Source organism: Duganella paludis (assembly GCF_054461335.1).
Genome location: NZ_CM136922.1, coordinates 5957376 through 6014215, shown reverse-complemented (window position 1 = coordinate 6014215; position 56840 = coordinate 5957376). Strand labels below are relative to the sequence as shown.

49 protein-coding genes (2 of these 49 cut by a window edge) are annotated in these 56840 nt (G+C 63.6%); 22 read left to right on the top strand and 27 right to left on the bottom strand.

Annotation, left to right across the window (positions count from 1 at the left end; all coding sequences use genetic code 11):
* On the bottom strand, nucleotides 1-333 hold the beginning of the coding sequence (locus ACXZ1M_RS26630; RefSeq protein ID WP_459050609.1) for an SdrD B-like domain-containing protein. The gene continues 5199 nt to the left of window position 1, outside the view; 333 of the gene's 5532 nt are visible here — the first part of the coding sequence; it begins with the start codon at nucleotides 331-333; its stop codon lies off the left edge, out of view.
* A 260-nt stretch (nucleotides 334-593) separates the two neighbouring features.
* Here ACXZ1M_RS26630 and ACXZ1M_RS26625 point away from each other — a divergent pair, with 260 nt between their 5' ends.
* From ACXZ1M_RS26625 to ACXZ1M_RS26615, 3 genes are all read left to right on the top strand, one after another.
* Nucleotides 594-1628 carry a hypothetical protein gene (locus ACXZ1M_RS26625; RefSeq protein WP_459050608.1) on the top strand — a complete coding sequence of 345 codons (1035 nt, stop codon included), beginning with the start codon at nucleotides 594-596 and terminating at the stop codon, nucleotides 1626-1628.
* A complete protein-coding gene (recJ, locus tag ACXZ1M_RS26620) occupies nucleotides 1625-3319 on the top strand; it encodes a single-stranded-DNA-specific exonuclease RecJ (RefSeq protein WP_459050607.1) in 1695 nt (564 codons plus the stop codon). Before ACXZ1M_RS26625 ends, recJ begins: the two co-directional genes overlap by 4 nt.
* A gap of 236 nt (nucleotides 3320-3555) precedes the next feature.
* Nucleotides 3556-5199 (top strand): sensor domain-containing diguanylate cyclase, encoded by a 1644-nt coding sequence (locus ACXZ1M_RS26615; protein WP_459050606.1) that lies wholly within the window; start codon nucleotides 3556-3558, stop codon nucleotides 5197-5199.
* On the opposite strand, the gene ACXZ1M_RS26610 is transcribed toward ACXZ1M_RS26615, so the two are convergent.
* Nucleotides 5196-5627, bottom strand: coding sequence for a YybH family protein (locus tag ACXZ1M_RS26610; RefSeq protein ID WP_459050605.1), 432 nt, complete (start codon nucleotides 5625-5627; stop codon nucleotides 5196-5198). The genes ACXZ1M_RS26615 and ACXZ1M_RS26610 overlap by 4 nt on opposite strands.
* Nucleotides 5628-5719: 92 nt before the next feature.
* On the opposite strand from ACXZ1M_RS26610, the gene ACXZ1M_RS26605 reads away from it, so the two are divergent.
* The 3 genes from ACXZ1M_RS26605 to ACXZ1M_RS26595 are packed head-to-tail and all read left to right on the top strand — an operon-like array spanning nucleotide 5720 to nucleotide 7163.
* Nucleotides 5720-6154, top strand: a complete 435-nt coding sequence (locus tag ACXZ1M_RS26605) for an antitoxin Xre/MbcA/ParS toxin-binding domain-containing protein (protein WP_459050604.1) — start codon at nucleotides 5720-5722, stop codon at nucleotides 6152-6154.
* A complete protein-coding gene (locus ACXZ1M_RS26600) occupies nucleotides 6155-6844 on the top strand; it encodes an RES family NAD+ phosphorylase (RefSeq protein ID WP_459050603.1) in 690 nt (229 codons plus the stop codon).
* Nucleotide 6845: 1 nt separating this feature from the next.
* Complete coding sequence (locus ACXZ1M_RS26595; RefSeq protein ID WP_459050602.1) at nucleotides 6846-7163, top strand: DUF2288 domain-containing protein; 318 nt, start codon at nucleotides 6846-6848, stop codon at nucleotides 7161-7163.
* Here the strand turns inward: ACXZ1M_RS26595 and ACXZ1M_RS26590 are convergent.
* The 6 genes from ACXZ1M_RS26590 to ACXZ1M_RS26565 all read right to left on the bottom strand — a co-directional run bounded on the left by ACXZ1M_RS26590 (nucleotide 7155) and on the right by ACXZ1M_RS26565 (nucleotide 13453).
* Complete coding sequence (locus tag ACXZ1M_RS26590) at nucleotides 7155-8510, bottom strand: 8-oxoguanine deaminase (RefSeq protein ID WP_459050601.1); 1356 nt, start codon at nucleotides 8508-8510, stop codon at nucleotides 7155-7157. The genes ACXZ1M_RS26595 and ACXZ1M_RS26590 overlap by 9 nt on opposite strands.
* Nucleotides 8507-10546 carry an alpha/beta hydrolase domain-containing protein gene (locus ACXZ1M_RS26585; protein WP_459050600.1) on the bottom strand — a complete coding sequence of 680 codons (2040 nt, stop codon included), beginning with the start codon at nucleotides 10544-10546 and terminating at the stop codon, nucleotides 8507-8509. Before ACXZ1M_RS26585 ends, ACXZ1M_RS26590 begins: the two co-directional genes overlap by 4 nt.
* Before the next feature lie 42 nt (nucleotides 10547-10588).
* Nucleotides 10589-11044, bottom strand: a complete 456-nt coding sequence (locus tag ACXZ1M_RS26580; RefSeq protein ID WP_459050599.1) for a YbaK/EbsC family protein — start codon at nucleotides 11042-11044, stop codon at nucleotides 10589-10591.
* A 39-nt stretch (nucleotides 11045-11083) separates the two neighbouring features.
* Nucleotides 11084-11479: an RcnB family protein gene (locus tag ACXZ1M_RS26575; RefSeq protein ID WP_459050598.1), complete on the bottom strand. Its 396-nt coding sequence runs from the start codon at nucleotides 11477-11479 to the stop codon at nucleotides 11084-11086.
* A gap of 80 nt (nucleotides 11480-11559) precedes the next feature.
* Nucleotides 11560-12630, bottom strand: coding sequence for a DUF4272 domain-containing protein (locus tag ACXZ1M_RS26570; RefSeq protein WP_459050597.1), 1071 nt, complete (start codon nucleotides 12628-12630; stop codon nucleotides 11560-11562).
* Nucleotides 12631-12643: 13 nt separating this feature from the next.
* Nucleotides 12644-13453, bottom strand: coding sequence for an aldo/keto reductase (locus tag ACXZ1M_RS26565; RefSeq protein ID WP_459050596.1), 810 nt, complete (start codon nucleotides 13451-13453; stop codon nucleotides 12644-12646).
* Between the two features lie 116 nt (nucleotides 13454-13569).
* Between ACXZ1M_RS26565 and ACXZ1M_RS26560 the strand changes: the two genes are divergently transcribed.
* Nucleotides 13570-14409: a transposase gene (locus ACXZ1M_RS26560; RefSeq protein ID WP_459050595.1), complete on the top strand. Its 840-nt coding sequence runs from the start codon at nucleotides 13570-13572 to the stop codon at nucleotides 14407-14409.
* Nucleotides 14410-14439: 30 nt separating this feature from the next.
* On the opposite strand, the gene ACXZ1M_RS26555 is transcribed toward ACXZ1M_RS26560, so the two are convergent.
* From ACXZ1M_RS26555 to ACXZ1M_RS26530, 6 genes are all read right to left on the bottom strand, one after another.
* Nucleotides 14440-15159, bottom strand: a complete 720-nt coding sequence (locus ACXZ1M_RS26555) for an ABC transporter ATP-binding protein (protein WP_459050594.1) — start codon at nucleotides 15157-15159, stop codon at nucleotides 14440-14442.
* A gap of 12 nt (nucleotides 15160-15171) precedes the next feature.
* Nucleotides 15172-17121 carry a branched-chain amino acid ABC transporter ATP-binding protein/permease gene (locus tag ACXZ1M_RS26550; RefSeq protein WP_459050593.1) on the bottom strand — a complete coding sequence of 650 codons (1950 nt, stop codon included), beginning with the start codon at nucleotides 17119-17121 and terminating at the stop codon, nucleotides 15172-15174.
* A gap of 3 nt (nucleotides 17122-17124) precedes the next feature.
* Complete coding sequence (locus ACXZ1M_RS26545) at nucleotides 17125-18015, bottom strand: branched-chain amino acid ABC transporter permease (protein WP_459050592.1); 891 nt, start codon at nucleotides 18013-18015, stop codon at nucleotides 17125-17127.
* Nucleotides 18016-18087: 72 nt separating this feature from the next.
* Entirely contained in the window at nucleotides 18088-19245 is a 1158-nt protein-coding gene (locus tag ACXZ1M_RS26540) for an ABC transporter substrate-binding protein (protein WP_459050591.1), read from the bottom strand.
* A 191-nt stretch (nucleotides 19246-19436) separates the two neighbouring features.
* Entirely contained in the window at nucleotides 19437-20000 is a 564-nt protein-coding gene (locus ACXZ1M_RS26535; protein WP_459050590.1) for a tetratricopeptide repeat protein, read from the bottom strand.
* The gene (locus ACXZ1M_RS26530; protein ID WP_459050589.1) at nucleotides 19997-22021 is read right to left on the bottom strand and encodes a bifunctional 2',3'-cyclic-nucleotide 2'-phosphodiesterase/3'-nucleotidase; all 2025 of its coding nucleotides are present in this window, start codon (nucleotides 22019-22021) and stop codon (nucleotides 19997-19999) included. Before ACXZ1M_RS26530 ends, ACXZ1M_RS26535 begins: the two co-directional genes overlap by 4 nt.
* Nucleotides 22022-22183: 162 nt before the next feature.
* Between ACXZ1M_RS26530 and prfB the strand changes: the two genes are divergently transcribed.
* The 5 genes from prfB (at nucleotide 22184) to ACXZ1M_RS26505 (ending at nucleotide 26776) form a co-directional block, all read left to right on the top strand.
* Nucleotides 22184-23288 (top strand): peptide chain release factor 2 gene (gene prfB / locus ACXZ1M_RS26525; RefSeq protein WP_459050588.1). Its coding sequence is split into 2 segments (ribosomal slippage): nucleotides 22184-22264 and nucleotides 22266-23288, totalling 1104 coding nucleotides; the frame shifts between segments, so codons are not numbered across the junction.
* Nucleotides 23288-23956: an HAD family hydrolase gene (locus tag ACXZ1M_RS26520; protein WP_459050587.1), complete on the top strand. Its 669-nt coding sequence runs from the start codon at nucleotides 23288-23290 to the stop codon at nucleotides 23954-23956. The genes prfB and ACXZ1M_RS26520 overlap by 1 nt, the downstream gene beginning before the upstream one ends.
* 26 nt (nucleotides 23957-23982) lie before the next feature.
* Nucleotides 23983-25512 (top strand): lysine--tRNA ligase, encoded by a 1530-nt coding sequence (lysS, locus tag ACXZ1M_RS26515; RefSeq protein ID WP_459050586.1) that lies wholly within the window; start codon nucleotides 23983-23985, stop codon nucleotides 25510-25512.
* 158 nt (nucleotides 25513-25670) lie between these two features.
* A complete protein-coding gene (locus tag ACXZ1M_RS26510) occupies nucleotides 25671-25859 on the top strand; it encodes a hypothetical protein (RefSeq protein WP_459050585.1) in 189 nt (62 codons plus the stop codon).
* 23 nt (nucleotides 25860-25882) lie between these two features.
* Nucleotides 25883-26776, top strand: a complete 894-nt coding sequence (locus ACXZ1M_RS26505; protein ID WP_459050584.1) for a hypothetical protein — start codon at nucleotides 25883-25885, stop codon at nucleotides 26774-26776.
* 166 nt (nucleotides 26777-26942) lie between these two features.
* Here the strand turns inward: ACXZ1M_RS26505 and ACXZ1M_RS26500 are convergent, their stop codons facing one another.
* Both ACXZ1M_RS26500 and ACXZ1M_RS26495 read right to left on the bottom strand, forming a co-directional pair.
* Nucleotides 26943-27584 carry a hypothetical protein gene (locus ACXZ1M_RS26500; RefSeq protein WP_459050583.1) on the bottom strand — a complete coding sequence of 214 codons (642 nt, stop codon included), beginning with the start codon at nucleotides 27582-27584 and terminating at the stop codon, nucleotides 26943-26945.
* A gap of 203 nt (nucleotides 27585-27787) precedes the next feature.
* The gene (locus ACXZ1M_RS26495) at nucleotides 27788-28858 is read right to left on the bottom strand and encodes a GGDEF domain-containing protein (RefSeq protein ID WP_459050582.1); all 1071 of its coding nucleotides are present in this window, start codon (nucleotides 28856-28858) and stop codon (nucleotides 27788-27790) included.
* A 228-nt stretch (nucleotides 28859-29086) separates the two neighbouring features.
* Here ACXZ1M_RS26495 and ACXZ1M_RS26490 point away from each other — a divergent pair, with 228 nt between their 5' ends.
* Nucleotides 29087-30193: an acyltransferase family protein gene (locus ACXZ1M_RS26490; protein WP_459050581.1), complete on the top strand. Its 1107-nt coding sequence runs from the start codon at nucleotides 29087-29089 to the stop codon at nucleotides 30191-30193.
* A complete protein-coding gene (locus ACXZ1M_RS26485) occupies nucleotides 30190-30972 on the top strand; it encodes a substrate-binding periplasmic protein (protein ID WP_459050580.1) in 783 nt (260 codons plus the stop codon). The genes ACXZ1M_RS26490 and ACXZ1M_RS26485 overlap by 4 nt, the downstream gene beginning before the upstream one ends.
* Nucleotides 30973-30979: 7 nt before the next feature.
* On the opposite strand, the gene ACXZ1M_RS26480 is transcribed toward ACXZ1M_RS26485, so the two are convergent.
* Both ACXZ1M_RS26480 and ppnN read right to left on the bottom strand, forming a co-directional pair.
* Nucleotides 30980-33643, bottom strand: coding sequence for a LuxR C-terminal-related transcriptional regulator (locus tag ACXZ1M_RS26480; RefSeq protein WP_459050579.1), 2664 nt, complete (start codon nucleotides 33641-33643; stop codon nucleotides 30980-30982).
* Nucleotides 33644-33785: 142 nt separating this feature from the next.
* Nucleotides 33786-35156: a nucleotide 5'-monophosphate nucleosidase PpnN gene (ppnN, locus tag ACXZ1M_RS26475; RefSeq protein ID WP_459050578.1), complete on the bottom strand. Its 1371-nt coding sequence runs from the start codon at nucleotides 35154-35156 to the stop codon at nucleotides 33786-33788.
* Nucleotides 35157-35376: 220 nt separating this feature from the next.
* On the opposite strand from ppnN, the gene ACXZ1M_RS26470 reads away from it, so the two are divergent.
* Nucleotides 35377-36882, top strand: coding sequence for a peptide MFS transporter (locus tag ACXZ1M_RS26470; RefSeq protein ID WP_459050577.1), 1506 nt, complete (start codon nucleotides 35377-35379; stop codon nucleotides 36880-36882).
* Nucleotides 36883-36929: 47 nt separating this feature from the next.
* Here the strand turns inward: ACXZ1M_RS26470 and glpD are convergent, their stop codons facing one another.
* Nucleotides 36930-38459: a glycerol-3-phosphate dehydrogenase gene (glpD, locus tag ACXZ1M_RS26465; RefSeq protein WP_459050576.1), complete on the bottom strand. Its 1530-nt coding sequence runs from the start codon at nucleotides 38457-38459 to the stop codon at nucleotides 36930-36932.
* A 105-nt stretch (nucleotides 38460-38564) separates the two neighbouring features.
* Here glpD and ACXZ1M_RS26460 point away from each other — a divergent pair, with 105 nt between their 5' ends.
* A complete protein-coding gene (locus tag ACXZ1M_RS26460) occupies nucleotides 38565-40970 on the top strand; it encodes a penicillin-binding protein 1A (RefSeq protein WP_459050575.1) in 2406 nt (801 codons plus the stop codon).
* A 49-nt stretch (nucleotides 40971-41019) separates the two neighbouring features.
* Here the strand turns inward: ACXZ1M_RS26460 and ACXZ1M_RS26455 are convergent, their stop codons facing one another.
* The 3 genes from ACXZ1M_RS26455 to ACXZ1M_RS26445 form a co-directional block, all read right to left on the bottom strand.
* Complete coding sequence (locus tag ACXZ1M_RS26455) at nucleotides 41020-41712, bottom strand: TetR/AcrR family transcriptional regulator (RefSeq protein WP_459050574.1); 693 nt, start codon at nucleotides 41710-41712, stop codon at nucleotides 41020-41022.
* A gap of 57 nt (nucleotides 41713-41769) precedes the next feature.
* Nucleotides 41770-42261 carry a hypothetical protein gene (locus tag ACXZ1M_RS26450; protein ID WP_459050573.1) on the bottom strand — a complete coding sequence of 164 codons (492 nt, stop codon included), beginning with the start codon at nucleotides 42259-42261 and terminating at the stop codon, nucleotides 41770-41772.
* 63 nt (nucleotides 42262-42324) lie between these two features.
* On the bottom strand, nucleotides 42325-43362 hold the full coding sequence (locus tag ACXZ1M_RS26445; RefSeq protein WP_459050572.1) for a response regulator transcription factor: 1038 nt from the start codon (nucleotides 43360-43362) through the stop codon (nucleotides 42325-42327).
* 116 nt (nucleotides 43363-43478) lie between these two features.
* On the opposite strand from ACXZ1M_RS26445, the gene ACXZ1M_RS26440 reads away from it, so the two are divergent.
* Nucleotides 43479-44672, top strand: coding sequence for a lipase family protein (locus ACXZ1M_RS26440; protein ID WP_459050571.1), 1194 nt, complete (start codon nucleotides 43479-43481; stop codon nucleotides 44670-44672).
* 78 nt (nucleotides 44673-44750) lie between these two features.
* On the opposite strand, the gene ACXZ1M_RS26435 is transcribed toward ACXZ1M_RS26440, so the two are convergent.
* A complete protein-coding gene (locus ACXZ1M_RS26435) occupies nucleotides 44751-46520 on the bottom strand; it encodes a methyl-accepting chemotaxis protein (protein ID WP_459050570.1) in 1770 nt (589 codons plus the stop codon).
* A gap of 123 nt (nucleotides 46521-46643) precedes the next feature.
* On the bottom strand, nucleotides 46644-47756 hold the full coding sequence (locus tag ACXZ1M_RS26430; RefSeq protein ID WP_459050569.1) for a GGDEF domain-containing protein: 1113 nt from the start codon (nucleotides 47754-47756) through the stop codon (nucleotides 46644-46646).
* Nucleotides 47757-47932: 176 nt separating this feature from the next.
* Between ACXZ1M_RS26430 and ACXZ1M_RS26425 the strand changes: the two genes are divergently transcribed.
* The 3 genes from ACXZ1M_RS26425 (at nucleotide 47933) to serB (ending at nucleotide 53299) form a co-directional block, all read left to right on the top strand.
* Nucleotides 47933-48859 carry a 5'-nucleotidase gene (locus ACXZ1M_RS26425; RefSeq protein WP_459050568.1) on the top strand — a complete coding sequence of 309 codons (927 nt, stop codon included), beginning with the start codon at nucleotides 47933-47935 and terminating at the stop codon, nucleotides 48857-48859.
* A 112-nt stretch (nucleotides 48860-48971) separates the two neighbouring features.
* Complete coding sequence (gene mfd / locus ACXZ1M_RS26420) at nucleotides 48972-52421, top strand: transcription-repair coupling factor (RefSeq protein WP_459050567.1); 3450 nt, start codon at nucleotides 48972-48974, stop codon at nucleotides 52419-52421.
* A gap of 14 nt (nucleotides 52422-52435) precedes the next feature.
* Nucleotides 52436-53299, top strand: a complete 864-nt coding sequence (serB, locus tag ACXZ1M_RS26415) for a phosphoserine phosphatase SerB (protein ID WP_459050566.1) — start codon at nucleotides 52436-52438, stop codon at nucleotides 53297-53299.
* Here the strand turns inward: serB and ACXZ1M_RS26410 are convergent, their stop codons facing one another.
* Together ACXZ1M_RS26410 and ACXZ1M_RS26405 are read right to left on the bottom strand one after the other, a co-directional pair.
* Nucleotides 53300-54268, bottom strand: a complete 969-nt coding sequence (locus ACXZ1M_RS26410) for a GGDEF domain-containing protein (protein WP_459050565.1) — start codon at nucleotides 54266-54268, stop codon at nucleotides 53300-53302.
* A 30-nt stretch (nucleotides 54269-54298) separates the two neighbouring features.
* Complete coding sequence (locus tag ACXZ1M_RS26405; RefSeq protein ID WP_459050564.1) at nucleotides 54299-54784, bottom strand: low molecular weight protein-tyrosine-phosphatase; 486 nt, start codon at nucleotides 54782-54784, stop codon at nucleotides 54299-54301.
* Nucleotides 54785-54839: 55 nt separating this feature from the next.
* On the opposite strand from ACXZ1M_RS26405, the gene ACXZ1M_RS26400 reads away from it, so the two are divergent.
* Both ACXZ1M_RS26400 and ACXZ1M_RS26395 read left to right on the top strand, forming a co-directional pair.
* Nucleotides 54840-55751, top strand: coding sequence for an alpha/beta hydrolase family protein (locus ACXZ1M_RS26400; protein WP_459050563.1), 912 nt, complete (start codon nucleotides 54840-54842; stop codon nucleotides 55749-55751).
* Nucleotides 55752-55785: 34 nt separating this feature from the next.
* Nucleotides 55786-56148, top strand: a complete 363-nt coding sequence (locus ACXZ1M_RS26395) for a DUF4870 family protein (protein WP_459050561.1) — start codon at nucleotides 55786-55788, stop codon at nucleotides 56146-56148.
* Here the strand turns inward: ACXZ1M_RS26395 and ACXZ1M_RS26390 are convergent.
* On the bottom strand, nucleotides 56120-56840 hold the final stretch of the coding sequence (locus ACXZ1M_RS26390) for a UdgX family uracil-DNA binding protein (RefSeq protein WP_459050560.1). Its footprint extends 749 nt past the window's final position; only the last 721 of its 1470 coding nucleotides appear in the window; the start codon falls outside the window, past its right edge; its stop codon occupies nucleotides 56120-56122. The two genes, ACXZ1M_RS26395 and ACXZ1M_RS26390, sit on opposite strands and share 29 nt — an antisense overlap.

Genomic DNA, 56840 nt, shown 5'->3' with positions numbered 1-56840 from the left:
GACCGGGTCGACGATGACCTGCAGGGTCAGCGAGATGCTGTTGCTGCTTTTCCCGACGGTTTCCACCACAAACTCGAAAGTGCCGAATTGGCCGTTGTAATGGGTAGCCCAGGCACCCGGATTGACGTAGATCGTGTCGCCATCGATCTTGCCGAACAGCGCCGTGTCCTTGGTCGTGACGGTGTTATTCGGCAACACCACCGACATCGTGGCGATCTTCAAGGGGTTGGCGCTGCTATCGTAGCCTGCGGCAGTCAGGATGTCGCGGATGTCGAAAGTACCATAAGTATCTTCACAAATGTGAATGCTGGTGACAATAATGGGAGCGCTCATGCTAGGCCTTCAAAAGTAGTTTTTTTGGAATTATCAATTAGGCCGGCACGGTCGCTACGTGGTCTAGGTAGGCGGTGACAGCTGAAGCAGTCGTCATCACAAGAGGCTTGAGTGATGCCGTTAAAACATGTAAGTTGTCGCAATTATAGCTAATTTTTTCCGAAAAGAATTAATAATTTTTCTCTTTTGTGGCAATTTCGTAATTCTAGTTACCCCAAAGAAATATCTCGCTCAACTTCGGGATGGCCTACAATCTCGGGATGACTGAAATCACCCTCGCATTGCCCTTCGGCCTGCCCCCGCCCGAGTTGGCAAAAGACCTGGTCCGCGCCTTGAAAACGCCGGCCTGGGCCGCGTTGCTGGCCCGACATACGAGCTTGCAATACCATGCTTACGACAACGAAAGCCGCGTGCTGCCGCACGAGGCCTGGCTGGCGCACGAGCTCGGCCTGGCCAGCGCGCCGGACCGTCCGGACACCGGGGCACCGCTGGCCGGCGCCGTGATGCGCGGCTGCGGCCTGGCGGCTGAAGCGTCCCAGGGTCACTGGTTCCTGCTGCAACCGGCCCACGTGCAGATCTCGCGCACCCACATGCTGCTGTCGGACCTGCGCGGCCTGCAACTGAGCGAGGCCGAATCGCGCGGGCTGTACGAGATCGCCCGACCGTATTGCGAAGAAATCGGCAAGCCCTTGCTGCACGGCGCGCCGGGCCTGTGGTTCATGCGCGCCGACGACTGGGCCGACATGCGGACCGCCTCGCCGGACGCCACCTGCACCCAGAGCATGAGCGACTGGCTGCCCGAAGGCGCTCATGCGCGCGCCTTCCGCAAGCTGCAGAACGAAATCCAGATGCTGTGGCACGAACATCCGATCAACCAGGCACGCCAGGCGCGCGGCCTGCAGGCGGTGAATTCATGCTGGCTGTGGGGCGGTTCCGGCCCGGCGGCGGCCGGCGGCCGCGTCGCCATCGCCGGCGGCGCGAATTGGATGAACGCGCTGTCCGCCGCGCCGCTATCCGGTGTAGAACAGCTGATCGCCACCCCCGGCGCCGCCATGGTGGCGGACCTGATCGCGCCGGCGCAAGTGGGCGACTGGGCCGACTGGCTGGCGCGCATGCAGCGCATCGAGCAAGAGTGGCTGGCGCCGCTGCTGGCCGCACTGAAGGCCGGCCGCGTGTCGCGCCTGCACCTGATCCTCAGTCACCGCAACGGCTGGACCTCGGTCAGCAGCAGCGCGCTGGCGCAACGCAAATTCTGGCGCAAGCCGTCCCTGACTCCCCTGCTGAAGCAACCATGACCCGTATCGCCACCCGTCCCTTCCCGTTCCGCGAATCCGAAATGCTGCGCCAGAACGGCATCCACCCCGTGCTAGCGCGACTGTACGCCGCGCGCGGGCTGACCGACCCGAAAGAGCTGTCGAGCGAACTGGCGGCCATGATTCCGCCATCTGGCCTGCTGCACATCGACGCCGCCGCCGTCTTCCTGGCCGACTCCATCGCCGCCGCCAAGCGCATGGTCATCGTCGCCGACTACGACTGCGACGGCGCCACCGCCTGCGCGGTCGCCCTGCGCGGGCTGCGCGCCATGGGCGCCGACATCGACTTCATCGTGCCCAACCGCTTCGAGTACGGCTACGGCCTGACGCCGGAAATCGTCGAACTGACGGCGCGCGAAAAGCGCCCGGACATCATCATCACCGTCGACAACGGCATCGCCAGCATCGACGGCGTGGCCGAAGCCAACCGGCGCGGCATCGAAGTGGTGGTGACCGACCATCACTTGCCGGCCGACGTGCTGCCTGCCGCGCGCGTGATCGTCAACCCGAACCAGCCGGAATGCGGCTTCCCGAGCAAGCATATCGCCGGCGTCGGCGTCATGTTCTACGTGCTGCTGGCCCTGCGCGCCGAATTGCGCAAGCGCGGCGCCTACGAAACCCAGCCGCAGCCCAAGCTGGACAACCTGCTCGACCTGGTGGCGCTGGGTACGGTGGCCGACGTGGTGCGGCTGGACGCCAACAACCGCATCCTGGTGGCGCAAGGCCTGAAGCGCATGCGCGCCGGCCGCATGCACGTCGGCGTGGCCGCCCTGTTCCGGGTGGCGGGCCGCGAAGCGCGCAGCGCCAACCCGTTCGACCTCGGCTTCGCGCTCGGCCCGCGCCTGAACGCGGCCGGCCGGCTGGAAGACATGTCGCTCGGGATCGAGTGCCTGATCACCGACGATCCGGACCGCGCCTGGCAACTGGCGCAGCAGCTCAACGACATCAATTTGAAGCGCCGCGAGATCGAAGCCGACATGCAGGACGCGGCCCTGCTGCACCTGGACGCCTTCGAGCCGGCCGAGAGCAGCACCATCTGCGTGTTCGACGACACCTGGCACCAGGGCGTGATCGGCATCGTCGCCTCGCGCCTGAAGGAAAAATTCTACCGCCCGACCATCACCTTCGCGCCGGGCGCGGACGGCTGGATCAAGGGTTCGGGGCGCTCGATCCCCGGCTTCCACCTGCGCGACGCGCTGGACCTGGTGTACAAAAAAGCGCCGACGCTGATCGACAAATTCGGCGGCCACGCCATGGCCGCCGGCCTGACCCTGCGCGCCGACGCCTTCGACGCCTTTGCCGCAGCCTTCGAGGAAGTCGGCCGCGCATGGCTGAGCAAGCAGCAGCTGGAACGCGTGATCGAAACCGACGGCCCGCTGGAAGACGCCTACTACACCACCGCCTTCATTGAGCTTATGGCGGACCAGGTGTGGGGCCAAGGCTTCGCGCCGCCGGTGTTCTGCGACGAGTTCCGCGTGGTCAGCCAGCGCATCCTGAAAGAGCGCCACCTCAAGCTGCTGCTGGAAAAGAACGGCGCCCGCTACGACGCCATCTGGTTCGGCCACACCGACGCCATGGGCGACCGCGCCCGCGTCGCCTTCCGCCTCGACGCCAACGAATACAACGGGGTCACCAAGGTACAGCTGCTGGTGGAGCACGCCGAGCCGGCGTAAATGCTCCAGGTCGCCAAATAAACCTCGAGTTGTTGCTTAAGCACAACCGCTCCACGCGGTTGCGGTCAGTACACTCGAAGCGTTAATTGCTCTGCAGTACAAGGAGCGGCCCCCGACCTCTCTAAAGGGAGCAGGAGATTTCTACCTTATTCCACACCCTGCGCTTTGTCGCGCTTGCCGGCTTTTTGTTGTGCGGCGTGGGGACGGCTCACACGGCGTCCATTCCTGCCGTGCCCTTGTCCGCCAGCCCCGCTGGCGTCGCGCTTGCCGGAAAGGTCGGATTTCTTGAGGACCCGGAGGGCACGCTGGTTATTGCCGACATGCTGTCGGGCGCGGTCGACCACCGTTTTTCGATCCCGCCCGGGGCGGTCCAACAGGCCGGCCTGGACAACCACGCCCGCTGGTTCAAAATCAGGATACGCCAGACGGAGCAAACGGGCGAATGGCTGATCGACTCCACCAACACGGCCCTGCGCACCTTCGACGTGTATGGGCCATACAGCGGCAACGGCGCGATGCTCGCACCGCCGTCGATCCAGGGCTATGCACAAGCTGCGGGCACGCGCTGGTTGAATTCAGACCGCTTCAATTTCCGCTTCGCGCTGGCGCAGCCCGGCGACTACACCATCTTCATCAGGACGACCTCGGATTTTGCCGAGTACTACAGCTTCATGGCATGGGAGCCGGTGCAATTCGGTCATGCGGAACAACGGCACTCGATGTTCAACGGCATTTGCTATGGCCTGTTCATCGGCATGATCTTCTACAACCTCGTGCTGTTGTGGATCTTCGACGAGTCGCTCTATTTTTACAACTTTCTCTCGTGCCTGTTCGCCCTGCTCACGCTCAGCGGCATCAACGGCCATCTCGGCCACTATGTGCTGGACAACCACGCCGGGCTCATCCCGATCGTCCTGGGTGCCGCACCCGCACTCTGGATTGCCTTCGCCGGCATGTTCGGCCGCGGCTTCCTCGAACTGCAGAAGTTTGCCCCCAGGCTCAATTGGTGCATGCTGGCACTGATGCCGCTGGCCAGTATTTCGGTCGCATTGGCTATCTGCGGGCAATTCTCGGCATCGCTTGCCCTTACCCAGTTGTTGTCGGTTGCCGGCCCGCTGTTAATGTTTGCCGGGGCGATCATCGCGCTGCGGCGCGGCTTCACGCCGGCGGCGTGGTACATCACTGGCATCTCCACCTTGTTTCTCGCCGCGATCTGCACCACGCTCAACAACAATGGCATCGTCCAGTTCCCCTTCCATTACGAGGCGTTGCAGATTGGTTCGCTGTTTGAAATCATCGTCTTCATCATTGCGCTGGGCAGCCGCATCCGCAGCATCCGCCAGCAGAACGGCGAGTTGGGGAGACGCGCCAAGCAGCTGGCGAAAACGGCGCGCACCGATCCCTTGACCGGAGTGTTCAACCGCGCCGGGTGGGCGCATTACGCGGCGCGCACCCTCAACCGTGGCGGCAGCGCGGCGCTGCTGTTGATCGACCTCGACAAATTCAAGCCCGTCAACGACCAGCACGGCCATGCGGCAGGCGATCAAGTGCTGAAGGTCGTTGCAGAACGTTTGCGGGCGGAAGTCGACGCGCAAGGCGTGGTCGCGCGGCTCGGCGGCGACGAGTTTGTGATCTTGTTGGCCCATGCACCCGACAGCAAGGTGCTGGCGGCCCAGGCCGGCAAGCTGATCGACCTGATTTCCCTGCCGGTCCCCTACCAGGGCAGCGCTCTCAGCGTGTCGGCCAGCATCGGTATCGCCTGTGTCCCGCAGGACGGCGCCGACCTGAGCATGCTGATGCATGCCGCCGACCGGGCCATGTACGAGATCAAGGAAAACGGCCGCGCCGGCCACGGCTTCGCCTGCACGGCTGCCTCCTAGCGGCACACCTCGCTGCCGGCGTCGAAGACGATGCGCCAGGTCTTGGGCGCTTCCAGCCGCCAGACGGAGTTGAAGCGGGCGATCAACTTGCCGTCCGGGGAATACACCGGCCCCGAAGTGCGCGCCAGCGTGCCGGAGGCCAGCACTTCCACCTGATCGGGCTCCCACGAAAACGGCGCATCAGGCTTGGCGAAGAATTGGGTCCAGCCCTGCGCCACCGCCGCCTTGCCGCGCTGGGCGCGCGCGCCGCTCTCGAAAATCGCCTCTTCCGATAGGAAACTGACAAACGCCGTATGGTCGCGCGCCTTCATGGTGGCGGCGAAGGCGCGCTCGACGTTGGCGACCTCCTCCTGTATGCCGGTGAACACGGGCGCCGCGTGCGCCCCGGCGGCCAGCAGCGCGGCCAGCGGAAAAGCCATCCATTTCATCGCCGTCTCCCCTGTTTTATAGACCCAGAAATACTAACACGATTGCCTTTTATCCGAAAACGGAGTATAAATAATCCATTACCGGAGGATTTATGCTTACCTACGCCTACCCCCGCAGCCGCTTCGAGCCCACCGTCATGGTGGATCTGAACGCCAAAGCCGAGCGCGAGCGCTTGTCCAAGTCGGCCCTGAAGGGCTTTTTCAAGCTGGTCGCCACCTGGAAAGTACGCGATGAAGACGCGCGCCAGTTGCTCGGCGGCCTGTCCAACAGCGCCTACTACGACTGGAAAAAGAACCCGGAACGCACGCTGGAGGTCGATTGCATCACGCGCATCTCCTACCTGCTGGGCATCTACAAGGCGCTGCACATCATCTACGGCGACAAACTCGCCGATGAATGGATCAGCCTGCCCAACAACAACCAGATCTTCGAAGGCCGCACGCCGCTGGCCTATATGCTGGGCGGCGGCCTGCTCGCCATGCAAACCGTGCGCCAGTTGCTGGACGCCCGGCGCGGAGGTCTGTAAGTGCCGGTCAGTCTCGTTCCGCCTTTAACCACGCTGCGCCAGTTCGACACCTGCCGTCTGCTGCCCTCCCGCTTCGCGGACGTGGAGGATTCCGTGCTGGCGCCGCTGGCCGACAGCGACGATCATCTGCGCGACCTGTTCGATCTCGATAACGCCACCAACGCCCGCCTGCGCACGCAGAACGGCGGCTCGGCCGGCATCAATGTCGATGAACTGGTGTTCGGCGTGCCGAACTTCCGCATCGTGAACGCGGCCTTTACCTACGCCCGTCCCGAAGGCAGCCGCTTCAACGACGGCCGCCGTGGCGCGTGGTACTGCGCCTTCGACGCCGAGACGGCGCTGGCGGAGATCTGCTTCCACAAAGCCGTGGAGTACGCGGAAATCAACCGCTTCGACGACAGCGTGCAGTACCAATGCATGCTGGCCGACTTCACCGCCACCTTCCACGACCTGCGCGGGCAGGCGCGCTACGAAGCCTGCCTGGCGCCGGACAGCTACGTCGCCTCGCAAACGCTGGCCGAGCGCCTGCTGGACGGCGGCTCGCTGGGCGTGATCTACCCGAGCGTGCGGCGCGCGGGCGGCATCAACCTGGCCTGCTTCCGGCCTGCGCTGGTGGGCAATGTTCGCAAAGGCGCGGCCTATCGGTTAACATGGCAGGGAAGCCCTGTACCGAAGATAGAAATTATTTAATATGCAAACCAAACCAGAAAAAGATATCGAACTCCGCGCCAAGATCAACCGCGAAACGGCACGCCTGCCGTGGGCCGAGTTGCTCAAGCATTTCGCACAAGGGAATGTGGTGTGGGTCGCCAACTCGCTCGACCTGGTCGACGTGGCCGTGCGAGTGTCGCACGACGACAAGGCCAACATCAGCCAGTGGATGAATTCCGGCCTCCTGGCCAAGGCCAGCGACCAGCAGGCGCAAGGCTGGCTGGAAACCAACGCCGAGCTGTGGGCCTGCGTGGTCAGCCCTTTCATCCTGGTGCAGGAACAGAAAGCCTTAAACTAAAGACATCGCCAGCGCGTTGTGGCGCTCGATCACCAGAGGCAGATCGATGGTCTGGAGCTGGCCGTCGCGCACCACCACCTTGCCGTTGATGATGCTATAGGCGACATTCGGCGGCGTGCAGAACACCAGCGCCGCCACCGGATCATGCAGCGCGCCGGCCATGCCGATGCCGTCCAGCCGGAACATGACGATGTCCGCCGACATGCCCGGCTTGATGGCGCCGATGTCGTCTCGGTTCAGTACCTTGGCGCCGCCCAGCGTCGCCACTTCGAGCGCCTGTCGCGCCGTCATCGCATCCGGGCCAAAGCCAACGCGTTGCAGCAGCATGGCCTGGCGTACTTCTCCCATCATGTGGCCAGCGTCGTTGGAGGCGCTGCCATCCACACCCAAACCCACCGATACGCCGTGATCGAGCATCTTTCGGATCGGCGCAATGCCGGAAGCCAGCCGCATGTTCGAGCATGGGCAGTGCGCGATGCCGGTGCCGGTGCGGGCGAATAAATAGATGCCGTCGTCGTCCAGCTGCACGCAATGGGCATGCCATACATCCGGCCCCACCCAACCGCAATCCTCGGCGTATTGGGCCGGCGTCATGTTGAACTTTTCGCGGCTGTAGGCGATGTCGTTGACGTTTTCCGCCAGGTGCGTGTGCAGCGACACGCCGTAGCTGCGCGCCATGCCGGCCGATTCCTTCATCAGATCCCGCGATACCGAGAACGGCGAGCATGGCGCCACCACGATACGCTGCATGGCGTGGCGGCCGGCGTCGTTGTAGGTTTCGATCAGGCGCTGCGTGTCCTTGAGGATGGCGCCCTCCTCTTCCACCACGCGGTCCGGCGGCAGTCCGCCTTTCGACTGGCCCACGCTCATCGAGCCGCGCGAGGCGTGGAAACGCATGCCGATCTTTTGCGCCGCTTCGATGCTGTCATCGAGCTTGCAGTCGTTCGGGTAGATGTAGAGGTGGTCACTGCTGGTGGTGCAGCCGGACAGGATCAGTTCCGCCATCGCCGTCAGCGTGGAGACGTGCACCATCTCGGCGGTGAGGCCGGCCCACAGTGGATAGAGGTTGGTCAGCCAGTTGAATAGCTCGCCGTTCTGCGCGGCGGGAATGGCGCGCGTCAGGCTTTGGTACATGTGGTGGTGGGTGTTGACCAGGCCTGGCATCACCACGTGGCCGGCGGCGTCGATCACCTCGTCCGCGCCTGCGGCCAGCGCGGCGAGCTCGCTGGTGGTGCCCACCTGCTCGATCACATTGCCGCGAATGTAGACCGCACCGTCGGCGATCTCGCGGCGCGCATCGTCCATGGTGACCAGCACGCGCGCGTTCTTGATGAGTAGCGTCTTCATTTGGCGAACAGGTAGTCGCAGCCCTGGTCGGCCGGATCGCGGGCCAGGATGCGGTCGTACAGGCCGAGGTTCTGCGTCATGGCGCGTTCCACGTCCTCCGCCAGCAGCAGGCCGACGGCCACTTGCTGGTCGGCGGCGGCGCGCACGGCGGCCGCGTAGGCGTCGCGGTTGGCGTAGCGCGCTTCCAGGCTGGCACGCGGATCGCCTGCGGCCAGGCGCTCGGCTTCGGTGCGGGCGAACGGCACGAAGCTGCCGTCGAAGCGCGAGGTGGCCCAGGCGAAGCCGGTGTCGGGCGCGCGCAGGTTCCAGCCGGTGTGCGTGCCAAGCGGCGCTTGCAGTTCCACCAGGCGCACGCCGCCCTTGTCGTTGCCGTCGGAGTCCGGCGCAGGCACACGGGTCTCATAGTCGTCGCCGTGCTTGGGCGGGACCATGTCGGCGATGCCTTGCTTGGCGAAGCGCGGGCCGAAGTTCAGGCGCGGCTCGCGCAGGTTCTGTTCCGGCGGCGTGAGGCCGAAACCTTTCGGGAAGATGGCGCGGTAGTCGGCCACCGTGGTCAGCGAGCCGTCCGACAGCTGCGGGTAGGCGCTGGCCGGCGGCTGCTTGCCTTGCGTAGTCCAGTCGTCCAACGCCACGATCAGGGCACGCATCGGCAGATAGTGGTCGCTGGTGGAGACGCATGCGGTGAACGGCGCGCGCTTGTTGGAGCGGCCGACGTAGTGCTGCGCGCCCATGAAGCCGTAGAGACGCACATTCGCGGCCGGCGCGGCATCGCGCTCGCCGTCGGGCGTCGTGCCGATCAGCGATGCGCCGCGATTCCAGAATTCGGTGGAGGTGTTCGCGTAAATCAGCTTGGGCAGGTTGCCTTGCTTGTCGCGCGCCTTGTCCAGCGTGGATGCGGTTTTGCCGGTGGCCGGATCGCGCGTGGGCATGCTGGTGAACGGGAAGGCGTCGGCCGGATACTCATGCTCCTCCATCATCGACGGATGGCGCGTCGGCTGTGCGAAGCGGCTGTTGAAGCCCGCCGAGCCGCCGGCACCAGGGACTTGCAGATACGCGCCGCTGAACGCCAGCTTGCCACCTTCATCGACGTTGAGGCCATCGGTCATCATGCGGCCGATCACGCGGCCCGATTGACTGATACCGAACATCAGCACATTGCGCGGCGCAGCCGCGCCTTCGAACGGATGGTCGCGGAAGTAGGACAGCAAATCACGGATGCCAGCCAGGCCGGCGCCGGTGACGTAAGGGTCTTTCGCCACGTAGGTGATCTCGTAGATCGTATCGGGCTTGAAGCCGCCTTCGAGTTGCACGCGGCCAGGGCCGCCCTTCAGCTCGGGCGCGACGAAGCGCCAGGCGCTGCGCGGAATCGGCTTACGCTTGTCGCCCTGGCGCGCGCGTTCGGTCAACTGGGCGTGTGGATCGTTGGGGGTGGCCGGCTCGTAGGTCAGTCCGCGCATGCCGGCGTAGGTGACGACATCGGTCGGCGCGTTAACGGTGAATTCATTTTGCACCTTGCCCTTGACGCCTTTGGCCACGGGCGGCGCGAACACCAGCGGACGGCCGCCGGTGGCGGTGGTGGGCGCCACGTCCCAGGTCCAAGCGGAGAACAACAGCGAGAAGCCATGGCGCATCAGGAAGCCATCACCCGCATCGACCGCAGTGGTCGGATCGTTGTTGACCGGGCTGCGGCCATTGACCTGCCCGAGGATGGCGATGTTGCCGCGATTGTTCACATCGTAAAGCAGCGTGCTCGGTTGCGCGCCGGTTGGGCGCAACAGCACGAACTCGCTGGAGAACAGCACGCGGCCCTGCTTGTCGCGCGGCGCGCGCTTCAGATCGACGATGGAAGCATTGGCGGCGGCCTTGGGATCGAGCGCATAATAAGCGATGCCGCGTATCTTCTCGTAGGCGCCGTATTCGCCGAATGTCACGCCGGGAGCGAACGGCACACGTTCAACTACTTGAATGCGCTCCACGGCGGCATGCGCCGTTGATACAGCCGCTGCCATCGTCAACATCGCCAACTTACGTTTCATCCCGCGCTCCCGATCTGCAAAAGGCCTATCGTAGCAAGCCAGCTAGCAGACGTCTACCCACTGCCCTTGCGTTACGGATGCTAGCAACGCCGGCGTGATGCGAATCGCGCTGTTGATGGAACCGGCGGCCGGCAGCACTTCGTCGAAGTTATTCAGCGAGTGATCGAGATAAATCGGCAGTGGCTGCGGCAGGCCGAATGGGCACACGCCGCCGACCGGATGGCTGGTCAGGGCGACCACTTCGTCAGCGCCCAGCATCTTGCCTTTGCCGAAAGCTTCCTTGAACTTGCGGTTGTCGACGCGCGCGATGCCGCTGGCGACCAGCAGGATCACCTGATCGCCAGCCACGCGAAAGGCCAGCGTCTTGGCGATGCGGCCCGGCTCCACGCCGTGCGCTTCCGCCGCCAGCGCCACGGTGGCGGTGCTGGCGTCGGTTTCGATGATGGGAAGTTGGATGTCGCGGGCGTTGAAGAATTCGCGTACGGATTGCAGGCTCATAAAATATGCTGGATAGTTTGGACTATCCAGCATATTAGCTTAATTGCTGAGCAGGAGACTGGCGATGATGCCGGTGGTGATGGCGACTAGCACGTAGTCGCCGCCGGTTTGCACCCAGTGGTAGCCGCGCGGCGGAGCGCTCAGGCGGTGCGCGCGCCAGTTATCGACCACGTACTGGCGGTTGCGATATTCCGGCGGCAGGCGGCTGCCCTTGTGCAGGTTGTGGCGCGGACCGGCGCCACGATCATGGTCGCGGCCACGGTCGTCGTCCTGGCGATAATCATTGCGGTCGTTGCGGCGATCCTGGCTATAGCGGTCACGGTCGTTGTCGTGACGATCGTGGCGATCGTTGTCATGGCGGTTCTGCGCCGAAGCTGCGCCGGCCACGACTAGCATAGCCACCAGTACGGCGGCCGAGATGCGTTTGCTGCTCATATCCGTGCTCCTTGAGTGGGCTTCGATAGGAACAGCATAGTCCGGCTCGCCTTGGAGCTCCGTGCGCCAACCCACACTACTCAGGTTGGCGTATCGACATCATCCCACTCGCGGTCTTCGAAGCGCACCAGCCAGTTCAGGGCCAGATGGCGCTCCTGCAGCACGCCGTCATTCAGGTCGGCGGGGACCGGCGTTTTCTTCAGGATGGCCTGGCGGCTGGCCCAGTGCAGGCGGTAATGCAGGTCCAGCGCATCGAGAATCTCGGTACCGGAACGGGCGACCGGCTGCTTGCGCAGGCCCTCGGTGCCGCGATCAATGACGGTGCTGGAGATCGACGACACGTCGCAGATCGCATCGGCGAACGGCAGCGCGTCCTGCAGGCCGAGCGCCCATTGCAGCACCAGGATGGCCTCATAGCGCCACAGGAATTGCGTGATCTCCTGCTCCGACGGCGCTTCCTGCGCGAGGAAGGCCCGTTCGGCGTCGGTCAGGTTGGCGAAGGCCGGCGGGAAGCGCTGCTGCAGGTCGGCGACCGTGATCGGCGTTTTGCTGTTCAGCGACTCGGCGCGGATGGCGACCACGAACAAGGCCAGCATGCGGCGCAGGATGTCCTCCGGCGCGCGCAGGCGCAGCTCGGGCTCGGAGACCAGCGGCGGCAGGTCGGCCGGCACGGTGACTCCGCGCGCGGCCAGTTGTTCGTCGGTGCGCGCCTTGCGCTGCCAGGCTTGCGGCGGATACGGCACCACCGCCTTGGCATCACCATCACCGGTGACCGACAACAGCACGCGTCCCTGCGGATCGCGCACACTGCCATCTTCCATGAAGACGATGGCGTTGGCCGCTTCGGCCCAGGCGTGGAAGGCCGGCAGATCGGCGGGATCGACGGCAAAGCTCACATGCTGCTGCACGCGTTGCAGGTGGCGAATCACGTGATAGCGGGTGCGCGTCATGCCGCCCTTGGCCTGTCCGGCCAGCAGGTGCATCATGCCGTTCAGGTGCGATGACAGTTCGGCGCTGGTCAGGTCGCGGCGGCCGTTGACGGTGTGCGGAAAGTCCGGCTTGGGCGCATCGGCCACGGTGCAGTAGGCGTTGAGCAGCGTGTGGCCGCTGATATCTTTAGGGGAGAACAGCTGCTTGAGTCGATTTAGCATAACAATTTTTCATTTAACGCATATCCAGCGCGCGACGGCGGCGCGGCGGCGGGAATGCTTGGTCCAAAGCGGCCAGATCGTCGGCGGACAGCCGGAGATCAGCCGCAGCGCGGTTGGCGCGCAAGTGTACAGGATCGACGGCCTTGGGGATAGCGATCACGCCATCCTGGTGCAGCACCCAGGCCAGCGCGATCTGCGCCTGTGTCGCGCCATGCGCATCGGCGACGGCCTTGAGGCCGGGATTTTCCAGCAGCGCGGCCTGTTCGCGGCCGTGCGTTTCGAGCGGCGAGTACGCCATGATCGGCAAGCCCTGGGCGCGCGCCCACGGCAGCAGATCGAACTCGATCCCGCGTTTCATTAGGTTATACAGCACCTGGTTGGTGGCGGGGGCGCCGTAGGTCATCGCCTCCTGCATGTTTTCCAGATCGAAGTTGCTGACGCCGTAGGCCTTGATCTTGCCGGCCTTCTTCAGCGCCTCGAAACCGTCGAAGGTCTCGGCCAGCGGGTGATGGCCCTGCCAGTGCAGCAGATACAGATCGATGGCATCGACCTTCAAGCGCCGCAAGCTGCGTTCGCAAGCCGCCTGCACGCCGTCGAAGCTGGCGTTGTGCGGATAGACCTTGCTGACGACAAAAGCCTCATCGCGCCGCCCGGCGATGGCCTCGCCCACCACCTCCTCCGCGCCGCCCTCGCCATACATCTCCGCAGTATCGATCAGCGTCATGCCGAGATCGAGCCCCAACTGCAAGGCCCGCACCTCCTCCTGCCTGCGCGACGCCTTCTCGCCCATATTCCACGTGCCCTGCCCCAACCGCGTATCCATAGCCACCTCATCATTCGGGGTCAGTTCCGACATTCGGACACGACCCCATCCATATTGTGCGTTTACTCCTTGAGCTGGCGCATTCGCATCGCAATCAGCATCGCTAGAATGCACTAATGAGCCGCCCTATTCGACTACAATTTCCCGGTGCACTTTATCACGTAAGCTCTCGAGGCGATCGACAGGCGGTGATCTATGTCGACCATAGTGATCGTCTCGTGTGGCTGTCGATATTGGGCGAGGTATGCTCACAATATAACTTTGTGATTCACGGATTTTGCCAGATGAGTAATCACTATCATCTTGTGGTGGAAACCGTGGATGGCAATTTATCTCGAGGCATGCAGCAGTTGAATGGCTTGTATTCCCAATATTTCAATCGCCGGCATAATGTTGTCGGGCATCTGTTCCAGGGGAGGTATCACTGTGTACTGGTGCAGCAACACCCATATTTGCTGGAGCTCACGCGCTATGTGGTGCTCAATCCGGTGCGCGCCAGGATGGTCGATCTGCCCGAAGAATGGCCGTGGAGCAGCTATCCCTACATTGTCGGCATACATACGCCGCCGCCATGGCTGGACATCAACTCCACATTGAGCATCTTCGGCGCAGCCCCGGCGGATGCCATTGCGGCGTACCGCCAATTTGTGATCCAAGGAATCGGGGCCGCCAGTCCGCTAGCCAACACAAGACATCAACTCATTCTGGGCGATGATGCATTCGTCGCCAGCATGCGGCGCCCGGAACATGCTCAACAGCATAAAACAGTAGCCCGGCAGCAGCGCCGTGCGCTGGCGCTCTCCCTCGAAGACTACGTCAGCCAGTCCGCCGGCCGTGACGAGGCGATGGCCCGCGCCTTCGCCTCCACCGCTTACACGATGGAGCAGATCGCCGCCCATTTCGGCCTATCCGCCAAAACCGTCGGCCGCGCCATTAAAAAATATCGCGCGCGATGAAATGTCCGAATGTCGGAACTGACCCCGAATTTAATGGCCACCGAGGTAGGCGGCGATGACTTTGGGGTCGGTTTTCAGGCTTTCGGCGGGGCCGTGGACGGAGATGCTGCCGTTTTCCAGCACGTAGCCGTAGTCGGCGACGTTCAGTGCGGCGGCGGCGAATTGTTCGACCAGCAGCATCGTTACGCCTTCCGACTTCAAGCGCTGGATGATGCGGAACACTTCTTCCACCAGGATCGGGGCCAGACCCATCGACGGCTCGTCCAGCAGCACCACGTCGGGATTGAGCATCACCGCGCGCGCCATTGCCAGCATTTGCTGTTCGCCGCCGGAGAGCGTGCCGGCCAGCTGCGTTTGGCGTTCCTTCAATCGCGGGAACAGCTCCAGGGCTTTTTCCAGGTCGTGCTTGATGTCGCCTTTCGGCCGCGCGCGCGTGAAGCGGGGGAAGGCGCCCAGCAGCAGGTTATCCGTGACGCTCATCGAGGCGAACACGCGCCGCCCTTCCGGCGAGTGCGCCAGCCCGGCGCGCGCGATTTTGTGCGAGTCGTAGCCGGTGATGTCCTTGCCGTCCAGCGTGACCTTGCCGCCTTTGGGCTTGATCATGCCGGAGATGGCGCGCATGGTGGTGGTCTTGCCGGCGCCGTTGGAGCCGATCAGCGTGACCAGCTTCCCTTTCGGGACGTCCAGCGAGATACCGTGCAGGACTTCGACTTTGCCGTAAGCGGCGTGCAGATTGGAGATCGTTAGCATGTCGTGTCCTCGTTAGTGCGCCGCCGGCGCTTTGGTCCCGCCGTGTTCTTCGCTGCTGCCGCCCAAATACGCTTCGATCACTTTCGGGTCGCTTTGCACCGCCGCCGGTTTGCCTTCGGCGATCTTCTGGCCGAAGTCCAGCACCGTCACCGTGTCCGACAACGCCATCACCACGTCCATGTGGTGCTCGATCAGGATGATGGTGATGCCGTGGTCGCGGATCTTGCGGATGATGGCCATCAGTTCCTTGATGTCCGGCGCGGTCAGGCCGGCCGCCGGTTCGTCGAGCAGCAGCAAACGCGGGCTGAGGCCCAGCGCGCGGCCGATCTCCAGCAGGCGCTGTTTGCCATATGGGAGGTTGCGAGCTTCTTCGTCGGCCAGGTCGGACAGGCCGACGAATTCCAGGATGCTGGCGGCCCGCTCGCGCGCGGACTTTTCCTCGCGCTTGTAGCGCGGCGTTTGCAGCATCACGTCCAGCACGTTCGATTTGAAGGTGTTGTGCAGGCCGACCAGGACGTTTTCGGTCGCCGTCATTTCGCCGAACAGCTGCACGTTCTGGAAGGTGCGCGCCACGCCGCCCAGCGCGATTTCGGATGGCGTGCGGCCGGAGATCACCGCGCCGGAAAAAGCCACCTTGCCCGCCGTCGGTTTGTAGATCCCGGTCAGCACGTTCATCATGGTGCTTTTGCCCGAGCCATTCGGTCCGATCAGGCCGTGCACCGAGCCCTGGATCACGTTCAGGTCCACCTGGTTCAGCGCTTTCAGGCCGCCGAATTGCATCAGGATCTGCTCGACGTTGAGCAGGCTGTCGCCGTTCTTGCCGCCTTGCGCGCGCGGGAAGGGTTCGGCGCCGCTGGCCTGCACCGCCTTGGCGTGCACCGTTGCGCGTCCCATCAGGCCCAGCAGGAAGCCGACGATGCCGTCCTGCAGGTAGTAGACCACGAACAGCGTCATCAAGCCGAAGACGGTCAAGCGCCAGTCGACGATGTTCTCCAGTTTGAAGGAGAACGCCGCCATGCCGATAGTGGCGATCAGCGGCACCAGCACATCGCGCGGCGTGGAGCGCTTGCGGGCGATCGCCAAGGCGGCGCCGATCACGCCCAGCACGGCGGCGGCCACCGCGATCTGGCGGAACAATTCGATATCGGCCAGCAGGCTGGGTAGCATGACCACGATCATGGCGCCGATCAGTGCGCCCGAACGGGTCTTGCGGCCGCCCATGATCACCGCCAGCAGGAACAGGATGGTCAGTTCGAAGGTGTAGGCGCTGGGGTTGATGTACTCTTCCGAGTACGCATACAAGCTGCCCGCCAGCCCGGCGAATCCGGCGCTGATGATGAAGGCGTACACCTTGTAGCGGTACACCGATACGCCCATGCAGTCGGAGGCGATCGGGCTGTCGCGCAGCGCTTCGAACGCGCGCCCCAGGTTGGATTTGAGGATGCGGTGCACCACCACCAGCGACACCACCATCAGCGCGGCGACCATGTAGTAGTACTCGACTTCACTGAGCTTCTGCCCGAACAGCAGCGGCTTGGAGACCTTGATGCCCATCGGCCCTTCGGTGAGGAAGGTCATCTCATTAATGAGAATCTGGATGATGGTGCCGAAGGCCAGCGTGACCATCGCCAGGTAAGGTCCGGTGACGCGCAGCGCCGGCAGCGCCAGGATGGCGCCGAAGATGGCTGCGCCGATCACCGATGCCGGTATCGCCACCCAGAACGGCGCCGCCACCTTGAACACCAGCACGCCCGTCACATACGAGCCGATGCCGAACAGGCCCGCATGCCCAAGCGACACCTGCCCGGTGTAGCCGACCACGATGTCGAGCCCGAACAGCAGGATGGCGTAGATCAGGATGGTTTCGAACAAATGGATGTAGTAGGGATTCGGGATCAGCACCGGGTACAGCGCCAGTACCGCCAGCCCCACTACGCTTGCCGCAACGATGGATTTCTTCATGGGTCAGACCTTTTTGATGGCGGCTTTGCCGAACAGGCCGGACGGCTTGACCGCCAGCACCAGCAACAGCAGCAGCAAGCCCGGTACGTCCTTGTACCCGGTGGAGATGTAGTAGCCGGCCGTGGTTTCGACGATGCCCAGTATCAGCCCGCCGACGATGGCGCCCACGCCCGAGGTCAGGCCGCCGATGATGGCCACCGCGAACGCCTTCAGGCCGAGCGAGGCGCCCATGGTGGCGCCGGTCAGCGTCAGCGGCGCCACCAGCACGCCGGCGAAGGCTGCGACGGCGGACGACAGCGCATACGAAAACGTGATGACCATGCCGGTGTTGATGCCCATCAGGCCCGCCGCGTCGCGGTCGTTGGCGGTGGCCACCACGGCCTTGCCGTAGATCGATTTGCGGTTGAAGATTTCTACCGCCGCCATGATGGCCAGCGCGCCCACCACCACCGCGATCTGCATCGGCTGCACGTTGGCGCCGAGGATTTCGATCGGCGCCGACGACAACGGCGACGGGAAGGTCAAATCGTCCTTGCCCCAGATGTTCTCGGCCACGTTCTTGAAGATGATGGCCAGCGCGATGGTGGACATGATCCAGCCGAATTCGGATTTGATCTTGATCGCCGGCCGCACGCCTATCCATTCGACGAACATGCCCTGCAGCGCGCCGAACACCAGCACCAGGGGGATCATCAAGAGGTAGCTCATGTAAGGGCCGCCGTGGATGGTGCCCACCAGGCTAAGTCCGACCAGGGCGCCCAGCATCAGCGATTCGCCCTGGCCGAAGTTGAGCGTGCCGGACGTCGCGAAGGTGAGCTGGTAGCCGAAGGCGATCACCGCGTAGATCATGCCCAGCGCGATGCCGCTGAACACCAGTTGCAATAGAATTTCCATATTTTCCCCGACAAGAAAATGGCCAGGCTTGTTCAACAAACCTGGCCATTGTGGCGCGCAATTTCGACAGCCTTACTTGGCCAGGACCACTTTGCCGTCCTTGACTTCGCCGAAGACGGTGATCTCGGCGTTGATGGCCTCGTGGTCATCCTTGCTGTACGGTTTGGCGTAGGTGGTGACCACGCCTTCCACTTTCTCGCTCAGGTTTTCCAGCGCGGCTTTGACTTTCGGGCCGTCGGTGCTGCCGGCCTGCTTGATGGCCGCAGCCAGCAGGTAGATCGAGTCGTAGCCCTGCGCGGCCGATACCGGCGACGGCATGCGGCCCTGCGGCGGGTTGTAGGCCTTGGCGTAGGCGTCGATGAAGGCCTTGCGCTTGGGCGTGTTGGCGTCCTGGATGAAGGTCTGCGGCATGCGGGTGCCGTTGCCGTTCTTGCCGGCGTTGTCGATGAAGTTGGCCATCGACAGGGTCCAACTTCCGATCAGCGGTACTTTCCAGCCCAGTTTTTCCATGCCGTTGGCGATCTGCGCCAGTTCGGGGCCGATGCCGTAGGTGAGCACCACTTCGGCGCCGGCCTGCTTGGCTTTCAACAGCTGGGCCGTCATGTCGACGTCCTTGATGTTGTACTTCTCGATGGCGACGGCCTTCATGCTTTTCTCGGCCAGGGCTTTTTCCAGGTCTTCGCGGCCCAATTGGCCGTAGTTGGTGGAGTCGGCCAGGATGGCGACCTTCTTGAACTTGCGATTGTCGACCGCTTCCTTGATGATCATGTGCGACTGGATCTGGTCGTTGGCGGAGTTGCGGAAGATGTAGTTCTCCGGCTGATCGGCGAACTGCTTGGTGATGATGGAGCCGGTGGCGACGTTGTTCATGACCGGGATCTTGGCGTCCTGGTAGAAGCGCTGCGAGGCCAGCGCCACGCCGGTGTTGATGTAGCCGACGGTGGCGACGACTTTTTCCTTGTTGATCAGTTCCTGCGCGATCTGCACGCCGCGTTCCGGCTTGGCTTCGTCGTCGCGTTCGACCAGCTGGATCTGGCGGCCCAGGATGCCGCCCTTGGCGTTGATGTCGGCCACGGCCAGCTTGACGCCGTCGCGCATCGAAACGCCCATCGGCGCGGAGCCGCCGGTGAAGGGACCGGACACGCCGATCTTGATGGGATCAGCCGCCTGCGAGGAAGCCGAGAAACCGAGTACCAGACCTGCAACCAGCAATTTCAATTTGAAATCCATGTGCTATCTCCTGTGTTGTTGTGCAACGCGTACAACGTTTTTATAGTGGTTTTATGGTGAAAAACTCACCCCATCGGAAAAACATTGTAGGTTAGTAGAACATCATCAGCAACAGATAGCTGTGCGGCGTTGCAGCAAGGGCTGTGCACCGCAAGCGACGCGGCTTCGCCCGTGTAAGCAGGCCGTAAGGATTACATGCCTGGGGTGGCGTGTTTGAGGGCGCGGTTGGCGAAGCGCAGCTGGGTTTCGGCCAGCGCTTCATTGCGCTCGAAGCCCATGGAGCCGTCGCGCAGGCCGATGGCCATGGCCATCACGGCTTCCGGATATTCCAGGTCGGCCGCTTTTTCGATCCAGCGGCGCGCGGCCTGCTCGTCGCGCTTGACGCCCTCGCCGCTCAGGTGCAGCTTGGCCAGCGTGAACATGGCGGCCGGGTTCTGGCGGTTGGCGGCGAACTGCAGCCAGTGCGCGGCGGCCTTGAGGTCGCGCGCGACGGCCATGCCGTTGCGGTACATCATGCCCAGGTAGTAGGCCGCCTGCGCGTCGCCCTTTTTGGCGGCGCCGCTGAACAGTTCAAAGGCGCGCGGCAGGTTGGCCGGCACGCCTTCCGAGCCGCGCAGGCACAGGCGGCCCTCCTCGACCGGACCGGCCGAAGCGACGCCGGGCAGCGTCAGGCCGACGACGGCGACCGCAATGGCGGCGGCCGTGGCCGCAGCGGTGGCGATGCCGGTGAAGATGGCTGGGCGCGCGCGCTTCATTTGCTCAAGTCGATGGCGTACAGGGCAAAGCCTTTGCCGCCGCCATCGTCCGTTTTCAGTTGCGTCACGCCGGCCAGGCCGGCATCGCGCGCCAAGTCCATCAGGCCGGGCGCGGCGTGGAACACCACCGCCCCCTTGGCTGCCACCGGCGCGAAACGCCAGCTGCGGGCGGCGCCGTTGCGGGCGCGGCTCAGTTGCTTGGTCTTCTGGATGTAGGCGATCAGCACGTCGCGGCTGGAGTCCGGCGCGGCCACCACGGTCTTGCCGCCGTCCAGGCCGGGGAAGTTGCCGCCGCCGCTTGCGCGGTAGTTATTGGTCGCGACCAGGAATTCCTGCGCCGGCGACAGCGGCGCACCTTTATAGTGCAGATCGACGATGCGCTGGCCGACAGGCTGCGTGACGTCGATGCGATAGCTGACGTCGGCGCTGGTCAGCATGTCGAAGTTATAGCCGGCGAAGGCGGTGTTGACCAGTTCCTGCGGCGCACTGCTGGCCGGGTCGATGCGGTTGAAACGTTCGGCCGATTTTTCCAGCCAGGCTTTCAGGCCGGCGCCGTCGATCTTCACCGCGTGCAGCGCGTTCGGGTACAGATACAGGTCGGCGGCGTTGTTGAGCGCCACCGCGCCGGGCTTGACGTCGGTGTAGTCGGCCACGCCGGCGGCGCCGGTCTTGAACGGCGACGCCATCGACAGCACCGGCAGCGCCGCGTATTGCGGCAGGTTGGCCTTGACGTAGTCTTGCACGTAGGCCGTCTGCGCCTGGTTGACCAGTTCAATGGCGGTGACGTCGCCGACGTCGGCAAAGTAGCTGCTCATGCGGAAATCGCTGGTGCCGACCGGTGTCTTGACGTAGCCGATGGTGGCCGCGTGCTCGTCGGCGACCAGCGCGCCGATGGCGGGATCGGCGGCCACATAGCTGCGGTCCGGATTCTGGATGGCGCGTGCTTCGACCGTGGTGCGGTCTTTATCGACCAGCCAGCGCTTGCCGTCGTACTTCAGGCGCAGGCCGATCACGCCCAGGTGCTTGCCCCACAGGTTGGCCATCACCGTCGGCACGCCGTGCACCGTGCCCTTGACCTTGTCCACGCCGGGCAGGTTGAACGCCGCCAGCGTACTGGCCGGATTCGGGAACGGCAGGTGCGCGTGGCCCGTCAGCATGGCGTCGATGCCGGGCACCTGGGCCAGGTAGTAGTTGGCGTTTTCCATCTGCGGCGTGTACGGTGCGCCGTCGATGCCGGCGTGCGAGATCGCCACCACCAGGTCGGCGCCCTCTGCGCGCATTTGCGGGATGTACTTCTGCGCCGACTCGCGCACGCCCTCGGCGTAGACCTTCCCTTCCAGCCATGCCTTGTCCCACGACAGCACGCCCGGCGGCGCGAAGCCGATGATGCCGACCTTGATGGTGGCCGTCAGCGGCTTGCCGTCCGGGCCGGTGGCGGCGATCCGGCGCGTCAGGATGCGGTATGGGGCGAACAGCGGCTGCCTGGTCTTCACGCTGTAGATATTCGCCAGCACGATGGGAAAGTTCGGGCCGGCGCAGGGAGCGGCATGGGCATCGGCGGCCACGCCGTCGACGTCGAAGCGGCTGCCGGTGACCTGGTTCAGGTAGGCCAGGCCGTAGTTGAATTCGTGGTTGCCGACGCCGGCGCCATCCACACCCAGCTGGTTCATGGCTTTATAAATGGCCACGGTCTGGCCGCAGCCCACCGGCTTGACCAATGCCTGGTAGTCGGCCAGCGCCGTGCCTTGCAGGGCGTCGCCGTTGTCGAGCAACAGATTGTTCGGGTATTCGGCGCGGGCCTGGCGGATCAGGGTGGCGGTGCGCTCCAGGCCGATGGAGGGATCGGCTTGCAGCTTGTAATAATCATAACTCAGCACATTGGCGTGCAGGTCGCTGGTCTCCAGCAGCGCCAGCGTGGCCTCCGCGCCGGCCGGGGCCGCGCCGAGGCCGCCTTGCGGCACGGAGGCGCAGGCGGTCAACAAGGCGGGCACGGCAAGATAGGCACGGTGGGCAAGACGCATGGACAGCAAAATGAAGTTACAGGCCGCAATATTGTATACCTTTCATAGCTAAAACGGCAGCTTTACGCGCCCGATCCGCTTGCCGCCGCGCGGCGCTGGGAGAGCGTAGCCGCTTACGGTATAATCCAAGGTTTGATTTCAGCCTTAGAAAAGAAGAAAACCATGGAAGCCGAACGCATCAACGCCCTTACCTCCCTGCTCGCCGATCTGACCACGCGCGAAGCCGAACTTCGGAGGTATCTTTGACTTCGATCGCAAAGTCGACAAGCTCGAACAAGTAAACGGCGAGCTGGAAGATCCAGCCGTCTGGAACGATCCGAAGAAAGCCCAGGAACTGGGCAAGGAAAAGAAATCGCTGGAAGCCGTCGTCGACGCGCTGACCAAGGCCAACGCCGACCTGAAGGACATGGCCGACCTGGTCGACATGGCCAAGGAAGAAGGCGACGACGACACGCTGGAAGCGCTGATCGTCGATGCGGAAGACGTCCGCAAGGTCATCGAAGGCATGGAATTCCGCCGCATGTTCAGCAATCCGATGGACCCGAACAACTGCTTCGTCGACATCCAGGCCGGCGCCGGCGGCACCGAAGCCCAGGATTGGGCTTCCATGCTGCTGCGCCAGTACCTGCGCTATAGCGAGCGCAAAGGCTTCAAGGTCGAGATCCTGGAACAGTCCGACGGCGAGGTGGCCGGCATCAAGACCGCCACCCTGAAGGTGGAAGGCGAATACGCCTACGGCTTCCTGCGCACCGAAACCGGCGTGCACCGCCTGGTGCGCAAGTCGCCGTTCGACTCTGCCGGCGGCCGCCACACCTCATTCGTGTCGCTGTTCGTGTATCCGGAAGTCGATGATTCGATCGACATCGAGATCAATCCGGCCGACCTGCGCATCGATACCTATCGCGCGTCCGGCGCCGGTGGTCAGCACATTAATAAAACCGACTCCGCAGTGCGTTTGACCCACGGCCCGTCCGGCATCGTGGTTCAGTGCCAGAATGACCGTTCGCAGCACCGCAACAAGGCTGAGGCGATGGAAATGCTGAAGGCTAAGCTGTACGAGATGGAACTGCGCAAGCGCATGAGCGAGCAGCAGAAGCTGGAAGACTCCAAGACCGACGTCGGCTGGGGCCACCAGATCCGTTCGTACGTGCTGGATCAGTCGCGCATCAAAGACTTGCGCACCAACTTCGAAACCGGCAACACCAAGGGTGTGCTGGACGGCGACATCGACGACTTCATCTCTGCTTCGCTCAAACAAGGCGTCTAATGACCGATCGTGCATTCATCTTCGACATGGACGGCACCATCGTCGACAACATGTCCTTTCACGTGAAATCGTGGCTGGAGTTTTTCCAGCGTCGCGGCCATACGGTCGATGCGGATGAATTCTTCCGCAACACGGCCGGCCGCCAGGGCCATGAAATCATGAGCACCTATATGGGCGCGCATTTGACCAAGGCAGAAAGCGCGGCACTCGACTTCGAGAAGGAAGAGCTGTACCGCGAGATGTACGCGCCGCACCTGGCGCCGACCACCGGCTTCGTCGACTTCATCGCGCGCGCCAAGGCGGCCGGCATCAAGCTGGCCGTGGCCACCGCCGCACCGAACGAGAACATCGACTTCACGCTCGACGGCCTGGACCTGCGCAAGGAGTTCCACGCCATCGCCGGCGCCGCCGATGTGGCGCGCGGCAAGCCGAATCCGGACGTGTTCCTGCTGGCGGCCGAGCGTGCCGGCGCCCTGCCCGTCAACAGCATCGTGTTCGAAGACGCGCCGCTGGGCGTGGAAGCGGCCCGCCGCGCCGGCATGCGCGCAGTGGTGCTGACAACCACTTTGCCGGCTGAAGCGTTCAAGGAATTCGACAATGTGATTGCTGTCGTCAGCGATTTCAGCGAGCTGGATGTGGACGAACTGTTCGCCTCCGCCACCAATTAATCATCACCTCAACATAAGTAAAGACCATGACTACGGATCTTCAAGAACAAGCAGCAGCGCCTGACGAGAACAAAATCATTGCGGAACGCCGCGCCAAGCTGGCCGCCATCCGCGAACAAGGCGTCGCCTTCCCGAACGACTTCAAACCTGAACACAAGGCCGCCGACCTGCACGCGCAATACGGCGAGAAGTCGCGCGAAGATCTAGAAGCCGCTCCGGTCACCGTCAAGCTGGCAGGCCGCATGATGTTGAAGCGCGAAGCCGGCAAGAAGGCCGCTTTCGCCACGCTGCAGGATGCCTCGGGCCCGAAAGCCGACGGCCGCATCCAGATCTACGCCACGCTGGACCTGACCGGCGAAGCCGCCATGGCCGCGCTGCACCACTACGACCTGGGCGACATCCTGGGCGTGGTCGGCACGCTGTTCAAGACCAAGACCGATGAGCTGACCATCAAGGTCACCGAACTGCGCTTGATCACCAAGTCGCTGCGCCCGCTGCCGGACAAGTTCCACGGCCTGGCCGACCAGGAAACCAAGTACCGCCAGCGCTACGTGGACCTGATCATGAACGAAGAGACGCGCCGCACCTTCAAGGCGCGTACCGCCGCGATTTCATCGATGCGCCGTTTCATGGAAAAGAACGAGTTCATGGAAGTGGAAACGCCGATGCTGCACGCCATTCCAGGCGGCGCGGCGGCCAAGCCTTTCATCACCCACCACAACGCGCTGGACATGCAGATGTTCCTGCGTATCGCGCCGGAGCTGTACCTGAAGCGTCTGGTGGTCGGCGGCTTTGACCGCGTGTTCGAGATCAACCGCAACTTCCGCAACGAAGGCGTGTCGGTTCGTCACAATCCAGAATTCACGATGATGGAATTCTACGCGGCCTACACCGACTACCACTGGCTGATGGACTTCACCGAAGCCATCATCCGCCAGGCCGCGATCGACGCGCACGGCACCGCGACGCTGACCTACGGCGGCCGCGGGCTGGATCTGGCCAAGCCATTCCATCGCCTGACCATCGTTGACGCGATCAACAAGTACGCACCGGGCTACACGCCGGAGCAGCTGACGGATGCGGAATTCATCAAGAAGGAACTGCTGAAGTTCGGCGTCAAGCCATTCGCCACCGCAGGTTTGGGCGCACTGCAACTGGCGCTGTTCGAAGAAACCGCCGAAGCGCAGCTGTGGGAACCGACCTATATCATCGACTACCCGGTGGAAGTGTCGCCGCTGGCCCGCGCTTCCGATACGCGTGAAGGCATCACCGAGCGCTTCGAACTGTTCATGGTCGGTCGCGAGATCGCCAACGGCTTCTCGGAGCTGAACGATGCCGAAGACCAGTCGGCACGTTTCCTGTCGCAGGTTGCGGCCAAGGATGCGGGCGATGAAGAGGCGATGTTCTACGACGCCGACTACATCCGCGCACTGGAATACGGCATGCCGCCGGCCGGCGGTTGCGGCATCGGCATCGATCGCCTGATGATGATCATCACCGACTCGCCGAACATCCGCGACGTGCTGCTGTTCCCGCACCTGCGCCGCGAAGATTAATCTACGCAACGCCGTTTCATCGACCGCCGCTCTGCCTAGGTATGAGCGGCTTTTTTACGACTATAAGTTGAATATTCTTAAAGAAACAACTATCCTTGTCAAGGAATTTTCTGAAATCAATTTGGAATATTTAACAAAAAACTTGATAAGGGGCTTTTATGCAGAACGAGGAAAAAGACCAACAAACTTTAGACGCCCCTGTTGTTACGCCACCTTCGGCTGCCAAGAAAGTCGTTTCCAGCAAGAGCAAAGTGCTCTCGACTTCTGCAAGATCGCCAAAATCTAGAAAACCTGCTGCAGCCAAAAAAACCATAGCAAGAAAAAACCTTCACCGGAAAAAGCAATAAGGCCAAAACGCCCGTTTCCCACTGTGACAATCGAAGAAGCTATTGTTATTCCTCAGAAAATCAAAGAACTCAACGGAGGAAATCCTTGGCGCCCATCCGATGTAGCCCAGTCAATGGACAGGAGTGAAAAATCTAGTTCTTTCTTTTATTTAGCCACTAGCGCGCGTGACTATGGCCTCACGGAAGGAACACGGGATACCGCAAAAATATCTCTCGGCCAAATTGGACGGCAATTCGTATACGCGGGAAACTCCGACGAAGAGAAAGAAAGCCTTCAAAAAGCTTTCTTTAATATCCCTATTTTTAAAGATGTTTACAACCATTACAAAGGCTCGACCTTACCAGAGTTAAAATATCTCGGAAATACTTTAACATCCGAGTTCGGATTACACTCCGAATTCCACGAAGATTTCCATCGACTTTTTCAAGAAAATTGCCGCTATATACAAAAATTTGGAGATTTCTCCGAACTTACTGGCCTACCATCCACCCCGAAGAAAACTGGCGATGCCTCAAATACTGGGGCTGTTATTACTCTAGCCAGTCCGTTGAAAGCCACTAAATTAAGAATATTTGTTGCACTCCCCTTCAGTGAAAAAAGCGGAAACTGGCCAAAAGGTTTTTTTAGCGAAGTTTTAAATGCACTTATAACTCCAGCTGGTGTCGATGCAGGCTTTAAGGTCGAGACTGCACGGAAGGAGGGTTCGGATATTATTCAAGCAACTATCGTCAATGATCTATTAAATGCAGATCTGGTTGTAGCAGATCTTACTGACCACAATCCTAACGTATTATTTGAATTAGGAATGCGTATGGCCTTTGATAAGCCTGTTGCATTGATACGCGCAGAAGGTACCGGGCAGATCTTTGATGTGGACAGCATGTTAAGAGTTTGGGAGTATAGTCCTAATCTCTAGAGATCATCGCTCGAAAGTGATATACCGGCTCTCACTGCGCACATCAAAGCTGCATGGGAAAATAGAAATTCAGGAAAAACATATCTCCAACTCCTTAAAGAACAGTGATTTTTAAATCGTTATAATTTTAAAAATCGACATAGACGCTTTTCGGACGAGTTTATTTCTAATCGAATGCAATATCTTCAAGGCGGATACGCCATTTTCGACGTTCGGGCAGTGTCCAGTCTTCTCGTTGCGAAGTGTCACGCTGCTCAATCGGTGGCGTGGAGGATAATACGGTAAGCGGCGCTGGCTCGACAGGCAGCCTCTCAGGGACTATTGGTACTGCTGTAGTAGCCGTGATGGCGATAGGCTGCGCGGGTATCCTTGCCAGCGCTTCCTGCTCCCGCAAAATCTCTTTGCGCAGCACGCAGGCCAGCTTGAATTGCTTGTCCCCCGGGCGGCGTATAAACAAGTCGTCCCACGCATTGCGGTTGGTGCGGGCGAAGGAGCGGGCAAACTGATTGGGCGAGACTTCTTTGCCTTGATGGATGATATGGTCACCTTCGACACAAGCATAGTTGTGCTCGCCATAGCTCCATGAGCGCAGCACTGTCCCTTCCGGCAGGAAGAGGCATTTCCATTGATAGCCGTGCAGGCCGTTGGGATCGCCAGTCTTCGGTTGCTTCTTTTGATCGGCCAGCCAGAATTGCACCGCGCCGGTGATGGCCTCAGACAGGTCCTGCGTGCCGCCGCGACGTTTTAATTGGTCAACTAGTTCGAGCAGGATATGGGTGGGTAGCTGCAGACTCATTGTGGTAAACATTCTTTTCTCTCCTCTCTTTTGTTCTTTTTTCTCCTTTTTAGACCTCCAAAAAATAAAGGAGTTCAAAAAAGAGGAAAAAAGAACAAAAAAGAACTGGAAAAAGAACGTTTACCACAGGGGGAAGAAAATGGCTCCCCTATGCATACCCTCAAAAAAACGGCCGCGCATTTCGGCGCGGCCGTGGGAGTTGAGCCAAGAGTGACTCAGAAAAGGGTGATGCTGCCCGACTCCAGTTCCTCCAGCACGCCCTCTTTCAGCAGGGTGTGATAGTGGAACACGCAGTTGCGGCCGGCTTTCTTGGCTTCGTACATGGCGCGGTCGGCGCGCTCCAGCACTGACTTTGGCAGCACCGTGGTGGAGATCATGCTGAAACCGCCGCTCAGCGTGATGCGGCCCACCTGAGGATAGCGATACGACTCCACCGCCTTGCGCAAGCGCTCGAACAACTGCACCGCCGTCTGCAGGTCGCGCGCCTCGACGATGGCGATGAACTCCTCGCCGCCGTAGCGGAACAGCAGGTCGGTGCGGCGCAAGGTCTTGCCCAGCACGCGCGACACCAGCAGCAGGATCTCGTCGCCGATCACATGCCCGAACTGGTCATTAATCTTCTTGAAGTGGTCGATATCCAGCACGCCCAGCCAGTAACAGTCGCGCGCGGCCAGCACCGGCGCCGGCGTGTTGGCCGCCGGCGGCAACTGCGTCGACAACTCCTCCCACAGGCGGTCCAGGCTGATTTCCATTGCATAGCGGTTGTGCAGGCCGGTCAGGCGGTCGCGCTGGCTGGAGTCCAGCAGCGCGTAATAATTCGAATACACCTGCAGCACGCCGGTCACCACCGCATCCTCCACCGCCGTCAGCAGGCGCCGGCGTTCGAAGATCAGGTAGCCGCACTGCTGCTCGCCGCTGCGTAGCGGATAGCAGAACATCAGGCCGTTGGGGCCGGACCGGTTGCAGGTCTGCCCCAGCAGGCGCACGTTGTCGATCAACAGGCCGATGTGCTCGGGAATATTGGTCTCGTTGCGGATCGCATCGATGCGTTCGGAAATGCGCTCGGCGCCATAGCAGTCGCGCGTGCCCGTGCGCGAGTGGTGCAGGATGTGGGTAATCTGGTGCTGCGCATTGATGCGGTACAGCGAGGTCTCCAGCACGCCGAGGATAGGCGCCAGGGTGCGCAGCAAACTCTGTTCGACCAACTGGGTGTCGCGAATCGCAGTGATGGCGCCCAGCTTTTTCAACGTGCCGGGCAAGGGCGACAGCGCCCGTTCGTTAGGCATTACATCTTCTCCTGCAGGAATATAGAGACGCATGATGCCGACGCCGGCCGCCGCTGTCACCATTCCAAAGAATGGTGGCGGCAAATGCGCCGAATCGGCAACAGATGTAATCAACATTGTGCAAATTTTAGGGTTTCCATTCTTTGGAATGGTGCCGCTGGCCGCGCGCCCTCCTACCATTTGCAACCTAGCCACGCCGTCCCGGCGTCGCTCAATAAACTGCCCGACATGATCCGCCGTTCTCATCACTCCATCGCATTCTTCGACCACCTCCGCGTCCTGCTGACCGGGCTATTCATCCTCCACCATTGCGCCGTGATGTTCGGCGCACCGGGCGTGTGGTACTTGCGCGTCCCCGCCGGCGACGCCGCGATGCAGGTGCCGCTGACCTTCTTCACCACGGTCAACCAGGCGTTCCTGCCGGCTTGCGTGTTTCTGCTCAGCGGCTACTTCACGCCAGCCGCCTGCGCCCGCAAGGGCTGGCGCGTATTCCTGCGCGACCGTCTGCTGCGGCTCGGCGTGCCGCTGCTGCTGTATGGTGTGGTGCTCGGTCCGCTGACGGCGGCGCTGGCCCGGCGCCGCGACAACGTCGAACTGTTCGACCTGGGGCCTTGCTGGTACTTGTTGGCGCTGTTGTTGCTGTCCACCCTGTATGCGCTGTGGCGGGTGCAGGCACGCCGCCTCAAACTGCGGCTGCGCACGCCGCGCGCGCCGGGCTTCGCCGCCCTGCTCGCAATGGCCGCGTGCTGCGCGGGCCTGGCGTTCGTGCTGCGGCTGGGCGGGCCGCTGCAGTTGCCGGCGCTGCCGGACCTGGAAACCGGCAGCCTGGCCAGCGCCTGCCTGCTGTTCTTCGCCGGCACCTCGCTGGCGCGCAGCCGCTGGCTGGAACGCATCAGCGCCGACGACCTGCGGCCATGGTGCATCATCGCGGCGCTGGCCATCCCGGTGCTGTGCCTGTATGCCGGCGCCACCTGCGCCTATGCCGACAGTCATGGCGACGTGGCGATGGCGTACCGGGGCGGCTGGGCCTCGCTAGGGTATGCATTGTGGGAACCGCTGCTGGCCTGGGGGCTGATCCTCGACCTGCTGTACCGCTTCCGCAGCACGCCGCAGCGCGCGTCGCCGTCGCCGGCGTGGCGCTGGTGGAGCGAGTCCGCCTATGCCGCGTGCCTGGTGCATCCGCCGGTGGTCACCGCGCTTGGCCTGCTATTGCTGGACGCGCCGCTCAACAACGGCGTCCGCTTCCTGATCGCGGGCGGCGCCGGCATCGTCCTCAGCTTCCTGCTGGCACGCGCCGTCGTGCGCATCCCCGCCGCGAAACGCATCCTGTCATGAAGCACCGCTCCCCGGCGCCGCTGCCGCTGTTGATATCGACGCTGGCGTTGGCCTGGCTGGCCATGCGGCCGGCCGACGCGCCAGCCGCGCCTTTCGAGCCGCTGGAACTGCAGATCGTGCAGCGCCCGCCCTACCTGATGGTGCAAGCCGACGGCACGATCAGCGGCATCGCCGTCAAGCCCACGCTGGACGCCTTCCGCAAGGCCGGCATCGAGGTGTTCTGGAAGGAAGTGCCGGCCGTGCGCCAGATGGTGCGCCTGAAAGCCAATCAGGAACGCGTGTGTTCGGTGGGATGGTACAAAACGCCGGAGCGCCTGCGCTTCACCAAGTTCAGCAGCCCGGTCTCGCACGACAGCCCGTGGGCCGGTTTTGCCGGACCGCAGATCCGGCTGCCGCGCGACATCACCGTGCGTGCGCTGTTGGCCGATCCGCGCGTGACCGTGCTGCTGAAGACCGGTTTTGTCTACGGCGACTACCTGGACCGCGAAATCAGTACCATGCGCGCCCGGCGCCAGGAAACCCATGCCGACATGCCGCAGGTATTGAAGATGATCGAAGTCGGCCGCGCGCAGATCACTTTTGCGCCCATCGAGGAAATCCAGTACTACCTGCGCCACTACGCCAACAGCGATACCGAGAGCATGGTGATCCCGTTCCGCGACATGCCGCCCGGCTACGCACGCCACCTGATGTGCAGCAAGCGCGTCGAAGACCAGTTGATCGCCCGCTTCAACGCCGCCCTGGTGGCGGCGCCGGGCCAGCGCAAGCCGGCCAACTGATACGGCGTCAGCGGCCGCGCGCCACGCCGAGCAGGCCGGCCTGGCGCGCCAGGTTGACCGCCTGCACGCGGTTGGCCACGCCGAACTTGCTGAAGATCTGCGCCATATGCCACTTCACCGTGTTGATCGACAAGCCCAGGCTGGCCGCCACCTCGCGGTTGCTCTGTCCCTGCGCCACCAGCTCCAGCAGGCTGCGCTCGGCCGCCGTCAGCTCGGCGTGCGGCAGCCGGCCGTTGCCACCGGCGCCGGCGCCGCACGCCAGCAACATATTCAGATGCGCCGTGGCGAGGCTGCTCAGCGGCGACGGCGGCGCCACGCACAACAACTCCAGCAGGCGCAGCACGCCTTCGCCCTCGTCCAGGAAGGTGCGCACCATGCCGCATTGCGCACCGTGCTCCAGCGCCAGCGCCATGCGCGCCACCGCTTCGGGCTCGTCGCCGGCGCGCGCGGCGGCCAGCGCCAGCAGCACCCGCAGCTTGATGGCGCGCCAGCGCCGGCCGCCGTCCTCGGCCTGCTTGAGCAGGCGCCGCAGCCGCGCTTGCGCCGCCTGCGTGCGGCCGGCGGCCAGCGCCAGACGCACCTGCGCGATGCCGGCGCCGTCGATCTCCTGGCTGGAAAACATCCAGGCCGGCAGCGGCCCGCCGCCCTCGTCATCGACGCAGGCCTCGGCCGGATCGGCGTTCAGCAGCGCGGCATAACCGGCGATGCCGGCGCGGTTCCCGCCCAGCACCACCAGCCGCGACAACTCGGCTTCAAGCGCCGCCCGCAAGCGCGGCGTGGCCTGCTTGCGCGCCCGCATGATCTCGCATTCGAGCCAGCGCTTGGCGGCCGGCGCACCGTGCTGCAAGGCCATCAGCCTGGCCTGCGTCACCTGCACGCCGGCCATGGTATCCCACGGCAGGCCGATGCCGGACATGCCGCGCGCGAACTTCATGCGCTCTTGCGCCTCGTCGATGCGGTTGCACTCATACATCACCATCAGGAACAGGCCGGCGCTGTAGCGGTACAGGAAGGCCGCCGGGATGGTGGTGCTGTGCTGTTGCTGCAAATGCTCGATCTGCGTCATCTGGTCGAGCGCGGCCGTGAAGCGGCCCTGCATGGCGTCCAGATAGGCTTGCAGGTACACCACCACCGCCATCGTCGTCAGGCTGCCCGACTGGGCGCAGGTGCGGCGCGCCTCGATCAGCATCTGCACCGCCTGCGGCAGCATGCCGCGCACCAGGTAGGCGCAGGCGCAAGTGGTGGCCAGCACGCCGCGCTCGTAGGGGCGGGCCTGTTGCTGCGCCGGCCAATAAAGCTCGGCCAGGCGGATGCCGCGCCCGACGTCGCCGTCCAGGAAGGCCTGCACCGGCTCGAAGGCGCGCTGGCAGTCGCCATACAGCGGATCGGCGCCGTCCACGGCGGCCTGTTCGCGGAAATACTCCATCCAGCGCGCCGCGTCGTCGTGGCGCGGCGAATAGGTTAGCGCTACCAGCAAGGTGCGCGTGATGTGCGGGCGACGCCGCAACAAGGCGTCGGGCAACTGGTCGCAGCAGCGCGTCACGCTGGGAAACTGGGCCCGCACCAACAGCGTCTCGGCCAGCGTTTCGAACACGTCGGCCGCCCGTTCATGCTGGCCGGCCTTGATGTAGCAATCGAAGGCGTCCAGGCCCCGGTCGTGCGCGGCCAGCCACTGCGCCGCGCGCTGGTACACCCGGGCGCGCGCCGCGCCAGCCGGCAGCCGATGGCGCACGATATGGCCGGAAAACAGCGGGTGGTAGCGAAACCAGTGCTCGCCGATCGGCTGGATCGGCAGGCCCGACAGCCGCACGCGGGCGATCAGCTCGCGGCTGTCGTCGCTGCCGCGCACGGCGTCGGCCAGCTCCACGCAGAACGACTGCAGCGGCGCGGTGGCGATCAGGAAGGCCTGCAGCTCGTCCGGTTGCGCGCGCAGCACTTCCTCGGCCAGGTAATCGCTCAGGTCCTCCGTGCCGTGCAGGTCGGGCAGCGCATCGGCGTGGCTCTGGATGCGCTTCCAGGCCAGCACCAGCAGCTCGATCGCCGCCGGCCAGCCTTCGGTGGCCTGGTGCAGCCAGCGGATGCGGTCGTCGGTCAGGAACAGGTGGGACTGGCGCAGATAGATTTCGGTTTCGGCCGGCACGAAGCGCAGGCTTTCCAGGTTCAACTCCAGCAGCACCTGACGCGCCTTGAGCTGGGCCACGCTGACCTGGTGCAGGCCGCGGCTGCCCAGGTAGACCCGCAGGTCGGGCGGCAACACCTCGACGATCACCGACAGCAGCAGGCGGATCGCGCCCTCGTCGAGGTGCTCGACGTCGTCCAGGAACAGGTGGCGCACGGCGGTGGCGTTCAGGCGCGGCGCCACGGCCGCCAGCGGGGCGCCGGGATCGACGTCGGCGCCCGGTCCCAGCAGGGCGGCGCGCAGACTCAGCAGCAGACACGCCGGATCGCGGTCGGCCTGGTCGAAGGTCAGCCAGGCCACCGGGGCGTCGGCCGCCGCCAGGCCGGCGTGCAGCAGCCGCAGCACGGACGTCTTGCCGTAGCCGGCCGGGGCCCGCAACAGCACGATGCGGTGGCCGCCGGCCTGGGCCAGCCTGGCCAGCACGTCGGGACGCGCCATCAGCACGCCGGCCGTTTGCGGCGGGATCAGTTTTTGCGCAACGAAGTCAAGCACGGTAACCGGTTCTCCAAGATGAAAGCCTGTATAAGCTTACGCCGAGGATGACGAAACGTCACCATTCTTTAGAATGGAGGAAACAATAATTTCATTAATGCAACTACGTTTCCTGCCATTCCGTTGCTACTTCAAGACACCATCATTGAACCACGCGGTAGCACGGCGTGTACGGCTTGCCGGCCAGCTTCATGCGGTGCTGCGCCACGAAGGACGCCAGCAGCGCATCCATCGGCCCCATGATGGCCTTGTCGCCATGGATCTCGAAGTGGCCGAACTGCTCGATGGCGCGGATGCCCTCCTCCTTCACATTGCCCGCCACCACGCCCGAAAAGGCGCGCCGCAGGTGGGCCGCCAGCAGGTGCACTGGCTGGTTCTTGTGCAGGCTCAGGTTGCGCATGTTCTCGTGCGTCGGCGGGAACGGGCGCTGGAACTCGGTGTCGATCTTCAAGCCCCAGTTGTAATAATAGGCATCGCTGCGCGACTTGCGGAACTCGCGCACCGCCTTGATCCCGGCCTGCATCTCGCGCGCCACCAGTTCCGGATCGTCGATGATGATCTTGTAGCGGCTTTGCGCCTCCGGTCCCAGCGTATCGTGGATGAACTGGTTGATCTGCACGAAGTACTCGCGCGCCGTCTCCGGGCCGGTGAACAGCAGCGGGAACGGGATGTCGGCGTTGTCGGGATGCAGCAGGATGCCGAGGATGTACAGGATCTCCTCGGCCGTGCCGGCGCCGCCCGGGAACACCACGATGCCGTGGCCGGTGCGCACAAACGCTTCCAGGCGCTTCTCGATGTCGGGCATGATGACCAGCTCGTTGACGATGGGGTTAGGCGACTCGGCCGCGATGATGCCCGGCTCGGTGATGCCCAGGTAGCGGCCGCGATGCAGGCGCTGCTTGGCGTGGCCGATGGTGGCGCCCTTCATCGGCCCCTTCATCGCGCCCGGGCCGCAGCCGGTGCAGATGTCGAGATCGCGCAGGCCCATCTCGTAGCCCACCTTCTTCGAATAATTGTATTCCTCGCGGTTGATCGAGTGGCCGCCCCAGCACACCACCAGGTTCGGCGTCAGCATCGGCTTCAGCACGCCGGCGTTGCGCAGGATGTGGAACACGGCATCGGTGATGCCCTCGGTCTTGCCCAAGTCGAACTTCGGATTATCGGTCACCTCGTTGCTGACGAAAATGATATCGCGCAGCACCGCGAACAAGTGCTCGTGGATACCCTTGATCATCTTGCCGTCGACAAAAGCGATGGCCGGCGCGCCCTTGATATCGAGCTTGATGCCGCGCTCGCGCTGCACGATGCTGATGTCAAACGATTGATACCGTTCCAGCAATTCCTTTCCATCGTCGATAGTGCTGCCGCAATTGAGCACGGCCAGTGCGCATTTGCGGAAGACGTTATAAAGGCCGCCCTGGCTAGTATCGAGCAGCTTGTTCACTTCCGCCTTCGAAAGAATTTCCAGCTGTCCTTCGGGCGAAATCAGGGTATCGACAACGTCATGTTCCATGATGCATAAATCCTATTCAGTTTCCAGGGGCTTGCGCCACCAATATACGACAAGTAGAAGATTTGTGTGCTGCAATTATTAACATAAATGTCACGCTTTTGCAGGAAGGCGATCAAAAAGTTTGGCGACGGCGTTTTGTAGATTAAAATGGCGCCCAATTTGGCCTCCCCACAAGGGAGGCCGATTCCTATAGACCATACATAATTACAGGAGAAGCCGCATGAGCGGTGCGACCACCCAACCTACGGAAGCCGCGATTCCGGAATTTAAGCAGATCATGGGCCACCCGGCCCCGCTGTGGATGTTGTTCATGACCGAGTTCTGGGAACGCTTCGCGTTCTACGGCATACGGTGGGCCCTGGTGCTCTACATCGTGGCCCAGTTCTTCGGCGGCGACCCGTCGGGCCAGCAAACCGCCAGCGCCCTGTACGGCTCCTACCTGGCGCTGGTGTATGCGGCCGCGCTGTTCGGCGGCTACGTGGCCGACCGCGTGCTCGGCTACCAGCGCTCGATCCTGGTCGGCGCCGTGTTCATGGCCATCGGCCTGTTCGCCATCGCCGTCCCGGACGACACCATCTTCAAGTTCGGCCTGGCCACCATCATCGTCGGTAACGGGCTGTTCAAACCGAACATCTCGACCATGGTCGGCAAGCTGTACTCGGTGGCCGACCCGCGCCGTGATTCCGGCTTCACCATCTTCTACATGGGCATCAACACCGGCGCCCTGATCGCCCCGGTGCTGACCCAGATCCTGGCCGAACAGGTCTTCGGCGTGGACGGCATGCCATCGTACAAGGTGGTGTTCATGGCCGCTGGCGTCGGCATGCTGATCAGCCTGGTGTGGTTCTACATCGGCCGCGCCCAGCTCAAGGGCATCGGCGCCCCGGCCACCGACGGCGGCAGCATGGCCCGCGTGGTCTACGTCTGCCTGGGCTGCCTGGCCGTGATCCCGGTCGCCTACGCCCTGCTGGCGGTCGGCGCCAACACCCTGCAACTGGTGCTGACCGCGCTGTTCCTGGCGCTGGCCGTGATGCTGCTGGTGGAAGGCTTCCGCAACGGCAAGGTGGCGCGCGACAAGGTCATCGCCATGATGGTGATCTTCACCTTCAACATCATGTTCTGGATGTTCTTCGAACAGGCGGGCAGCTCGTTCACCTTCCTGGCCGACAACATCGTGCGCCGCGACTTCGGCGGTTGGACCTTCCCGACCGCCTGGTTCCAGACCGTCAACTCGATCGCCATCATCGTCTGCGCGCCGCTCGTGGCGGCGACCTGGGTGTGGCTGGCCAAGCGCAACGGCAACCCGTCGATCCCGCGCAAATTCGGCCTCGGCATCCTGTTCAACGCCGGCGCCTTCGGCCTGCTGTGGTTCTCGCTGTCCTCGCTGGTCGGCGCCGACAGCAAGATCCCGTTCTGGACCCTGTTCATGGTCTACGTGATCCAATCGGTGGGTGAGCTGTGCCTGTCGCCGATCGGCCTGTCGATGGTGACCAAGCTGGCGCCGACGCGCCTGGTGGGCCTGGGCATGGGCGGCTGGTTCCTCTCGACCGGCATCGGCAACAACCTGTCGGGCATCTTCGCCTCGCACGCCAGCGGCGAAAGCGGCATGTCGGTGGTGACCGCGCTGTCGGCCTACACCCAGGGCTTCTGGATCCTGACCATCGGCGGCGTGCTGCTGTTCCTGGTCGCCCCGCTGATCCAGAAACTGATGCACGGCGTGAAGTAATCCCCGCCCGCATCAACTCAAACGGCGCCCTCGGGCGCCGTTTTTCATTACTTCATCGGATGGGCATTGAGCCACTGTTGCAGCAGGTCGGCCGTGCCCGGCGGCAGGTGGAGGCCGAGCTTGGTGCGGCGCCAGAGGATGTCCTGGGCGCTGCGCGCCCATTCGTAGCGGCGCAGGTATTCCACTTCGGTGGCGTACAGGCCGGGCGCGATTTCCTCGCCCATGGAGGCGGCGTCGGTGCGATCGGCCAGCAGCGTGTGGATGCGGGTGCCGTAGGTGCGGCAGTAGCGGGCGATCAGCGCCGGCGGCAGGCCGCTGTAGCGGGCGACCTGTGCGCCCAGCCAGGCGTCGAATTCCAGCACCGAACGGTTCTGCGGCTCGGCGCCGAACAGGTCGCCGCCCGGCAGGCAGGCGTTCTGGGTCCAGCCGCCGTGGCGGTTGTCCAGCGCCTTGGCGATGTGGTCGACCGCCTCTTCGGCCAGCTTGCGGAAGGTGGTGATCTTGCCGCCGAACACAGACAAGATCGGCGGGCCGCCGTCATCGATTTCCAGCCGGTAATCGCGCGTCACGGCCTTGGCGTCGGCACCGTCCTCCACCAGCGGGCGCACGCCCGAATAGGTCCACACCACGTCGGCCGGCACGATGGGCTGGGTGAAATACTGGCTGGCCAGCTGGCACAGGTAGGCGATCTCGTCCTCGCTGATGGCGACCTGGCCGGCGTCGCCCTGGTAGTCGAGATCGGTGGTGCCGATCAGCGTGAAGTCTTGCTCATACGGGATGGCGAACACGATGCGCCCGTCCGGGTGCTGGAAGATGTAGGCGTGGTCATGCTCGAAGATGCGCTTGACCACGATGTGGCTGCCCTTGATCAGCCGCAGGTGGCCGCTGCCCTTGGCCGGCAGCGCCGCGTGCAGCAGGCTGGCGGTCCACGGCCCGGCCGCGTTCACCACATAGCGCGCGTTGACGCGGATATGGCCGCAGCTCGGCTTGAACAGCGTGGCTTCCCAGTCGGCCGTCTTGCGTTCGAGCTTGGTGCACACGGCCTGGGTCAGGATGGTGGCGCCTTTTTCGCAGGCGTCGATGGCGTTCAGCACCACCAGCCGGGCGTCGTCCACCCAGCCGTCCGAATACACGAAGCCGCGCTCGAACTCGGGTTTGAGCGGCTGGCCCGCCACATGGCTGCGCAGATTGATGCCCGCCGAGGCCGGCAACAGCTCGCGCCGCGCCAACATATCGTAGAGGAACAGCCCGGCGCGGATCAGCAGCGCCGGCCGCTGCCCCCGGGCGTGCGGCATCACGAAGCGCAGCGGCCACATGATGTGCGGCGCCGCGCGCAATAACACCTCGCGCTCGATCAGCGCCTTGCGCACCAGGTTGAACTCGTAATACTCCAGATAGCGCAGGCCTCCGTGGATCAACTTGGTCGAGGCGGACGAGGTGTGCGCCGCCAGATCATCCTTCTCGCACAGCACCACCGACAGCCCGCGTCCCGCCGCATCACGGGCGATGCCGGCGCCATTGATGCCGCCGCCGATGATCAGGACATCGCAATCGAGAGTGTGCTGCGGTTCCGCCATATGGTCCCTTTGGAGCTGTATACCTGTACGTTACGACAAGTGACGGCAAGTAACAATAGGCTTGATCTATAATCGCCCATACTTGTGCAACCGAGAGATGAAGTTTTGACAACCTCCCGCCCTACCCTGCCCGCCTGGATCAACCGCCGCAACGCCATCCGCGCCGCCATCGGCGCCGGCGCGGCCGCCCTGATCGGCGGCGGCCTGCTGCTGGCCTACATGCTGCTGGTCGTCGCCCCCAACCTGCCTTCGCTGGAGACGGTGACCGACTACCGTCCGAAAATCCCGTTGCGCATCTACACCGCCGACAACGCCCTGATCGGCGAATTCGGCGAGGAACACCGCGACTTCGTGCCGATCAAGGACATTCCCGACCTGATGAAGAAGTCGGTGCTGGCGATCGAGGACAAGCGCTTCTACGAGCACAACGGCATCGACTGGGTGCGCGCGCTGGGCGCGGCCAAGGCCAATCTGGGCGGCGCGCTGCGCCAGGGCGGCTCCACCATCACCATGCAGGTGGCGCGCAACTTCTTCCTGACCCGCGACAAATTCTTCAGCCGCAAGATCACCGAAGTGATGCTGGCCCTGAAAATCGAAGCCACGCTGAGCAAGGATGAAATCCTCGAGCTGTACATGAACCAGATCTACCTGGGCCAGCGCTCGTTCGGCTTCGGCGCCGCCTCGCAGGCCTACTTCGGCAAGCCGCTCAAGGAGCTGGACGTGGCCGAGATGGCGATGCTGGCCGGCCTGCCGCAAAATCCCGCGCGCCACAACCCGGCCGTCAATCCGAAACGCGCCAAGCAGCGCCAGCAGGTGGTGCTGCGTTCGATGCGCGAGCTCGACTACATCACCGAGGCCCAGTACCAGAAAGCCCTCAAGCAGACGCTGCACATCAGCCGCAAGGGCCAGGAATTCGACGTCCACGCCGAATACGTGGCCGAGCTGGCGCGCCAGACGGTGTACGCCCAGTTCAAGGAAGATTCGTACACCAAGGGCATCAGCGTCTACACCACCATCCTCAAGGCCGACCAGAAGGCGGCCTACGAATCGATGCGCCGCAACGTCATGAACTACGACCAGCGCCACGGCTATCGCGGTCCGGAAGCCTTCATCACCCTGCCTTCCGGCGAGGAAGAGCGCGACGACGCCGTCGAGGAAGCCATGCAGCGCCTGCCGCGCAGCGACGGCCTGATCCCGGCGGTGGTGCTGGAAGCCGGCCCGAAAGAGATCAAGGTGCAGAATCCGGCCGGCGAGGAAATCACCATCAGCGGCGACGGTCTGCGCCTGGTGGCCGGCGCCCTGGGCGATAAGGCCAAGGACAAGCTGCGCGTGCGTCCGGGCGCGGTGATCCGCATCATGCAGGGCGACAAAGGCAAATGGGTGGTGACACAGGTGCCGCTGGTGGCGGCCGCCTTCGTCTCGCTGGACTCGGTGACCGGCGCCTACCACGCCATGGTGGGCGGCTTCGACTATAACCTGCAGAAGTTCAACCACGTGACGCAGGCCTGGCGCCAGCCCGGCTCCTCGATGAAACCGTTCATCTACTCGGCTGCGCTGGAGCGCGGCTTCTCGCCGCTGACCCTGCTCAACGACGTACCACTCTCGCTGACCGGCGCAGAAACCGGCAACGAAGCCTGGAGCCCGCGCAACGACGACGGCAAGTACGACGGCCCGATCACCATGCGCCGCGCGCTGTCGGAATCGAAGAACGTGGTCTCGGTGCGCATCCTGCGCGCCATCACCGTGCCGTATGCGCACGGCTACCTGGGCAAGTTCGGCCTGGACCTGGCCAAGCATCCGAAGAACCTGACCCTGGCGCTGGGCACCGGCTCGGTCACGCCGGCGCAACTGGCCGGCGCCTACTCGGTGTTCGCCAATGGCGGCTACTCGGTCGAGCCCTACCTGATCGCCAGGATCGTCGACGGCGACGGCAAGGTCATCCAGGAAGCCAAGCCGCGCAGCACGCTGCCGGACGAGGCCCGCGTGCTCGATCCGCGCAACGCCTACGTGATGGATTCGATGATGCGCGAAGTCACGCGCAGCGGCACCGGCGGCGCCGTGGCGCGCCTGGGTCGTCCCGACCTGGCCGGCAAGACCGGCACCTCCAGCGATGCGGTCGACGGCTGGTTCGCCGGCTACGGCGGCGGCATCGTGGCGGTATCGTGGATGGGTTACGACGATTCCAAATCGCTGGGCGGCAAGGAGTTCGGCGCCACCGTGGCGCTGCCGATCTGGATCGACTACATGAAGGTGGCGATGCAGAGCCGTCCGGCGCAGGAACGTCCGGTGCCGACCGGGCTGACCCAGGTCGACGGCGAATGGCTGTTCGACGAATTCACCGGCGACGCCGCGCGCCGTTCGCTGGACATGGAAGAGGAACCGGCCGGCGCCGAAAACGTCGAGCCGGGCATGCCGGTCGCCCCGGCGACGCCCGCCACGCCGCCACCGGGCGCTCCGGGCGCACCGGGCGCCGAAAACATCAAGCCGGTCCCGGCCGGCCCGGGTCGCTAGCAGGTCGTTCCCGCGTAAGCGGGAACCCATGCCGCGTATGGATTCCCGCTTACGCGGGAACGACGGCGGTCAGATAGCCGCGCATCATGCGCACGGCGCTGTCGGCGAAGCGATCCGGATCGATATCGGCGGCGCGGTACTTCCAGCGCTTGACATACCAATCCTGGAACATCGCCATCAGATGCGCGGCGATCAGATCCGGGCTGGCCGCCGGCAGCTCGGGAATGGTGGCGATGACGTCGGCGAACAGCGCCTGCACATACATCTCCGACTCCTTGGCCGTGCTGCGCTGTTCCGCCTGCAGCACGCGCGAATCCATGAAGACGAAATAAAACCACGGCTGCAGTATTTCGGACACGTAGATCGAAGCGCGGATCAGCGCCTCCAGGCGGTCCAGCGGATCGTCCATGTCGACATACATCTTGGGCACTTCCAGCGTGGCGTGGCGCACCACGTCTTCGATCATCTCGGCCAGCTGGTCCTTGCTGCTGATGTAGCCATACAGGCCGCCCATCGACAGCCCCGTCTCGCCGCACAGGTCGCGCAGGTTCATGGCGCGGAAGCCGACGTCGTTGGCCAGCTTGAAAGTCGCGTTGAAGATTTTTTCGAGGTTCTCCAGCGCCGGCTTGCGGCGCTTGACGGTGATGCGGTCGGCATAACGGTCGAGCAGATATGCCCAGATATTGACACCGTCGAGCGGTGTCACCGCCTGAAACTGTTGGAAGTCGAATCGCGCAGGCAAGGTTGTCCCTGTAGTTTATTTTTGCAACGATTATAGCGCAGCGTCTTCCACACAAGGTCAATGCACATAGCGCGCAATGAAATACACACCGCCGAGCATCAGGGACGCAAAGCCATACAGCTTCCACAGGTGACCCATCAAAGCCTTGTGCAAATCAAGCTTGGTCTCAGCTAACGCCGTGTAAAAGTCTTCCCGTTGCTTGGCCAACGCCGTGTGAAAGTCTTCTCGCTGCTTGGCCAAAGCCGTATAAAAGTCCTCCCGCTGCGTTGCCAGGGCCGCGTAAAACTCCTCACGCTGCTTAGCCATGGCCCCCTGAAGCTCCTCGCCCTGTTTGTTCATGCGGTCGAGGAGTTCGATCTTGGTTTCATAGATCAGCGTCAGGATACGTTCGTGCCCGGCGTGCATTTCCGCACGAAGGGCTTGAACATCATCCTTGGTGGCAAAGCTGTTGGATATCACGGCCACGTTGGTCTCCAATGCGCGTATACGCACATCATAGGAATTTCTTCCAGAGTCCTCAACTCTCTGTTCTTCAATGGCGCCTGGCATGATCACTCTCCTGTAGACGAGCTCTCAAGCTAGCATCACGCCGCACCACGCTATTGATATATCTCAGCGGTGCGCCAGCGCGGTGGCGAGTTCGATTTTATTGGAGACGCCAAGGCTGCCATACGCGTTGCGCAGGTAGGTGCGCACGGTCGACGGCGACAGGCCCATCACACGGGCGATTTCCTTGTACGACTGGCCGCGCGCATACAGCAGCGCCGCACTCAACTCCCTCGGCGACATCAGCGCGCGCCGGTCGCCGCCGTCCGCCAGCACGATCGCCACCAGGCCGCCATTCCGCTCCAGCACCAGCTTGGCGCCGCCCGCCACCAGGCTGCACGGCAGCCGCTCCAACGCCGCCGTCAACAACGGCGGCAACACCGTCCCCTGCCAATCGCCGCCCTGCCGCGCCAGCACCTCGCCGACGCGCGCGCCGACATAATGCAGCCGCCCGTCCAGGTCCGCGATCGCCATGCCATCAAGCGAGGCCGCGCTGGCCGTGGCCTGCAAATCGGCCAGCCGGTACTGCCACGCCTGCAGCATATGCTGCGTGAACTCCTCGAACAACAAGCTCTCCACATCGCTGAACGCCGAGCGCGGGCAGTGACGATACAGGCACACAAAGAACAGCAAGCCGCTGCCCGGCAACTCCAGCGTGGTCGCCATGACCGTGTTCAAGCCGTGGCGTTCGACGAAATCGACCATCTCCGGCGCAACGTCGCCGGCCTCGCCCGCCTCACCACCGTCGCCGCTGGCGCGGAACACCGTGCCCAGCCCGCTCATCGAAGCCCGCGCGAAACCGTCATCGGCCGCGACCAGCCGGTTCCACTCCTCGGCAAAGGAAGCGCGCAAACCGATGCTCGCGTGCAGCACGTTGCGCGGCGCCACGCCCGCAGCGCCGGGATGCACCTCGCCCCACCACGCCGCATCGAAACCGATGAAGCGCTTCAACACCAGCAAGGTCTCATGCAAAAACGCCTCCGGCCCGGAGCGCCGCATCAAGGCGCCCATCTCCAGCAAGCCGCCGCTGAACGACTGATAAAACGACGCCGGCAGCTGCGCCTCGCCACCCACGCCCGTCACCCAAGGATATTGCTGTGCCATCGCATTCTCTCTATACCCTGCATTTGAGGAGGGCCGCAAGCGGCCATGCAGACAGTAAGATCGATCATATCAAGCAACTTGATATTTATCACCTACAACGACAGCGGAAACCCTACATGACACTATTCAGCAAGACCCAACGATACGCATTCGCCCTGGCGCTGGCCTGCGGCACCGCCCTGGCCGGTGCCGCCACCATCCCGCCCTACAAGGAAGTCAACCTCGGCACCGACTTCTGGGACATCAGCACCGCGCCGCCCGCCACGGCCAAGGCCGGCGACATCTACCAGATCCAGCCGCGCAGCGACGCTCCCGCCGGCGCCAAAGGCTGGAATGTGATCTACGTCTCGGAAATCCAGCCCGGCAAGCTGACCTACGTATCCGGCGAAATCTACGTGCCCAGCACCGCCGCCCGCGGCCCGCGCGACGTCGTCCTGTGGAACCACGAAACCGCCGGCCTGGCCGACGCCTGCGCACCCTCGCGCCGCAACAGCGTGGAACAAGGCCACGACCGCGTGCCCGCCATGCCGGCCCTGCTGGCCAAGGGCTACATCGTCGTCATGAGCGACTATCCCGGCCTCGGCCTGCCCGGCCCGGCCTACTACATGGCCGGCCAACCCAATGCCCGCGCCTCGCTCGACATGCTGCGCGTGGCGCAGAAATTCAGCGACGCCAAACCGTCCAAACGCTACGTCATGTACGGCTGGTCGCAAGGCGGCCAGACCACCATGTGGAGCGAAAACATCGCCGCCAGCTACGCGCCGGAATTCACCGGCCTGGGCGCGGCGCTGGTGGCCCCTGCCGTGCGCATCAAGGATCTCACCTTGAACTCGATGGCCACGCCCGACAACGCCGGCTACGTAATCTCCACCCTGCCCGGCATCCAGGCCTACTTTCCCGACCTGAAGTACCGCGACTTCCTGAGGCCGGAAGGCATGGAGCAACTGCCGGCGCTGGCGGGCGGCTGCTTCGACGTGTGGAGCACGGCGGCCAGCGTCAAGGACGCCTACGTGGCCGGCGCGCTGTCCTCCGGCTCCACCTGGTGGAACGCCATGACGGCGGTGGACAACTTCACGCCCCGAGGCAGCATGCCGTTCGCCATCTTCCAGGGATCGCTCGACACCACCACGCCCACGCCGCTGACCCAGCGTGAACGCAGCGCGCTGTGCAAGGCCGGATCGGCGGTGCAATACCAGGAATTCGCCGGACTCGACCACATCTCGGTGGTGGCCGCCGCCGCCGGCCTGCTGCCGGACTGGATCGAAGCGCGCTTCAAAGGCCAGGCCGCCTCCAGCAATTGCGGCACATAAGGCGGCATATAAAAAAAGGCAGCCCGGAGGCTGCCTTACCGTACTGCTACGCCAGATAGTGGCTTACTTTATTGTTGGTTAGAACTCTTCCCAATCGTCCGACGATGCCGCCGACGCCATCTGCTTCGATGGCGCCTTGGTCGATGCCTTGGCCGGCGCCGCCTTCAACGCCGGGCGTGGCGCGGCCGTCACCGCGCGTGCCGGGGCCGCCGAGGCCATGGCGGTCTTGCGCACCGCCATCGGCTGGCTGCGCGGCAGCGCCGACTGCTCGATGCGGAACACGCTCACCACCTCCGCCAGCCCGGCCGCCTGCTCCTGCAGCGAGGCCGCCGCCGCAGCCGCCTGTTCCACCAGCGCCGCATTCTGCTGCGTCACCGTATCCATCTGTCCCACCGCCATATTGATCTGGTCGATGCCGGTGCTCTGCTCCTGCGTCGCCATGCTGATCTCGCCCATGATGTCGGTCACCCGCGCCACGCTGCTGACGATCTCGCCCATGGTCTGGCCGGCCTCTTCCACCAGCTTGCTGCCGGCGCCGACCTTGTCCACCGAATCGCCGATCAGCTCCTTGATTTCCTTGGCCGCCGCCGCCGAGCGCTGCGCCAGCGTGCGCACTTCGCCGGCCACCACCGCAAAGCCACGACCCTGCTCGCCGGCACGGGCCGCTTCCACCGCCGCGTTCAGCGCCAGGATGTTGGTCTGGAACGCGATGCCGTCGATCACGGCAATAATGTCCACAATCTTGGCCGACGAGGCGTTGATCGAATCCATGGTCTGCACCACGCGCGCCACCACATCGCCGCCGCGCTGCGCCACGCCGGAAGCCGACGCCGCCAGCGTATTGGCCTGGCGGGCATTGTCGGCATTCTGGCGCACGGTGCTGGTCAACTCTTCCATCGACGACGCCGTCTCTTCCAGGGAACTGGCCTGCTCCTCGGTGCGCTGCGACAGGTCCAGGTTGCCGCTGGCGATTTCCGACGACGCCGTGGCGATGGTGTCGGTGCCGCTGCGCACCTGGCCGACGATGCGGATCAGGCTGTCGTTCATGTCCTTGAGCGCGCCCAGCAACTGGCCGGTTTCCTCTTTGGTCGTCACTTCGATATGGCTGGTCAGGTCGCCCGAGGCCACCGTGCGCGCCACCCTCACCGCTTCATTAATCGGGGTGGTGATGGCGGCGGTGATGTAGGCCGCGCAGCCGATGGCCACCAGCGCGGCGATCAGCGCCGCCGTCACCATGGCCCACTCGGCGCTGGTGACGGCCGCCTGGCCGTCCTTCACGCTGTCCTCGGAAATGCCTTCGTTCAGGCGCTCGATCTTCATCAGCGAGGTTTCGGCCGCCTGGAACAGCGGGCGCGACGCGTTGTACTGCTGGTGGAAGATGTCGAACAATTCCTTCTGCCTGGCTTCGTCGCTGTTGCCAGCCAGCGCGGCGATGGTGACGCCGATCTTCTCGTCGGCCGCCTTCCACGCGGCCCATTCGCCGGTGAACTGCTTCCACATCACGGTTTCTTCCGGCGTTTGCGGCAGCGGCTCGTAGCGCTTCCAGCCCTTCTCGATGTTGGCCCAGGCCTTCTTGCGCATCTCCAGCGCCTCGGTCAGCTTGGCCTGGCCCTGGCTATTGCTGGCATAGGTGCCGGCAAACAGATTGGCGGCCGAGACTGCGGTCTGGCCCTCGCTCATGACCAGCAGGCCCTGAATCGAAGGCAGCCGCACCACGCCGATTTCATCGACCGCGCCACCCACCTTGGCGATGCCGCGATAACCGGCCGCCCCGACCACCAGCAGCGCCACCATCATGATGATGACCAACGTCGCCAGCTTCCACTTGATCAGTAAATTCTTGAACATCTCGCACCCCGTCGCAGATCAATTGTGAATTTTGGTGAGTATTGACTATTTGCAACTAATATGCGGCTGCGGCCATGCCGGCGTCAATCAGATTTTTTCACGTTGTGGCGCGATGTGCACACTTCAGCCTGCCATGACGCGGTTGCGTCCGGCCCGTTTGGCTTCGTACATGGCGGCGTCGCCGGCCGAGATCAGGCGGATCAGGTCGTAATCGTGCTGGTCCGAGCAGACCACGCCCATGCTGGCCGTGTAGCGCACCGTCAGCTTGTCGAGCTCGACCATTTCATATTCGATGCGGGCGCGCAGGCGCTCGGCCACGCTCAGGGCCTGCGCGTGATCGACGCCGTCGAGCACCAGCACGAACTCCTCGCCGCCGAAACGCGCCATCAGGTCGTGCGGACGCAGTTCCAGCCGCAGCAGGCGCGCCAGATGGCGCAGCACCTCGTCGCCCACCGGGTGGCCGTAGGTATCGTTGATGACCTTGAAATAGTCGACGTCGATCATGATCACCGACAGGCTGCGGCCGCTGCGCTGGGCGCGCAGGCCGGTGCGCTTGCCCTGCATCTCCAGGCCGGCGCGGTTGAGCGCCCCGGTCAGCGCATCGAGCGTGGACAGGCGCCGCAGGCGTTCGGCGTAGCGCCACATCACCATCAGGATCAGGCCAAAGGCGATGCACATCTGCGCCAGCGGCACCACCAGCGCGCTCAGGCCGATGATCAGCGAGCTGGCCTCGTCGGCCGGCCCGGACTGCGCCAGCAGGTGCATGCCGCGCAAAAACAACGCAAGGCCCAGCAGCAGGAAGCCGCCCGCCGCGATGCCCGACACGCGCCAGCTGCGGCGGCGCAGGATGGCGGCCGCGCACAACCAGTTGAGCAGGCCGAAATAGAACCCGCTGAAACACAGCCGCGCGCGCAGGCTCGGCGCCACCAGCGTGTAATAGGCGCTGATGACGAGCGCAATGCCGGTGATGATGGCGATATTCGTCCAGGACAAGGTACTGGCGCAATACACGCGCAGGCCGCGCAACACCAGACCCAGCCCGAAGGCGATCACTCCGTAGCCGAGGATGCTGCTGACCAGCGCCGGCAAGCTCCCCATATTGCACATCACCATGCCGGCCGAGGCCGCCACATTGCCGGCCGCCCACCAGCGCTGCTCGGGCGGGCTGTCGGTGTAACAGGCGGAAGCCACCAGCAACGCCGTGGTCAGCAGCGTCACGCAAATTTGAACCAGCAAAAGAGTGTCGGGATTGAGCACGCCAGCATCCATCGTGAGGAGCTATCAATGTAGCGCAGTGCCTGCGGCGAGGCAATGGGTAAATTGCAGAAAAGAAATCAATCGCGCGCTCGCGGCGACTGCGTATCGGGTAAAGTAATGCTCTTCGCAGACTACGCATAGAGAACCACAGCGCCATGGCCTATCCTATCGAGCACAAACTGGTGATCGGCATCGCCTCCAGCGCCCTGTTTGACCTGACCGCCTCGCACCAGGTCTACCTGGAAAGCGGGGCCGAAGCCTACCGTGAATACCAGGAACAGCAGATCGGCACCGTGCTCGGCAAGGGCGTCGCCTTCCCCTTCATCCGCCGCTTCCTCAGCATCAACAAGCATCACCCGCAGGCATCGCCGGTGGAAGTGGTGCTGTTTTCGCGCAACTCGCCGGAAACCGGGCTGCGCGTGATGAACTCGATCGCGCACTACGGCCTGGACATCTCGCGCGCCTGCTTCCTGACCGGCGGCGCGCCCTACACCTATCTGCCGGCCTTCAACACCTCACTGTTTCTGAGCGCCAACGAGGAAGACGTGCGCAAGGCGCTGGCCGCCAACTTCCCGGCCGGCCTGGTGCTGCCCTCGCGCACCGAGGACGACGACGCCGACGGCGAACTGCGCATCGCCTTCGACTTCGACGGCGTGATCGCCGACGACGAATCGGAAACCGTCTTCAAGCGCAACAACGACGTCGACGAATTCCACGCCCACGAAACCGCGCGCGCCGCCATTCCGCACCAGCCGGGGCCGCTGGCGGACCTGTTCCGCAAGCTGTCGCTGATGCAGCAGATGGAGGAAGATGCCCAGCGCGCCGACCCGGCCTACAAAAAGATCCTGCGCATCGCCATCATCACGGCGCGCAGCGCGCCGGCGCACGAGCGGGTGGTGACCACGCTGAAAAGCTGGGGCGTCTCGGCCAACGAAACCTTCTTCCTGGGCGGGATGGAAAAAGCGCGGGTGCTGGGCATCTTCAAGCCGCACATGTTCTTCGACGACCAGCTAAGCCACCTGAAGTCGCCGGCCGGGAATATCCCTATGGTGCACATCCCATTCGGCATCGCCAACCGCTAAATTCGGGGTCAGGTCTGACAATCGGACATTTCGCGCGCGAAATGTCCGATTGTCAGACCTGACCCCGAATTTAGCGGCGCCGCGTATAATGTGGCACCTGGATAACCGTTGAATGTATCTTGTGTCGTCAGCCTTAACTAAATCCATCCCCAAACCTGGCAATCGCTTTGCCCTGCCCGCGCTGCACGGCTCTGCGGACGCTTACGCCCTGGCGCAAATCGCGCTCGAACTGAAGTCGCGCGGCCAGATGCTGGCCATCGTGGTGGCCAACGCTAGCGACGCCCAGCGCCTGCGCGATGAAATCCCGTGGTTCGGCGGCGAGCAGCTGCGCTGCCACCTGCTGCCCGACTGGGAAACCCTGCCCTACGACGCCTTCTCGCCGCACCAGGACCTGGTGTCCGAGCGCCTGGCGACGCTGCACGAAATCTCCAGTGGCCAGTGCGACGTCATGCTGGTGCCGGCCACCACCGCGCTGGTGCGCATGGCGCCGCCGTCCTTCCTGGCCGCCTACACCTTCTTCTTCCAGCAGGGCGAGTCGCTGGACGAAGCACAACTCAAGTCCCAGCTGACGCTGGCCGGCTACACCCATGTCACGCAGGTGATGTCGCCCGGCGAATACTCGGTGCGCGGCGGCTTGATCGACCTGTTCCCGATGGGTTCCGCGCTGCCGTACCGCCTCGACCTGTTCGGCGACACCATCGAAACCATCCGCACCTTCGACGCCGACACCCAGCGCTCGCTGTACCCGGTCAAGCAGGTACGTTTGCTGCCGGGCCGCGAGTTCCCGATGGACGAAGCGGCACGCACCGCCTTCCGCAGCCGCTGGCGCGAACATTTCGAAGGCGATCCATCGCGCGCGGTGATCTATAAAGACATCGGCGCCGGCATCGCCTCTGCCGGTATCGAATACTACCTGCCCCTGTTCTTCGAGCAGACCGCCACGCTGTTCGACTACCTGCCGCAAGGCGCGGTGGTGGCCACCATCGGCGACATCGAAGCGGCCATCAAGCGCTTCTGGACCGACACAGCGTCGCGCTACCGCTTCATCAAGGCCGACCGCGAGCGACCCATCATGGCGCCGGAAGAGCTGTTCCTGTCGGACGAACAGTTTTTCGTCATGGCCAAGCCGTATCCGCAGATCGCCATCCGCAACAACCCGGACGCCGGCGCTTCCGAGCTGTCCGCGCCGGTGCCCGACATCGCCGTCAACCGCCACCTGGAAGACCCGCTGACCAATCTGCGGGCCTACCTGATGCAGTCCGGCAGCCGCGTGATGATCTGCGCCGAATCCAACGGCCGCCGCGAAACGCTGCAGCAGTACTTCAACGAATACCACTTGGCGCTGGCGCCGGTGGAAGGCTACGACGGCTTTGCCGCCTCCGACGCCAAGCTGGCCCTGGGCGTGGCGCCGCTGCACGCCGGCTTTGAACTGGCGGTCGATGGCGCGCGCCTGATTTTCATCACCGAGACCGAGCTGTATGCCGGCTCCGGCCGCCGCGTCGGCAAGAAAAAGCAGGAAGCCGTCACGCAAGTTGAGTCGATGGTGCGCGACCTGTCGGAACTGAAGATCGGCGACCCGGTGGTGCACGTCAACCACGGCATCGGCCGCTACATGGGCTTGACCAGCATGGACCTGGGCGAAGGCGACACCGAGTTCCTGCATCTGGAATATGCCAAAGAGACCAAGCTGTATGTGCCGGTCTCGCAGCTGCATGTGATCTCGCGCTACTCCGGCGCCTCGCCGGACGACGCGCCGCTGCACACGCTCGGCTCCGGCCAGTGGGAAAAAGCCAAACGCAAGGCCGCCGAACAGGTGCGCGACACCGCCGCCGAACTGCTCAACCTCTACGCCCGCCGCGCCCTGCGCCAGGGCCACGCGTTTGAATATTCGGCGCACGACTACGAACGCTTCGCCGACAGCTTCGGCTTCGAAGAAACGCCGGACCAGCAGGAGGCCATCAACAACGTGGTGCGCGACATGACCTCGGGGAAGCCGATGGACCGCCTGGTGTGCGGCGACGTCGGCTTCGGCAAGACCGAAGTGGCGTTGCGCGCCGCCTTCATCGCCGTCATGGGCGGCAAGCAGGTCGCCATCCTGGCGCCGACCACGCTGCTGGCCGAGCAGCACGCGCAAACCTTCGCCGACCGCTTTGCGGATTGGCCGGTGCGCATCGCCGAAATGTCGCGCTTCCGCACCGGCAAAGAGATCGCGCAAGCGATCAAGGGCATGGCCGATGGCACGCTCGACATCATCATCGGCACCCACAAACTGCTGTCGGACGACGTGAAATTCACGCGTCTCGGCCTGGTCATCATCGACGAGGAACACCGTTTCGGCGTACGCCAGAAGGAAACCCTGAAATCGCTGCGCGCCGAAGTTGACGTGCTGACGCTGACCGCCACGCCGATCCCGCGCACGCTGGGCATGGCGCTGGAAGGCCTGCGCGATTTCTCCGTGATCGCCACCGCGCCGCAAAAGCGCCTGGCCATCAAGACCTTCGTGCGCGGCGAGGCCGAGTCCATCATCCGCGAGGCCTGCCTGCGTGAGCTCAAGCGCGGCGGCCAGGTCTACTTCCTGCACAACGAAGTGGAGACCATCCAGAACCGCTTTGCCATGTTGAGCGAACTGCTGCCGGAGGCGCGCATCGGCGTCGCCCACGGCCAGATGCACGAGCGCGACCTGGAAAAAGTGATGCGCGACTTCGTGGCCCAGCGCTTCAACATCCTGCTGTGCACCACGATTATCGAAACCGGCATCGACGTGCCGACCGCGAACACCATCATCATGCACCGCGCCGACAAGTTCGGCCTGGCGCAGTTGCACCAGCTGCGCGGCCGCGTCGGCCGTTCGCACCACCAGGCTTACGCCTACCTGCTGGTGCACGACGTGCAGTCGCTGACCAAACAGGCGCAGCGCCGCCTGGACGCCATTCAGCAGATGGAAGAACTGGGCTCCGGTTTCTACCTGGCCATGCACGACCTGGAGATACGCGGCGCCGGCGAAGTATTGGGCGACAACCAGTCCGGCGAGATGACCGAGATCGGCTTCCAGCTGTATTCCGACATGCTCAACGAAGCGGTGCGCTCGCTCAAGGCCGGCAAGGAGCCGGATCTGGCGGCGCCGCTGGCCACCACCACCGAGATCAACCTGCACGTGCCGGCGCTGCTGCCGGCCGACTTCTGCGGCGACGTTCACGAGCGGCTGTCGATCTACAAGCGCATGGCCAACTGCGCCTCGCAGGACAAGATCGACGACATGCAGGAAGAGCTGATCGACCGCTTCGGCAAGCTGCCGGACCCGGTGAAGGCGCTGATCGAAACGCACCGCCTGCGCATCGCCGCCAAGACGGTGGGCATCATCAAGATCGACGCGCATACCGAAGCGGCCAGCCTGCAGTTCATGCCCAAGCCGCCGATCGACCCGATGCGCATCATTGAGCTGATCCAGAAGAACCGCCAGATCAAGCTGAATGGCCAGGACAAGCTGAAGATCACTGTCGCCATGCCGGACCTGCCCGCGCGCGTAGCGCAGATCAAGGCCGCAATCAAACAACTTACTTAACTACTTCTACGCCAATGACCAACGCAAAAACCGCCATGAACCTCGTGCTGCAAGGCGCGGACGATTGCAAGGCACGCCTTGAACGCATCAGCGCACTGACCGCATCGGCCAATCTGACCTGGCTGAGCGACCGCGCCGTGCGCTGCGAAGGCATCGCTTTTTCGCCGGCGCTGCGCCAGACCATCGAAGTGGCGGCGCAGGGCGCGCAGCTGGACGCTACCTACTCCATCGGCCTGCACAAGATGAGCGAGTACAAGCTGGTGGCCATGGACATGGACTCGACCCTGATCACCATCGAGTGCATCGACGAAATCGCCGACATGCAGGGCCTCAAGCCGCAGGTATCCGAAATCACCGAAGCGGCCATGCGCGGCGAACTGGATTTTTCGGAAAGCCTGAAGCGCCGCGTAGCGCTGCTGCAAGGCCTGGACGCCTCGGCGCTGGAGCGCGTGTATGAAGAGCGCCTGCAGCTGTCGCCGGGCGCGGAAACCATGCTCAAGGCGGTGCAGGCGGCCGGCTTGAAAACGCTGCTGGTGTCGGGCGGCTTCACCTACTTCACAGAACGCCTGAAAAAGCGCCTGAACCTCGACTATACCCACGCCAACCAGCTGGAAATCGTCGACGGCAAGCTGACCGGCAAGGTGGTCGGCGGCATCGTCGATGCGGAAGAGAAGAAGCGCACCGTGGAGCGCGTGTGCAAGGAACTGGGCATCTCGCCGTCGCAGGCGATTGTGATGGGTGACGGCGCCAACGACCTGAAAATGATGGGCATCTCGGGCATGTCGGTGGCCTTCCGCGCCAAGCCGGTGGTGCGCGAGCAGGCCAACGTGGCGCTCAACTTTGTCGGCCTCGATGGCATCCTGCCGCTGCTGACGTAACTAGTGCATCTCCTTCTTGGCCGCCTTGATCGCGTACATGTGCGCGTCGCCGGCGGCCAGTAGTTCATCCAGGCTTTGCGGCGCGGCCGGGTCGAACTCCACAACGCCGCAGGAAAACTGCAAGCGGTAGCCGCGATTGGCCTGCGTGTTGTAGGTGTCCAGCTGGACGCCGAACTTCTCCAGCACTTCCAGCGCATCGCTCCTCGTGGCGCCGGTGAGCAGCACCACGAATTCATCTCCGCCCAGTCGCGCAAACAAATCCGTGCGGCGGAAACTCGCGCCCATCACCTCGGCGAACGCCGCCAGCGCGCGGTCGCCTTCCGCGTGCCCGAAGTTGTCGTTGATCGGCTTGAAGCGATCGAGGTCGATAAACGCCAGCGCAGCGGGCTGCTGATGGCGCACGCAGAAATCCAGGCCGTAACGCGCCAGTTGCAGGAAGCCGCGCCGGTTGGAGATCCGGGTCAATTCATCGGTGGTGGAGGCCTGGAAGGCGCTCAGCTCATCCTCCACCATGGCGGCCAGGTCGCGCAGGGCGATGGCGTCGTCCTGGTCGAACTCGCGCGGCACGCTGTCGATCAGGCACAGCGTGCCGACCTTGACGCCGCCGGCGGCGCGCAACGGGCAGCCGGCGTAAAAACGGATATTCGGGTCGCCAGCCACCAGCGGGTTGTCGGCGAAGCGCACGTCGGCAAGCGCATTTTGAATCAGGAAGATGTCGTCGCCCAGGATGGCGTGCCCGCAGAAAGAGATATTGCGCGGCGTTTCACAGGCGTCGAGGCCCTGGGCCGACTTGAACCACTGGCGGTTTTCGTCAACGATGCTGACCAATACCGTCGGCACGCGGAACATGCGCTTGGCCATCCGGGTGACGCGGTCGAACCGCTCTTCGGGCGGCGTATCGAGGACATTCAACGACTGCAACGTTGCCAGCCGAAGCGCCTCGTTCTCAGGTATGCCGGGCTCTTTCAAGATGCTCTCCCATGCTTTCGTACCTTAATACTAACCGATCTTTTTGCCGCTGAGCGCAGCGATTAGCCCATCTGTGGCGTCTTCGATATAGTCCAGCACCTGGTCGAAGCCCTGCGGGCCGCCGTAGTAGGGATCGGGCACCACATCCGAGCCGCTGCGGCTTGCATGCGACATCATGAGGGCCAGTTTGTGCCGGTGCTGCGGCGGACAGGCAGCCTTCAGCAACTCAAGATTGTCATGGTCCATGGCCAGCACATGGTCGAATTCCTCGAAATCCTGCTGACTGACCTTGCGCGAGCGCTGCGCCGACAGGTCGTAACCACGCTTGATGGCATACTCCATCGAGCGTGCATCGGGCGGATGGCCGACGTGGTAGCCGTGCGTGCCGGCCGAATCGATGAGGAATCGGTGTTCAAGCCCCGCCGCCGCCACGCGGTGACGGAACACGCCTTCGGCCGTCGGCGAGCGGCAGATATTCCCCATGCAGACAAACAGCACCGATATCGGCTTGGCCATGACGCGTCTCCTTATATAATCAACATGCTTGCATTTTAACGATTCAGGAGAAGGAATGACATCACGTTGTGGCTGCCGCCTGGCGAATGTGAATGACGCGGTACAGGGCGCGCTGGTGCCGCTGGCTTTCCTGTATCCCGCCGTGGGCGAGGAAAAGCTTGAGCAGTTCGGCCCTTACTCGCTGGAGGTGGCGCTGGATGCGCCGCCCGCCGTGGGCAAGTATCCGCTGGTGGTGATCTCGCACGGTCATTCCGGCACGCCGTGGGCCTATCGCCAGTTGGCCAAGCATCTGGCGCTGGCAGGCTTCATGGTGGCCCTGCCCGCGCACACCGGCAACACGCGGCTGGACAACACGCTGGCCGGCACCGCCGCCAACCTGGCCAACCGCCCGCGCCACATCACGCTGACCATCGACGCGGCGCTGGCCGACGCCGTGCTCGGGCCGCACATCGCCAGCAACGAGGCCGGCGCCAACGTCGCCGTCATCGGCCACTCCATCGGCGGCTACACCGCGCTGGCGGCCGCCGGCGCCATCGCCTGGAGCGGACCGTATGAACGCAAGGACTCAAATGCGCCGCCGGAACAGGTGCCGGTCACGCCAGATCCGCGCATCCACGCGCTGGTGCTGCTGAATCCCGCCACGTTCTGGTTCATCGCCGGCTCGCTGCGGCCGGTGAACCTGCCGATCCTGATGCGCACCGGCGAGCAGGACGAGGTCACGCCGATCGAACACGCCAACAAGATCATCGAAGGCGTAGGCGATCCAGCGCTGGTCGAGCACAAGGACATTGTCGGCGCCGGCCACTTCGCCTTCATGAGCAAGTTCCCGCCCGAGATGACGCGGCCGAACTTCAAGCCGTCGCAAGACCCGGAAGGCTTCGACCGCGAAGCCATCCAGCCCGAATTCTTCGCCGACGTCACCGCCTTTCTGCGGCGGACACTGTGCGACGCGCCCGCCGTAGGATAGTTATACTGATATCAAACGTAAACAAGGAGAAATCATGTCGCAAGAATTAATACTCGATGGCCGCCTGGAATCGGCAAAGACCACCGCGTGGTGGCTGTACATTATTCACGCGGTCAGCTTCGTGTTCTCGCTGGGCGCGTTCTCGATCATTCCGCTGGTGCTCAACTACCTGCAGCGGCCCAGCACAGAAGGCACCTTCGTCCACAGCCACCACTCGTGGATGATCCGCTCGTTCTGGTGGTACATCATCTGGATGGTGGTGGGCGCGGTGTTCTTCATGACCTTCATCGGCATTCCGATCGCCTGGGTGATCTGGATCGGTGCCTGGCTGTGGAAGGCGTATCGCCTGATCGTCGGCGTCAGCCGCATCAACCGGAACGAGCCGGCGCCGGTGTAAACTTCAGCGCCTGGCGCAGGCCTGCGACGATCACCTCGTAGGCCTGCTGCCTGCTTTCCTCATCGGGCGCGCGCAGCACGTAGGACGGGTGATACACCGCGATCACCCAGCGCCCTTCATACTCGAACGGCGCGTCCATCACGGCGCTCATCGTCGCGCTGCCGTTCTTCAGTACCGACTTCAATGCGGTGGCGCCCAGCGCCACCACCACCTCCGGTTTGACCCGCGCCAGCTCCTCTTCCAGCCACACATGACATGCGGAGATTTCGCGCTGCGCAGGCGTCTTGTGCAGGCGGCGCTTGCCGCGCAGCTCCCATTTGAAATGCTTGACGGCGTTGGTCAGGTAGACCTTGTCGCGCGCCACGCCGGCTTCGGCCAGCGCGCGGTCCAGCACCGCGCCGGCCGGGCCGACGAACGGCAGGCCTTGCAGGTCTTCCTGATCGCCGGGCTGTTCGCCCACCAGCATGATGCGGGCGTGCTTGGGGCCGACGCCAGGCACGGCTTGTGTGGCGTTGCGCCATAGTTCGCAGCGGCGGCACTGGTCGAGCGAGTCCGGCTCATCGCGCTGCGGTTGCGCGCGTTCGGCCGTTACCATGATAGTGGTGGCGCCGTCGCGGCGGCCCACGGTGCCGGTCTGGCCGGTGCGGCGTTCGCCGTTGGCGGCGGCGCTGATCATGGCTGGCACGATGGCG

What these genes read in the sequence shown, in the direction of transcription:
- ACXZ1M_RS26560 (WP_459050595.1), top strand. Translation starts at nt 13,570, where the DNA reads ATGAGCCGCCCTATTCGACTACAATTTCCCGGTGCACTTTATCACGTA.
- ACXZ1M_RS26435 (WP_459050570.1), bottom strand. Translation starts at nt 46,520, where the DNA reads ATGTTCAAGAATTTACTGATCAAGTGGAAGCTGGCGACGTTGGTCATC.
- ACXZ1M_RS26445 (WP_459050572.1), bottom strand. Translation starts at nt 43,362, where the DNA reads ATGGCACAGCAATATCCTTGGGTGACGGGCGTGGGTGGCGAGGCGCAG.
- ACXZ1M_RS26530 (WP_459050589.1), bottom strand. Translation starts at nt 22,021, where the DNA reads ATGCGTCTTGCCCACCGTGCCTATCTTGCCGTGCCCGCCTTGTTGACC.
- lysS (WP_459050586.1), top strand. Translation starts at nt 23,983, where the DNA reads ATGACTACGGATCTTCAAGAACAAGCAGCAGCGCCTGACGAGAACAAA.
- ACXZ1M_RS26610 (WP_459050605.1), bottom strand. Translation starts at nt 5,627, where the DNA reads ATGAAATGGATGGCTTTTCCGCTGGCCGCGCTGCTGGCCGCCGGGGCG.
- ACXZ1M_RS26555 (WP_459050594.1), bottom strand. Translation starts at nt 15,159, where the DNA reads ATGCTAACGATCTCCAATCTGCACGCCGCTTACGGCAAAGTCGAAGTC.
- ACXZ1M_RS26520 (WP_459050587.1), top strand. Translation starts at nt 23,288, where the DNA reads ATGACCGATCGTGCATTCATCTTCGACATGGACGGCACCATCGTCGAC.
- ACXZ1M_RS26450 (WP_459050573.1), bottom strand. Translation starts at nt 42,261, where the DNA reads ATGCCAGGCGCCATTGAAGAACAGAGAGTTGAGGACTCTGGAAGAAAT.
- ppnN (WP_459050578.1), bottom strand. Translation starts at nt 35,156, where the DNA reads ATGGAACATGACGTTGTCGATACCCTGATTTCGCCCGAAGGACAGCTG.
- ACXZ1M_RS26570 (WP_459050597.1), bottom strand. Translation starts at nt 12,630, where the DNA reads ATGCTAAATCGACTCAAGCAGCTGTTCTCCCCTAAAGATATCAGCGGC.
- ACXZ1M_RS26585 (WP_459050600.1), bottom strand. Translation starts at nt 10,546, where the DNA reads ATGAAACGTAAGTTGGCGATGTTGACGATGGCAGCGGCTGTATCAACG.
- ACXZ1M_RS26550 (WP_459050593.1), bottom strand. Translation starts at nt 17,121, where the DNA reads ATGAAGAAATCCATCGTTGCGGCAAGCGTAGTGGGGCTGGCGGTACTG.
- ACXZ1M_RS26425 (WP_459050568.1), top strand. Translation starts at nt 47,933, where the DNA reads ATGGCCTATCCTATCGAGCACAAACTGGTGATCGGCATCGCCTCCAGC.
- ACXZ1M_RS26495 (WP_459050582.1), bottom strand. Translation starts at nt 28,858, where the DNA reads ATGCCTAACGAACGGGCGCTGTCGCCCTTGCCCGGCACGTTGAAAAAG.
- ACXZ1M_RS26625 (WP_459050608.1), top strand. Translation starts at nt 594, where the DNA reads ATGACTGAAATCACCCTCGCATTGCCCTTCGGCCTGCCCCCGCCCGAG.
- serB (WP_459050566.1), top strand. Translation starts at nt 52,436, where the DNA reads ATGACCAACGCAAAAACCGCCATGAACCTCGTGCTGCAAGGCGCGGAC.
- ACXZ1M_RS26490 (WP_459050581.1), top strand. Translation starts at nt 29,087, where the DNA reads ATGATCCGCCGTTCTCATCACTCCATCGCATTCTTCGACCACCTCCGC.
- ACXZ1M_RS26580 (WP_459050599.1), bottom strand. Translation starts at nt 11,044, where the DNA reads ATGAGCCTGCAATCCGTACGCGAATTCTTCAACGCCCGCGACATCCAA.
- ACXZ1M_RS26535 (WP_459050590.1), bottom strand. Translation starts at nt 20,000, where the DNA reads ATGAAGCGCGCGCGCCCAGCCATCTTCACCGGCATCGCCACCGCTGCG.
- ACXZ1M_RS26590 (WP_459050601.1), bottom strand. Translation starts at nt 8,510, where the DNA reads ATGAAGACGCTACTCATCAAGAACGCGCGCGTGCTGGTCACCATGGAC.
- ACXZ1M_RS26595 (WP_459050602.1), top strand. Translation starts at nt 6,846, where the DNA reads ATGCAAACCAAACCAGAAAAAGATATCGAACTCCGCGCCAAGATCAAC.
- recJ (WP_459050607.1), top strand. Translation starts at nt 1,625, where the DNA reads ATGACCCGTATCGCCACCCGTCCCTTCCCGTTCCGCGAATCCGAAATG.
- ACXZ1M_RS26510 (WP_459050585.1), top strand. Translation starts at nt 25,671, where the DNA reads ATGCAGAACGAGGAAAAAGACCAACAAACTTTAGACGCCCCTGTTGTT.
- glpD (WP_459050576.1), bottom strand. Translation starts at nt 38,459, where the DNA reads ATGGCGGAACCGCAGCACACTCTCGATTGCGATGTCCTGATCATCGGC.
- ACXZ1M_RS26485 (WP_459050580.1), top strand. Translation starts at nt 30,190, where the DNA reads ATGAAGCACCGCTCCCCGGCGCCGCTGCCGCTGTTGATATCGACGCTG.
- ACXZ1M_RS26395 (WP_459050561.1), top strand. Translation starts at nt 55,786, where the DNA reads ATGTCGCAAGAATTAATACTCGATGGCCGCCTGGAATCGGCAAAGACC.
- ACXZ1M_RS26575 (WP_459050598.1), bottom strand. Translation starts at nt 11,479, where the DNA reads ATGAGCAGCAAACGCATCTCGGCCGCCGTACTGGTGGCTATGCTAGTC.
- ACXZ1M_RS26470 (WP_459050577.1), top strand. Translation starts at nt 35,377, where the DNA reads ATGAGCGGTGCGACCACCCAACCTACGGAAGCCGCGATTCCGGAATTT.
- mfd (WP_459050567.1), top strand. Translation starts at nt 48,972, where the DNA reads ATGTATCTTGTGTCGTCAGCCTTAACTAAATCCATCCCCAAACCTGGC.
- ACXZ1M_RS26400 (WP_459050563.1), top strand. Translation starts at nt 54,840, where the DNA reads ATGACATCACGTTGTGGCTGCCGCCTGGCGAATGTGAATGACGCGGTA.
- ACXZ1M_RS26440 (WP_459050571.1), top strand. Translation starts at nt 43,479, where the DNA reads ATGACACTATTCAGCAAGACCCAACGATACGCATTCGCCCTGGCGCTG.
- ACXZ1M_RS26605 (WP_459050604.1), top strand. Translation starts at nt 5,720, where the DNA reads ATGCTTACCTACGCCTACCCCCGCAGCCGCTTCGAGCCCACCGTCATG.
- ACXZ1M_RS26500 (WP_459050583.1), bottom strand. Translation starts at nt 27,584, where the DNA reads ATGTTTACCACAATGAGTCTGCAGCTACCCACCCATATCCTGCTCGAA.
- ACXZ1M_RS26405 (WP_459050564.1), bottom strand. Translation starts at nt 54,784, where the DNA reads ATGGCCAAGCCGATATCGGTGCTGTTTGTCTGCATGGGGAATATCTGC.
- ACXZ1M_RS26565 (WP_459050596.1), bottom strand. Translation starts at nt 13,453, where the DNA reads ATGGATACGCGGTTGGGGCAGGGCACGTGGAATATGGGCGAGAAGGCG.
- ACXZ1M_RS26540 (WP_459050591.1), bottom strand. Translation starts at nt 19,245, where the DNA reads ATGGATTTCAAATTGAAATTGCTGGTTGCAGGTCTGGTACTCGGTTTC.
- ACXZ1M_RS26545 (WP_459050592.1), bottom strand. Translation starts at nt 18,015, where the DNA reads ATGGAAATTCTATTGCAACTGGTGTTCAGCGGCATCGCGCTGGGCATG.